52 protein-coding genes (1 of these 52 cut by a window edge) are annotated in these 55,162 nt (G+C 73.9%); 17 read left to right on the top strand and 35 right to left on the bottom strand.

What is annotated here, in order from left to right:
* From ACH5AO_RS05645 to ACH5AO_RS05635, 3 genes are all read left to right on the top strand, one after another.
* On the top strand, window positions 1-250 hold the 3' portion of the coding sequence (locus tag ACH5AO_RS05645) for a VOC family protein (RefSeq protein ID WP_398922111.1). 233 nt of this gene lie to the left of the window's left edge; the window shows 250 of its 483 coding nt (coding positions 234-483); its start codon lies off the left edge, out of view; its stop codon occupies window positions 248-250.
* A 577-nt stretch (window positions 251-827) separates the two neighbouring features.
* Window positions 828-1,535, top strand: a complete 708-nt coding sequence (locus ACH5AO_RS05640; RefSeq protein WP_398922109.1) for a ribonuclease H — start codon at window positions 828-830, stop codon at window positions 1,533-1,535.
* A 64-nt stretch (window positions 1,536-1,599) separates the two neighbouring features.
* Entirely contained in the window at window positions 1,600-2,583 is a 984-nt protein-coding gene (locus ACH5AO_RS05635) for an aldo/keto reductase (protein WP_398922108.1), read from the top strand.
* Between the two features lie 12 nt (window positions 2,584-2,595).
* On the opposite strand, the gene ACH5AO_RS05630 is transcribed toward ACH5AO_RS05635, so the two are convergent.
* On the bottom strand, window positions 2,596-2,937 hold the full coding sequence (locus ACH5AO_RS05630; protein ID WP_398922106.1) for a hypothetical protein: 342 nt from the start codon (window positions 2,935-2,937) through the stop codon (window positions 2,596-2,598).
* 147 nt (window positions 2,938-3,084) lie between these two features.
* On the opposite strand from ACH5AO_RS05630, the gene ACH5AO_RS05625 reads away from it, so the two are divergent.
* Window positions 3,085-3,591, top strand: a complete 507-nt coding sequence (locus ACH5AO_RS05625) for a DUF6328 family protein (RefSeq protein ID WP_398922103.1) — start codon at window positions 3,085-3,087, stop codon at window positions 3,589-3,591.
* Here ACH5AO_RS05625 and ACH5AO_RS05620 read toward each other — a convergent pair.
* Window positions 3,578-4,003: an SsgA family sporulation/cell division regulator gene (locus ACH5AO_RS05620; protein WP_398922100.1), complete on the bottom strand. Its 426-nt coding sequence runs from the start codon at window positions 4,001-4,003 to the stop codon at window positions 3,578-3,580. The two genes, ACH5AO_RS05625 and ACH5AO_RS05620, sit on opposite strands and share 14 nt — an antisense overlap.
* A 108-nt stretch (window positions 4,004-4,111) precedes the next feature.
* Window positions 4,112-5,083, bottom strand: coding sequence for an LLM class F420-dependent oxidoreductase (locus tag ACH5AO_RS05615; protein WP_030862597.1), 972 nt, complete (start codon window positions 5,081-5,083; stop codon window positions 4,112-4,114).
* A gap of 72 nt (window positions 5,084-5,155) precedes the next feature.
* Between ACH5AO_RS05615 and ACH5AO_RS05610 the strand changes: the two genes are divergently transcribed.
* A complete protein-coding gene (locus tag ACH5AO_RS05610) occupies window positions 5,156-6,628 on the top strand; it encodes a serine hydrolase domain-containing protein (RefSeq protein ID WP_398922098.1) in 1,473 nt (490 codons plus the stop codon).
* Here ACH5AO_RS05610 and ACH5AO_RS05605 read toward each other — a convergent pair.
* The 7 genes from ACH5AO_RS05605 to ACH5AO_RS05575 form a co-directional block, all read right to left on the bottom strand.
* A complete protein-coding gene (locus tag ACH5AO_RS05605; protein WP_398922096.1) occupies window positions 6,599-8,152 on the bottom strand; it encodes a serine/threonine protein kinase in 1,554 nt (517 codons plus the stop codon). The genes ACH5AO_RS05610 and ACH5AO_RS05605 overlap by 30 nt on opposite strands.
* Window positions 8,153-8,230: 78 nt before the next feature.
* On the bottom strand, window positions 8,231-9,190 hold the full coding sequence (locus tag ACH5AO_RS05600) for a threonine/serine dehydratase (protein WP_398922094.1): 960 nt from the start codon (window positions 9,188-9,190) through the stop codon (window positions 8,231-8,233).
* Between the two features lie 81 nt (window positions 9,191-9,271).
* Entirely contained in the window at window positions 9,272-9,949 is a 678-nt protein-coding gene (locus ACH5AO_RS05595) for an AIM24 family protein (RefSeq protein ID WP_398922092.1), read from the bottom strand.
* 69 nt (window positions 9,950-10,018) lie between these two features.
* Window positions 10,019-11,320: a CAP domain-containing protein gene (locus tag ACH5AO_RS05590; protein WP_398922090.1), complete on the bottom strand. Its 1,302-nt coding sequence runs from the start codon at window positions 11,318-11,320 to the stop codon at window positions 10,019-10,021.
* An 88-nt stretch (window positions 11,321-11,408) separates the two neighbouring features.
* Window positions 11,409-11,762, bottom strand: coding sequence for a UBP-type zinc finger domain-containing protein (locus ACH5AO_RS05585; RefSeq protein WP_398922088.1), 354 nt, complete (start codon window positions 11,760-11,762; stop codon window positions 11,409-11,411).
* Window positions 11,759-13,216, bottom strand: coding sequence for an ATP-binding protein (locus ACH5AO_RS05580; RefSeq protein WP_398922845.1), 1,458 nt, complete (start codon window positions 13,214-13,216; stop codon window positions 11,759-11,761). The genes ACH5AO_RS05585 and ACH5AO_RS05580 overlap by 4 nt, the downstream gene beginning before the upstream one ends.
* Window positions 13,217-13,227: 11 nt before the next feature.
* Window positions 13,228-14,904 carry an FAD-dependent oxidoreductase gene (locus ACH5AO_RS05575; protein WP_398922086.1) on the bottom strand — a complete coding sequence of 559 codons (1,677 nt, stop codon included), beginning with the start codon at window positions 14,902-14,904 and terminating at the stop codon, window positions 13,228-13,230.
* A gap of 179 nt (window positions 14,905-15,083) precedes the next feature.
* On the opposite strand from ACH5AO_RS05575, the gene ACH5AO_RS05570 reads away from it, so the two are divergent.
* The gene (locus ACH5AO_RS05570; protein WP_398922084.1) at window positions 15,084-15,956 is read left to right on the top strand and encodes a universal stress protein; all 873 of its coding nucleotides are present in this window, start codon (window positions 15,084-15,086) and stop codon (window positions 15,954-15,956) included.
* 18 nt (window positions 15,957-15,974) lie between these two features.
* Here the strand turns inward: ACH5AO_RS05570 and ACH5AO_RS05565 are convergent, their stop codons facing one another.
* Complete coding sequence (locus tag ACH5AO_RS05565) at window positions 15,975-17,207, bottom strand: DUF4032 domain-containing protein (RefSeq protein WP_398922082.1); 1,233 nt, start codon at window positions 17,205-17,207, stop codon at window positions 15,975-15,977.
* 41 nt (window positions 17,208-17,248) lie between these two features.
* Window positions 17,249-18,001, bottom strand: coding sequence for an MBL fold metallo-hydrolase (locus ACH5AO_RS05560; RefSeq protein WP_398922080.1), 753 nt, complete (start codon window positions 17,999-18,001; stop codon window positions 17,249-17,251).
* Between the two features lie 185 nt (window positions 18,002-18,186).
* Between ACH5AO_RS05560 and ACH5AO_RS05555 the strand changes: the two genes are divergently transcribed.
* Window positions 18,187-18,795 (top strand): TetR/AcrR family transcriptional regulator, encoded by a 609-nt coding sequence (locus ACH5AO_RS05555; RefSeq protein WP_398922078.1) that lies wholly within the window; start codon window positions 18,187-18,189, stop codon window positions 18,793-18,795.
* Window positions 18,796-18,822: 27 nt separating this feature from the next.
* Window positions 18,823-20,496 (top strand): FAD-binding dehydrogenase, encoded by a 1,674-nt coding sequence (locus tag ACH5AO_RS05550; protein WP_398922076.1) that lies wholly within the window; start codon window positions 18,823-18,825, stop codon window positions 20,494-20,496.
* Between the two features lie 67 nt (window positions 20,497-20,563).
* On the opposite strand, the gene ACH5AO_RS05545 is transcribed toward ACH5AO_RS05550, so the two are convergent.
* From ACH5AO_RS05545 to ACH5AO_RS05535, 3 genes are all read right to left on the bottom strand, one after another.
* Complete coding sequence (locus ACH5AO_RS05545; RefSeq protein WP_030862554.1) at window positions 20,564-20,914, bottom strand: DUF488 domain-containing protein; 351 nt, start codon at window positions 20,912-20,914, stop codon at window positions 20,564-20,566.
* Between the two features lie 68 nt (window positions 20,915-20,982).
* Window positions 20,983-21,240 (bottom strand): WhiB family transcriptional regulator, encoded by a 258-nt coding sequence (locus ACH5AO_RS05540; RefSeq protein ID WP_398922073.1) that lies wholly within the window; start codon window positions 21,238-21,240, stop codon window positions 20,983-20,985.
* Window positions 21,241-21,355: 115 nt separating this feature from the next.
* Window positions 21,356-22,576, bottom strand: a complete 1,221-nt coding sequence (locus tag ACH5AO_RS05535) for a saccharopine dehydrogenase family protein (RefSeq protein WP_398922071.1) — start codon at window positions 22,574-22,576, stop codon at window positions 21,356-21,358.
* A gap of 132 nt (window positions 22,577-22,708) precedes the next feature.
* On the opposite strand from ACH5AO_RS05535, the gene ACH5AO_RS05530 reads away from it, so the two are divergent.
* Window positions 22,709-23,410 carry a TetR/AcrR family transcriptional regulator gene (locus tag ACH5AO_RS05530; RefSeq protein ID WP_398922069.1) on the top strand — a complete coding sequence of 234 codons (702 nt, stop codon included), beginning with the start codon at window positions 22,709-22,711 and terminating at the stop codon, window positions 23,408-23,410.
* A 131-nt stretch (window positions 23,411-23,541) separates the two neighbouring features.
* On the opposite strand, the gene ACH5AO_RS05525 is transcribed toward ACH5AO_RS05530, so the two are convergent.
* Window positions 23,542-24,438: a LysR family transcriptional regulator ArgP gene (locus ACH5AO_RS05525; RefSeq protein ID WP_398922067.1), complete on the bottom strand. Its 897-nt coding sequence runs from the start codon at window positions 24,436-24,438 to the stop codon at window positions 23,542-23,544.
* A gap of 70 nt (window positions 24,439-24,508) precedes the next feature.
* On the opposite strand from ACH5AO_RS05525, the gene ACH5AO_RS05520 reads away from it, so the two are divergent.
* On the top strand, window positions 24,509-25,126 hold the full coding sequence (locus ACH5AO_RS05520) for a LysE/ArgO family amino acid transporter (protein ID WP_398922065.1): 618 nt from the start codon (window positions 24,509-24,511) through the stop codon (window positions 25,124-25,126).
* Window positions 25,127-25,159: 33 nt separating this feature from the next.
* Here ACH5AO_RS05520 and ACH5AO_RS05515 read toward each other — a convergent pair whose 3' ends face one another.
* The 3 genes from ACH5AO_RS05515 to ACH5AO_RS05505 form a co-directional block, all read right to left on the bottom strand.
* Window positions 25,160-25,618 carry a cyclic nucleotide-binding domain-containing protein gene (locus ACH5AO_RS05515; protein WP_398922063.1) on the bottom strand — a complete coding sequence of 153 codons (459 nt, stop codon included), beginning with the start codon at window positions 25,616-25,618 and terminating at the stop codon, window positions 25,160-25,162.
* Between the two features lie 273 nt (window positions 25,619-25,891).
* Complete coding sequence (locus tag ACH5AO_RS05510; protein WP_398922061.1) at window positions 25,892-27,379, bottom strand: aminotransferase class I/II-fold pyridoxal phosphate-dependent enzyme; 1,488 nt, start codon at window positions 27,377-27,379, stop codon at window positions 25,892-25,894.
* A 54-nt stretch (window positions 27,380-27,433) separates the two neighbouring features.
* A complete protein-coding gene (locus tag ACH5AO_RS05505) occupies window positions 27,434-27,664 on the bottom strand; it encodes a hypothetical protein (protein WP_398922058.1) in 231 nt (76 codons plus the stop codon).
* Between the two features lie 144 nt (window positions 27,665-27,808).
* Here ACH5AO_RS05505 and ACH5AO_RS05500 point away from each other — a divergent pair, with 144 nt between their 5' ends.
* The 4 genes from ACH5AO_RS05500 to ACH5AO_RS05485 all read left to right on the top strand — a co-directional run bounded on the left by ACH5AO_RS05500 (window position 27,809) and on the right by ACH5AO_RS05485 (window position 30,027).
* Window positions 27,809-28,249: an ATP-binding protein gene (locus ACH5AO_RS05500; RefSeq protein WP_398922056.1), complete on the top strand. Its 441-nt coding sequence runs from the start codon at window positions 27,809-27,811 to the stop codon at window positions 28,247-28,249.
* A 194-nt stretch (window positions 28,250-28,443) separates the two neighbouring features.
* Window positions 28,444-29,307 (top strand): SigB/SigF/SigG family RNA polymerase sigma factor, encoded by an 864-nt coding sequence (locus ACH5AO_RS05495; RefSeq protein WP_398922054.1) that lies wholly within the window; start codon window positions 28,444-28,446, stop codon window positions 29,305-29,307.
* 32 nt (window positions 29,308-29,339) lie between these two features.
* Entirely contained in the window at window positions 29,340-29,570 is a 231-nt protein-coding gene (locus ACH5AO_RS05490) for a DUF5133 domain-containing protein (protein WP_398922052.1), read from the top strand.
* Window positions 29,571-29,598: 28 nt separating this feature from the next.
* The gene (locus ACH5AO_RS05485) at window positions 29,599-30,027 is read left to right on the top strand and encodes a hypothetical protein (protein WP_073935966.1); all 429 of its coding nucleotides are present in this window, start codon (window positions 29,599-29,601) and stop codon (window positions 30,025-30,027) included.
* An 803-nt stretch (window positions 30,028-30,830) separates the two neighbouring features.
* On the opposite strand, the gene ACH5AO_RS05480 is transcribed toward ACH5AO_RS05485, so the two are convergent.
* From ACH5AO_RS05480 to ACH5AO_RS05435, 10 genes are all read right to left on the bottom strand, one after another.
* Window positions 30,831-33,065 carry an FUSC family protein gene (locus ACH5AO_RS05480; protein ID WP_398922050.1) on the bottom strand — a complete coding sequence of 745 codons (2,235 nt, stop codon included), beginning with the start codon at window positions 33,063-33,065 and terminating at the stop codon, window positions 30,831-30,833.
* Window positions 33,066-33,144: 79 nt separating this feature from the next.
* Window positions 33,145-34,518, bottom strand: a complete 1,374-nt coding sequence (locus ACH5AO_RS05475; protein WP_398922049.1) for an NAD(P)/FAD-dependent oxidoreductase — start codon at window positions 34,516-34,518, stop codon at window positions 33,145-33,147.
* 118 nt (window positions 34,519-34,636) lie between these two features.
* The gene (locus ACH5AO_RS05470) at window positions 34,637-36,352 is read right to left on the bottom strand and encodes a PP2C family protein-serine/threonine phosphatase (RefSeq protein ID WP_398922047.1); all 1,716 of its coding nucleotides are present in this window, start codon (window positions 36,350-36,352) and stop codon (window positions 34,637-34,639) included.
* A complete protein-coding gene (locus ACH5AO_RS05465; RefSeq protein WP_398922045.1) occupies window positions 36,349-37,401 on the bottom strand; it encodes a SpoIIE family protein phosphatase in 1,053 nt (350 codons plus the stop codon). Before ACH5AO_RS05465 ends, ACH5AO_RS05470 begins: the two co-directional genes overlap by 4 nt.
* Window positions 37,401-37,841 carry an anti-sigma regulatory factor gene (locus tag ACH5AO_RS05460; protein WP_398922043.1) on the bottom strand — a complete coding sequence of 147 codons (441 nt, stop codon included), beginning with the start codon at window positions 37,839-37,841 and terminating at the stop codon, window positions 37,401-37,403. The genes ACH5AO_RS05465 and ACH5AO_RS05460 overlap by 1 nt, the downstream gene beginning before the upstream one ends.
* On the bottom strand, window positions 37,841-38,260 hold the full coding sequence (locus ACH5AO_RS05455) for an STAS domain-containing protein (RefSeq protein ID WP_398922041.1): 420 nt from the start codon (window positions 38,258-38,260) through the stop codon (window positions 37,841-37,843). Before ACH5AO_RS05455 ends, ACH5AO_RS05460 begins: the two co-directional genes overlap by 1 nt.
* A complete protein-coding gene (locus ACH5AO_RS05450; protein ID WP_398922039.1) occupies window positions 38,257-39,156 on the bottom strand; it encodes an STAS domain-containing protein in 900 nt (299 codons plus the stop codon). Before ACH5AO_RS05450 ends, ACH5AO_RS05455 begins: the two co-directional genes overlap by 4 nt.
* Before the next feature lie 127 nt (window positions 39,157-39,283).
* Entirely contained in the window at window positions 39,284-39,676 is a 393-nt protein-coding gene (locus tag ACH5AO_RS05445; RefSeq protein WP_398922037.1) for an STAS domain-containing protein, read from the bottom strand.
* 103 nt (window positions 39,677-39,779) lie between these two features.
* A complete protein-coding gene (locus ACH5AO_RS05440) occupies window positions 39,780-42,188 on the bottom strand; it encodes a SpoIIE family protein phosphatase (protein ID WP_398922035.1) in 2,409 nt (802 codons plus the stop codon).
* On the bottom strand, window positions 42,185-46,183 hold the full coding sequence (locus ACH5AO_RS05435) for a HAMP domain-containing protein (protein WP_398922033.1): 3,999 nt from the start codon (window positions 46,181-46,183) through the stop codon (window positions 42,185-42,187). The genes ACH5AO_RS05440 and ACH5AO_RS05435 overlap by 4 nt, the downstream gene beginning before the upstream one ends.
* A 328-nt stretch (window positions 46,184-46,511) precedes the next feature.
* Between ACH5AO_RS05435 and ACH5AO_RS05430 the strand changes: the two genes are divergently transcribed.
* Both ACH5AO_RS05430 and ACH5AO_RS05425 read left to right on the top strand, forming a co-directional pair.
* Window positions 46,512-46,883 carry a PRC-barrel domain containing protein gene (locus tag ACH5AO_RS05430; protein WP_398922031.1) on the top strand — a complete coding sequence of 124 codons (372 nt, stop codon included), beginning with the start codon at window positions 46,512-46,514 and terminating at the stop codon, window positions 46,881-46,883.
* Window positions 46,880-47,011, top strand: coding sequence for a hypothetical protein (locus ACH5AO_RS05425; RefSeq protein ID WP_398922030.1), 132 nt, complete (start codon window positions 46,880-46,882; stop codon window positions 47,009-47,011). The genes ACH5AO_RS05430 and ACH5AO_RS05425 overlap by 4 nt, the downstream gene beginning before the upstream one ends.
* A gap of 219 nt (window positions 47,012-47,230) precedes the next feature.
* Here ACH5AO_RS05425 and ACH5AO_RS05420 read toward each other — a convergent pair whose 3' ends face one another.
* On the bottom strand, window positions 47,231-47,665 hold the full coding sequence (locus ACH5AO_RS05420; RefSeq protein ID WP_398922028.1) for an ATP-binding protein: 435 nt from the start codon (window positions 47,663-47,665) through the stop codon (window positions 47,231-47,233).
* A gap of 214 nt (window positions 47,666-47,879) precedes the next feature.
* Complete coding sequence (locus ACH5AO_RS05415; RefSeq protein WP_398922026.1) at window positions 47,880-49,787, bottom strand: AMP-dependent synthetase/ligase; 1,908 nt, start codon at window positions 49,785-49,787, stop codon at window positions 47,880-47,882.
* A 153-nt stretch (window positions 49,788-49,940) separates the two neighbouring features.
* Here ACH5AO_RS05415 and ACH5AO_RS05410 point away from each other — a divergent pair, with 153 nt between their 5' ends.
* On the top strand, window positions 49,941-50,174 hold the full coding sequence (locus ACH5AO_RS05410) for a DUF6480 family protein (protein ID WP_398786234.1): 234 nt from the start codon (window positions 49,941-49,943) through the stop codon (window positions 50,172-50,174).
* Window positions 50,175-50,189: 15 nt separating this feature from the next.
* Here ACH5AO_RS05410 and ACH5AO_RS05405 read toward each other — a convergent pair whose 3' ends face one another.
* From ACH5AO_RS05405 to ACH5AO_RS05390, 4 genes are all read right to left on the bottom strand, one after another.
* Window positions 50,190-51,308 carry a glutamate--cysteine ligase gene (locus ACH5AO_RS05405; protein ID WP_398922024.1) on the bottom strand — a complete coding sequence of 373 codons (1,119 nt, stop codon included), beginning with the start codon at window positions 51,306-51,308 and terminating at the stop codon, window positions 50,190-50,192.
* A 106-nt stretch (window positions 51,309-51,414) separates the two neighbouring features.
* A complete protein-coding gene (gene glgB / locus ACH5AO_RS05400) occupies window positions 51,415-53,637 on the bottom strand; it encodes a 1,4-alpha-glucan branching enzyme (protein ID WP_398922023.1) in 2,223 nt (740 codons plus the stop codon).
* A 4-nt stretch (window positions 53,638-53,641) separates the two neighbouring features.
* On the bottom strand, window positions 53,642-55,003 hold the full coding sequence (locus ACH5AO_RS05395) for a maltokinase (RefSeq protein ID WP_398922021.1): 1,362 nt from the start codon (window positions 55,001-55,003) through the stop codon (window positions 53,642-53,644).
* A gap of 28 nt (window positions 55,004-55,031) precedes the next feature.
* A partial coding sequence (locus ACH5AO_RS05390; protein ID WP_391964322.1) for an alpha-glucosidase C-terminal domain-containing protein occupies window positions 55,032-55,162 on the bottom strand: 131 nt, incomplete at its 5' end.

The raw sequence follows: 55,162 nt of genomic DNA, 5'->3' as shown, positions 1-55,162 counted from the left end.
CCAGCTCGACTGCGCGGACCAGGCGGAGATCGACCACTACTGGGAGAAGCTCGTCGAGGGCGGCGGCGAACACGGCCCCTGCGGCTGGCTCAAGGACCGGTTCGGCGTCTCCTGGCAGGTCAACGCGGTCCGGCTGACCGAGATGATCAGTGACCCGGACCGGCGGAAGGCGGACCGCGCCCTGAAGGCCATGATGACGATGGGCAAGCTCGACATCGCCGCCCTGGAGAAGGCGTACGAGGGCGAGTGAGGCGGCCGGGACCACCGACAGGGCCGTCACGGGGCCCCGCCGTCCCGGCCGGGCTCCGCGCGACAGCCCGGGTGGGCGCGCCGGTGGACATCGCCCGGCGGGTACCGCGCCCCGCCGGACCCGCCGAAGGCGGCGGCCCGTTCCTCGTACGGCCTGTTCACCTGGCGCATCCGGACGGTGGGCCCGTGCACGCGCCGGGTGGTGCGGCGGCCGGCCTCGCGCACATGATCCGTGGAGTGCGTGTACGGCGGCCCCGTCCGGTGGGGGGACGGCCCGGCCTCGTCCGGAAGGGCTTGTGCGGCGCGTTCACCTGGCGCATCCGGACGGTGGACCCGTGCACGCGTCGGGTGGTGCGGCGGCCGGCCTCGCGCACATGATCCGTGGCGTGCGTGTACGGCGGCTCTCACCCGGTGGGGACACGCCGCGGCCCCGTCCGGAAGGGGCCGAAGCCACGGTCGTACCGCCCGGAGGCACCCCGCGTCGGGCCGAGGCGACGGCCGGCGGCACGCGGGCGCCGCCTTCCCGGTGACCGGCGTCAGCACCCCGGGCGGGCCCGGCCGGTCCGTCCGGACATGGCATGATCGGGCGCATGCGTGAACGAGTTGTGGCCGCGTGCGACGGGGCTTCGAAGGGAAATCCCGGGCCCGCCGGCTGGGCCTGGGTGGTTGCCGACGCGTCCGGGACGCCGGTCCGCTGGGAGGCCGGCGCGCTCGGCACGGCCACCAACAACATCGCCGAACTCACCGCGCTGGAACGGCTGCTGACGGCCACCGATCCCGCCGTACCGCTCGAGGTGCGGATGGACTCGCAGTACGCCATGAAGGCCGTCACCACCTGGCTGCCCGGCTGGAAGCGCAACGGCTGGCGCACGGCGGCCGGCAAGCCGGTCGCCAACCAGGAACTCGTCGTCCGCATCGACGGACTCCTCCAGGACCGCTCGGTCGAGTTCCGCTACGTCCCCGCCCACCAGGTCGACGGCGACCGGCTCAACGACTTCGCCGACCGCGCGGCCAGCCAGGCGGCCACCGCCCAGCAGGACGCCGGCAGCGCACTGGGTTCGCCCGAGCCGCCGGCCGCCCCGGACCGCCCGGCGGGCGGCACGGCCAGGCGCGGGTCCGGCGGGGCGAAGACGTCCCGGCCGCGCGGCGGCTCCTCGGCCCGCACCATCAAGGCGAAGTTCCCCGGCCGCTGCACGTGCGGACGGTCCTACGCGGCCGGCGAGCCCATCGCCAAGAACGACAAGGGCTGGGGCCACCCCGACTGCCGGACGGCCCGGAGCGCCTGACCGGGCCCGCGCGAAGGCGGAGCCGCCCCGGCGCCCGGCCGGGACGGATGACAGACTGACCTCCATGGACGAGCGCACATTCGACAGGTCGGGACAGCACGCCTCCGTGATCGGTCTCGGCACATGGCAACTCGGGGCGGACTGGGGCGACGTCGACGACAAGGAAGCCCTCGCGGTGCTGGAGGCCGCCGCCGAGTCGGGCGTCACCTTCTTCGACACCGCCGACGTGTACGGCGACGGACGCAGCGAGCAGACCATCGCGTCGTTCCTCAGCGGACGGCCCGACCTGCACGTCCTGGTCGCCACCAAGATGGGACGCCGGGTCGACCAGATCCCGGAGAACTACGTCCTGGACAACTTCCGCGCCTGGAACGACCGCTCGCGGCGCAACCTGGGCGTCGACCGGATCGACCTGGTGCAGCTGCACTGCCCGCCCACCCCCGTCTACTCCACCGGCGAGGTCTTCGACGCCCTCGACACCCTGGTGGCGGAGGAGCGGATCGCCGCCTACGGCGTCAGCGTGGAGACCTGCGCGGAGGCGCTCACCGCGATCGCCCGGCCGAACGTGGCGAGCGTGCAGATCATCCTCAACCCGTTCCGCATGAAGCCGCTGCTCGAGGTGCTCCCGGCCGCCCGCGAGGCGGGCGTCGGCATCATCGCCCGGGTCCCGCTCGCCTCCGGACTGCTGTCCGGCAAGTACACCAAGGACACCGTCTTCGCCGAGAACGACCACCGCACCTACAACCGGCACGGCGAGGCCTTCGACCAGGGCGAGACCTTCTCCGGCGTCGACTACGCCACCGGCGTCGAAGCCGCCGCCGAGTTCGCCGGGCTCGCCCCCGAGGGATACACCCCGGCCCAGCTGGCCCTGCGCTGGATCATCGAGCAGCCCGGTGTCACCACCGTCATCCCCGGCGCCCGCACTCCCGGACAGGCCCGCGCCAACGCGGCCGCCGCCCGGCTCCCCGAACTGCCCGGGGCGACGCTCACGGCGATCCGGGACCTCTACGACCGGCGGATCAAGGACCAGGTCGAAGCCCGCTGGTAGCAGCCGCGGACGTCACGGCTCCAGGAGCAGTTGCCGTTCCTGCTCCTGGTCGCCGGAGACGGTGCCCTCGTCGCGCGCGGTGAAGGACCGCGCGAGGGCGTCGCTCGCCCGCCGCACCGCCTCCGGAGCGCCCTGCACGGTGACGGTCACCGGCTCCGACAGCGGCCCCGCGTCCGCGGCCCCGGCCGCCGCTCCCGGCCCCTCCCCGGTGAACGTCGCCACGCGGACCGTCGCGTGCTCCGCGGAGGGACGCTGGTCCGCCTCCCCGAACGCGCCCTCCAGGACCCGGACGACCGCCTGGGCGTCGTCGGCGTCCCCGCCGCTGAACGTCACGGTGAGCTGGGTGTCCGACATGCGTCCCACGACCTCCTGGCCTCGGTGTCATCGCCGTCCGTGTAACCGTGCCCCCGCACCCCAAACCGGCGACCGGCCCGGGAGAACGACGGCTTTCGGGGCATGGGGAGAGGGAGACCCACGGAAAGGGGAGGCACTGTGCCGGACATGGACCAGGGCGAGGACAGGCGCCGGGGACGGAACGAGACGCAGGACGAGAGAGCTGACCGGATGTGGACGGAGCTCATCCAGGAGGTCCGCGTCGCCCAGATGGGGGTGCAGATCCTCTTCGGGTTCCTGCTGACCGTCGTGTTCACCCCGACCTACGCCAAACTGTCCGACACGGACGAGACGATCTACATCGTGACCGTGGTGCTGGGCGCCTGCGCCACCGGCGCCCTCATCGGCCCGGTCTCCCTGCACCGGCTCGTCTCCGGACGGCGCATCAAGGCGCAGGCCGTGCAGTGGGCCTCCCGGCTCACCCTGCTCGGCCTCCTGCTGCTGCTGGCCACCACCAGCTGCTCCCTGCTGCTCATCCTGCGCGTGGCCACCCACGACGACTTCGTCCCGTACCTGGTGGCCGGCGTGGTGGCCTGGTACCTGCTGTGCTGGTTCGGCCTGCCGATGTGGGCCCGGTACCGTCACACCGGGGGCCAGGAGTTCAGTTCCCGGTGAGGACGTCCGCGAGGAAGTCGTCCACGCGGACCTCCTCGCACCCCGGCGGCACCAGCAGCCGGGTCTCGTGCAGGAACGCGCCGACGGCCTCGGCCCAGGCGAACACCACCGCGTGGTGCCGGCCACCGTCGGCGTGGGCCTCGCCGAGGAACTCCATCCGCAGCTCCCGCCCCACACCCCGGGACTCCGGCCGCAGCCGTACGTCCCCGATGCCGACCGGGCGGGTGAGACCCTCGGCGACCATCTCCCGGTCCAGCTGCCAGCGGGCGAGGACCCGGCCGTCGTGGCTGAAGACGACGGTGACGGCGAACGGGTCGGACGGGTCGTAGCCCAGGTGGGCGAGCACGGGAAAGCGGTCCGTGTCGCCCGCCTGGAGCTCCACCACCAGGGTCTTGTGCACGAACGAGTTCACGAAAGGGCCTCCGGGAAGTACCGACGTAGATCCCTCTAGTACCCCGCATCCACGCAAGATGCTCGGTCTTCCGGGTGAATCGCCGGCCGTGCCGGGCCGTCGGGAGGATCAGCCGAAGGCGTCCCGCAGCGCCGGCAGCAGCGTCTTCTCCGACCAGTCCAGGTACGCCGGCTGCGACTCGCCGCCGATCTGCACCAGGGCGATCTCGGTGAAACCCGCCTCGGCGTAGGGGCGGACGGCCTCGACGAAGTCCGCCGGGTCGCTGCCGCACGGGATCGACCCGGCGACGTCCTCGGGCCGGACGAACTGCGTCGCCGACGCGAAGGAGTCCGGGTGCGGCAGCTCCGAGTTGACCTTCCAGCCGCTGCCGAACCAGCGGAACTGGTCGTGGGCGCGTGCGACGGCCGCGTCCCGGTCGGGGTCGTAGCACACCGGGAGCTGCCCCACCCGCGGCTTGCCCCGCCCGCCGTGCCGGTCGAAGTCGTCGAGCAGTTCCGCCTTCGGCTCGGTGGCGATCACCAGGTCGGCGAGCCGGCCCGCGAGGGCGCAGGACCGCTTCCCGGACACCGCGACGCCGATCGGCGGCGGCTCGTCCGGCAGGTCCCACAGCTTGGCCGACTCGACGTCGAAGTGGGTGCCCCGGTGGTTCACGTGGCCGCCCTCGAACAGGGCACGGATGATCTCCACCGCCTCCTCGAGCATCTCGTGCCGTACGTCCACGGACGGCCAGCCGCCGCCCACCACGTGCTCGTTGAGGTTCTCGCCGGAGCCGAGCCCCAGCCGGAACCGGCCCTCGGACAGCAGCTGCACCGTCGCCGCCTTCTGCGCCACCACCGCCGGGTGGTAGCGCAGCGTCGGACACGTCACGTACGTCATCAGCGGGATGCGCGAGGTGGCCTGTGCGGCGGCGCCCAGCACGCTCCAGGCGTACGGCGCGTGACCCTGCGACGCCAGCCAGGGGAAGTAGTGGTCCGAGGTCACCGAGAAGTCGAAACCGGCCTCCTCGGCCCGCACCACGTGGTCGACCAGCTCACGGGGCCCGGCCTGCTCGGTCATCATCGTGTATCCGATTCGCACCATGCCGCACGGGTCCCCGGCCCGGGGCGGGGAAAACGATGGATCACCCGCGGCGGCCCGGGCAGGATGCCTCCCATGACAGCCCACCCGCTCCCCACCGCGGAGCCCGCCGCCCAGGGCGTCGACGCCTCCGGCGTCCACGCCTTCCTCGACGCCCTCGAAGCCGACCCGGACATCGAACCGCACAGCCTGATGATCCTGCGCCACGGCCGGCTCGTGGCCGCCGGCTGGTGGGCGCCGTACACCGCGCGGCGCCCGCACCTGCTGTACTCGCTCAGCAAGAGCTTCACGGCGACCGCCGCCGCCCTCGCCGAGGCCGAGGGACTGCTCGACTTCGACGCCCCGGTGCTGTCGTACTTCCCGGAGTTCGAGGCCGACATCACCGACGCGCGCAGCCGGGCGATGCTGGTCCGGCACGTGGCGTCCATGGCCAGCGGCCACGAGGACGAGACCGTCGACGCGGCCTACGCCGCCGACCCCGTCGAACCCGTGCGCGGCTTCCTCCTCCAGCCGCCGGAGCGCGACCCGGGTACCGTCTTCGCGTACAACCAGCCCTGCACGTACACCCTCGGCGCGATCGTGCAGCGGGTCACCGGGCAGACGCTCACCGAGTATCTGCGGCCCCGGCTGTTCGACCCGCTGGGCATCGGCGAGGCACTGTGGCAGCGGGACCGCACCGGCCGCGAGATCGGCTTCAGCGGACTGCACGCCGCCACCGACGCCGTGGCCCGGCTCGGCCAGCTCTACCTGGACGACGGAGTGTGGCGGGGCGAACGGCTGCTGCCCGAGGGATGGGCCGCCCGCGCCGCGCACCCGCACATACCGACCGCCGGAACCCCGCTGGTGGGGGACCGGCAGGACTCGATCTGCGGCTACGGGTACCAGTTCTGGGTGTCCCGGCACGGGTTCCGGGGCGACGGGGCCTACGGGCAGTTCTGCCTCGTCCTGCCCGAGCACGACGCGGTCGTCGCCGTGACCACGGCGACCGAGCGGACGCAGGAGTACCTCGACCTGGTCTGGCGGCACCTCCTGCCGGCCTTCCACCCGGCGCCGCTGACCGGCCGCGAGGCCGCGGACACCGCCCTGCGCGAGCGCCTGGAACGGCTCGCCCTGCCCCCGGCCGACGGCGGCCCGGTACCGCCCGAGCGGGCCGGGGACTGGTCCGGCGCCGCGTTCACCCCGGAGGGCGGGGGCTTCGCCGGCCGGCCGAAGCTGACCGCGGCCGAGGTCACGGCGGACGACGGCGGCGGCTGGACGCTGACCCTCACCGAGGACGGCGAACGGTTCGGCGCGCGGTTCCTCGCCGGGCAGGGGTGGACGACCGCCGAGGAGCCCGTCCCGACCGCCGCGAGCGGCGGCTGGAACGACGGCGACACCCTCACCGTGGACCTGGCGTTCCTGGAGACCCCGCACCGCCTCCGGGTCACCTGCTCCCTCACCGACCGGACCTTCACCGCCCGCTGGCTCACCCAGCCGCTGCACGCGTGGCCCCTGCGCAGGCTGCGCGCCCCGCGCGGCTCAGTCCGCCGCGGGCCGGAACGTCCGTAGGAAGGTCCGCAGGGCCTCCCGGCTCGCGGGTTCCTCCCAGGCGGCGGCCGGGGTCGTCCAGCGCAGCGAGAAGCCGCGCCCGCCACCCAGCAGGAACCCGCGGCCGAAGGTGCGCACCCGGGTGCCGCCGGCCGTGGCGTACCACTCCAGGTCGGCGGCCTCGCGCCCCTGGTACGTCGTCGCCCGGATTCCGCCGATCCGCTCGTAGCCGGTGCCGGACCGCTCCAGGCGCGGCTCCACGTCGTCCCGCCACACGGCCACCGCGTCCGGTCCCACCCGCTCGCTGTAGGTGACGGCGAGCGTGCGCGGGTCCCCGTCGGCGCCGAAGGTGACGCGGTAGCCCCGGTCGGAGTCGCGGGAGGTGTCCAGCCGCTCCCAGCCCTCCGGCAGCGCGACGGAGAAGCCCTCCGGGGCGTGGTGGGCGCGATAGCCCGGCGGGAGGCCGCCCGCGCCGTCCGGCGCGGAGGGGGAGGGGGCGGGCGTGGACGGGTCCCCGGGTACGTCCGGCAGGCCGGCCGGCGCGGATACCCGGGGCGGCGGCGCGTCGGCGGCGGAGCCGGTGCCGGCGCCCGGCAGCCCCCGCGCCGCGGCGAGCACCGCGACCGCCACCGTGACGACGGCGAGCGCGGTGCCGAGGAGCGCCGTCCGCCTGCCCCGCTCCCGGCCCGCGTACCGCACGGTGCCGGTGTGCGCGCCGTGCGGCCAGGGGCCCGGCGCCGCCTCCGGGGCCTCCCGCAGCACCCGGGTGAGCGCCTCGCGGACCACCTGGCCGGTCAGCCGCTCCCGCGGGTCCTTGCGCAGTAACCCTTGGACGACCTGGGTGAGCGGGCCCGCCCGGACCGGTGCGCGCGGCGGCAGCCGGTCCACGCCCCTCAGCGTGGCCTCGGGCCGCCCGCGGTCCCGGAACGGCGGACGCCCCTCCAGCATCGTGTGGAGGAGCGCGCCCAGCGCCCACAGGTCCGCGGCGGGCCCGGCCCGCTCGCCACGGGCCTGCTCCGGGGAGGCGTACGACGGCGCCGTGAGCCGGGGCGCAGGCGCCGCGCCGGCCAGGCCGTACCCGGTGACGACGGCCGGCCCGCCCTCGCGCAGGAACACCTGGCCGGGGCTGAGCTCACCGTGCGTGACGCCCCCGGCGTGCGCGGCGTCCAGCACGTCGAGCAGCTCCAGCGCGACGCGCGCGGCCCGTACGTGGTCGAACGCGCCCTCCTCGGCGAGGACCTCGTCGAGCGGAGCGCCGTCGATCCACGGGGTGACCGTCCACAGGAAGCCGGACTCGTCGACGGCGTCGACGGCGGCGGCGGTGCGGCCGGGGCACAGCCGGGCCGCCCTCTCCGCCGCCCGCGGCACACGGGAGGGCGCACGGCGCGCGTCCGGCGGCAGCTCCACCCGGGTGACCAGGCAGGGACGGCCGGTCCCCAGGTCGTCGGCGTACCAGCGGACGCGGTTGGTCTCCCGGTGCGTGATCTCGACCAGCCGGTACCGTCCGGCGACCGTCCGGTCGGTGGAGACGTGCGCCCTGCCCATGGCCATCCCTCGTCGAACCGCCGGCTCCCGCTGTCCCCAGGGGTACGGGGAGCGGGCGGGGTCCGTTCAACGGGAGGCTCAGCGAAGCTCGAAGTGTTCCGCCCAGGCGATCATGTCGCCGGTGGTGGCGTTGCCGCCGCACACCACGAGACCGAGCCGGGCCCCCTCGCCGACCCGCTCCAGCACCCGCCGCGCGGCCGGCAGCAGACAGCCGGCGGCCGGCTCCGCCCACACCTTGGCGTGGTCCGCGAGCTCCAGCGAGCCCCGCACCGCCTCCCGGTCCGGCACCACCAGCACCTCGGTGACCAGCTCCGAGACGTGCTCGTACGTCAGCGCGGAGACGGCCGGGGCGCTGAGCGTGGAGACGATCGACGTCAGCTTCACCGGTACCGGGCCGCCCGCCGCCAGCGCCTCGGACATCGCCTGCGCGCCCTCGGTCTCCACGCCCCAGACCCGCACCCCGGGCCGCAGCGCGCGCAGCGCCGCCGCGACCCCGGCGATCAGCCCGCCGCCCCCGATGCTCACCAGGACGTCCGTGAGGTCACCGGCGTCCGCGGCGAACTCCAGCCCCACCGTGCCCTGACCGGCGATCACCACCGGGTCGTCGAAGGGGTGGACCAGGGTCAGCCCCTCCTGCTGCAGCCGGGTCATGAGCGCGAACGCGCCGTCCATGTCGTCGGTCACCCGCACCGAGGCGCCCGCGGACTCCGCGATCTCCACGGCCCGCAGGGGCGCCGAACGCGGCATCACCACCGTGGCCTTCACATCGAGGGCCGCGGCCATCACCGCCAGGGCGATCCCGTGGTTGCCGCCGCTCACCGCCACGACCCCGGCGGCCCGCTCGGCCCCGCTCAGCGACAGCAGCTTCGCCGCCGCGCCCCGCACCTTGAACGAACCGGTGCGCTGCAACAGCTCCAGCTTCGTGGTGACCGGGACACCCAGCAGCGCCGACAGCCCGGGGCTCGGCACGGTCGGAGTCCGCACCACGTGCCCGGCGATCCGCTCGGCCGCGGTCTCGATGTCGGCGATCCCGATCACGACTGTCACCTCTCCGGCGCGGGGGCGGTGATCCGCGCCGTCCTCCACCCTGGCCCGCCCGGCGGCCAAGGTCAACATCGCTCAGTGCTGCTGGGCCTTCTGCGGCGTCGCCTCACTGGGCCGGACGACGACGTACCCCTCGCCCCGCAGCATCAGCTGCACGGCCTCGCCGGACCCGCCGCGCAGCATCGAGCCCAGTGACTGCGAACGGTGCAGCGAGGTGTCCAGGCCCGCGGTCCAGCCGACGATCGCGTCCGTGTCCACGTACACCGGGTCCTGCGACGACACCGGGATCACCAGCGGATTCCCCTCGCACACCAGCCCCAGCCGGCCGTGTCCGGTGAAGACGCTGTTGAACAGCCCGCCGCCGCTGATGCCGGCGCCCTTCACTGTCGCGATGCGGTACGACAGCGTGGAGTCGAAGCACAGGACGTTGCGGCCGTTGACGGTGAACTCGTCGCCGGGGTCCACCTCGACGACGAAGCAGTTCTGCGCCTCGTGCGCGAACCATGCCTCGCCCCGGCCGCGGACCGCCATCAGCGGCAGCCCCTCGCCGGTCACCGCCCGCTTGAGCATGCCGCCCACGCCCTGCCCTTTGCGCTCGAACTGAAGATCGCCGCGGTAGGCGACCATCGCGCCCTGCCGGGCGTGCATCTCGCCGTCGACCACGTAGCGGATGCACTTGGCGTTCTCGACGGTCATGCCCGGAGCCGTGGCCGGCCGCACCATGTGCTGACTGGAAAACAGGTCACCCTTCATGGGGGCATCCTCGCCCGGACTCCCTCCCTCCGCCAGGATCACGTACGGACGGCACCGGGCCCGGCGCCGTCAGCCGCCGAAGAGCTGGGTCCAGTACGTGCCCGCCCGGCCGCCGCCCGCGAATCCGACGCCGATGCGGGTGAAACCGGCCTTGAGGATGTTGGCGCGGTGACCGGGGCTGTTCATCCAGCCCCGGACGACCTCGGCGGCCGAGCGCTGGCCGCACGCGATGTTCTCGCCGATCGTCCGCAGGGCCGAGCCCGCGGCGGCGGCCCGGTCCCAGGGTTCGCCGCCGTCGGGCGCGGTGTGGGAGTAGAAGTCGCGGGCCACCATGTCGGCGCTGTGCGCCTGCGCGGCCGCGGTCAGCAGGGAGTCGCGGGACAGGGGCGGCAGTCCGGCACGGGCACGCTCCCGGTTGGTGAGCTCGATGACCTCGCCGGCCGTACGGCTCAGCCCGTCCGGGGTGAGCGGACTGGCCCACAACGCCGTCCAGTAGGTGTCGCCGGACCCGTCGCGGGACGCCACGGCGGCGTGGGTGAAGGAGGGGTCGCACACGGTGCGGCGGGCCGCGTCGTGGCGCAGGCAGTGGTCGACGAACCGGTCGACGGTGAGCGGCCCGGAGACCAGGTGCTCGCCGACGGTGAGGTACGGGTATCCGGCGGCGACGACCCGCTGGTGGACGGAGACGCCGTCCACGCCCTCGACGGCGAGGCGCCCGCCCCGCGCCATCATGGCGGCGTGCTCCCGCGCCGCGCCGGCCAGTCGCGCGTCATGGGCGACCGGAGGCGAACCGGCGGCGGCCCGGGCGGCGTTCACCAGGCCGAGGAAGCCGTCCCGGGCGGCCGGGAGGGCCGGGGCGGCGGGCGCCGTGTGTGCGGCGACCGCCCCGTCGTCGTCCGCCACGTCGACCCCGAAGTCCCGTGCGAGACCGGCCAGTCCGTCGGCGTACCCCTGTCCCAGGGCGCGCAGTTTCCACTCCCCGCCGCGCCGGTAGATCTCCGTGAGGAGCAGCACGGCCTCCTGCCGCACCCGGGGCGGGGAGAACCGGGCGAGCGGGCGGCCGCCGGCACCGGCGAGCTGGAGCACGGGGGCGGGCAGCCCGCTCAGCGGGGTGCCGGGGTCGGCGGGGCTGACGGCCACCGTGACGCGCACGGCGCCGGGACGCAGCGCCGCCGGGTCGACGGTGAGGGTGTCCCCGACGAGCCTGGCGCCCGGCGCGGACGGCTGGTTGTAGAACACGAAGTCGCCGTCGCCGCGCACCTTTCCGCCGTCGTCCGTGATCAGCGCGGACACGTCGAAGGGGCCGGGCACCCGGACGGTCACGGCACCGCCCGGGAGGGCCAGATTCCCGCCGGGGACCAACTCCTGCATCACACCGCCCTGTTGTCGTCGTACACGGACCGGTGGGGGGTGTCCGGACAACGACGGGCGGTGGCCGCGGGTTCCCGGCCGCGGTCCCTCAGCGGCGCAGCGCCCGGGCCCAGTCCGGCGGCACCCGTCCCGCCGGACCCGGCGACGGCTGGTCGGCCGGGTGGCTCACGGGCGGGGCCAGGTCGGGGCCGGACTCGTACAGCTCGTTGGTGGCGTAGTCCCAGAACCAGTCCTCGCCCGGTTCGTAACTGCGGACCACGGGATGCCCGGTGGCCTCGAAGTGCGCCGTGGCGTGCCGGCCGGGCGAGCTGTCGCAGCAGCCGATGTGGCCGCACCGCGCGCAGCGCCGCAGGTGGAACCACCAGCCGCCCACGGCGTCGCAGTCGGCGCAGCCCGGGCCGGTCGGGGGGACGCCGGGGTCGATGGCGTGGTCGCTGGTCATGCGGACTCCTCGGGGGTGTCGTCGGGGGCCGGGGCGGTGAGCGGCAGCAGCACCTGGAAGCGGGTGTCGCCAGGCTCGGACTCGAACCGCAGGGTCCCGTGGTGCCGGTCGACCACGATCCGCCAGGAGATGTCCAGGCCCAGTCCGGTGCCCTCACCCACCGGCTTGGTGGTGAAGAACGGGTCGAAGACCCGGTCGCGGATCTCCGGCGGGACGCCCGTGCCGGTGTCGCCGAACTCCACCAGCAGCCGGTCGTCCTCCCGCGCGGTGCGCACGGTCAGCGTGCCCTGCCCGCCCTGCCCGTCGTCCGCGCCGTTCATGGCGGCGACCGCGTTGTCGATCAGGTTGGTCCACACCTGGTTGAGCTCCGCCGGGTACGCCGGGATCCGCGGCAGCGTCCGGTCGTACTCCTTGACCACCTCGATCCGCGGCCCGAACTTCCCCGACAGCATCAGCAGGGTGCTGTCGAGGAGTTCGTGCACGTCGGCGACCTGGAAGGGGGCGCGGTCGAGTTGCGAGTACTGCTTGGCGGCGTCGACGAGGTGCGAGATGCGGTTCGTGGAGTCCGCGATCTCGTCCATGAGCAGTTCCGTCTCGACCGTGTAGCTGAGCCAGCCGACCGCCGACGGCAGCGTCGCCTCGTCGACGGCGGCGGCGACCTGCTCCAGCCAGTCCAGGTCCAGTCCGGCCTGGACGAACGTCGGGGCGATCCGCCAGCCGTCGGGGATGCCGTGGCCGTCCAGCCAGTCGGCGAGCTCGTCCTCCCGGTCCGACGCCTCCAGCGGGCTGAGCACGGGCGCCTTCGCGACCCGTTCGGCCGTCCGCTCCTGGATCTCGATCAGGCCGGCGAGCGTCTCGCGGTCGTAGGTGCCCGCGGAGATGACGCGCAGCTTGTGCCGCATCTTGCCGACGCGTTCGCGCAGCGTCGCCGTGGCCCGTACGGCCGCGGCGGCGGGGTTGTTCAGTTCGTGCGTCAGCCCGGCCGACAACGAGCCCAGCGCCAGCAGCCGTTCGCGCTGGCCGATGGCGCGCTGGGTGTTCTTCGAACCGAAGAACAGCCCCTCCAGGAGGTGGACCGCCATCGGGAACCACTCCCGCATGACGCTCGCGAACGTGTCCGCGGGCACCACGAAGAACCGGGTCGGCTCCGTCACGCGCATCGAGTTGGTGTAGACCTGCCGCACCCGGTCCCCGAGGTAGGCCTGCATGGCCCCCGCGTACACCCCGCGCTGGGAGGTGCGGCTGACCTCCACGTCGTCCCCGCCGACCCGGCGGGACAGCACGACGGTGCCCTCCAGCATCACGTAGAAGCAGGTGGCGGGGGAGCCCTCGGTGTAGACCGGGCCGGGTTCGAACCGCTCCACCCGCCCCTCGGCGCAGAGCCGCCCGAGCTGCTCGTCGGTGAGCTTCTCGAACAGGAACAGCGAGCCGATCTCCCGCGGGCTGCACGGCATCGGCCGCCCGCTCACGACTGCTCCAGGTACCGGTGGACGAGCATCACGGCCATGGCTCCCTCTCCGACGGCGGACGCGACCCGCTTGGCGGACTCCGCGCGGGCGTCGCCCGCCACGAACACGCCGGGCACGCTGGTCTCCAGGTGGTACGGCGGCCGGTCCAGCTCCCAGCCGGCCGGCGGACGCCCGTCGGGGGTGAGGTCGGGCCCGGCGAGGATGAACCCGCGGTCGTCCCGCAGCACCGTGCCGTCCAGCCAGCCGGTCAGCGGGGCGGCCCCGATGAACACGAACAGCCACTGCGCGTCGACGAGTTCGGTCCGCCCGCTGTCCGTGTCGCGCAGCGTCAGCCGCTCCAGCCGGCCGTCGCCGTGCGCGCTCTCGACGACCGCGCCGCACCGCACCGAGATGTTCGGCGCCCGGTCGATCTGCTGGATCAGGTAGTACGACATCGACGCCGTCAGGTCCGGACCGCGCACCAGCAGCGTCACCGACTTGGCGAACCGGGACAGGTACATCGCGGCCTGCCCGGCCGAGTTGGCGCCGCCGACGATGTACACGTCGTGGCCCTGGCAGGCGGCGGCCTCCGTCAGCGCCGACCCGTAGTAGACCCCGCAGCCGTTGAGGTCGTCGCAGCCGGGCGCCGCCAGCCGCCGGTACGACACCCCGGTCGCCAGGATCACGCTGTGCGCGGCGACCGACGACCCGTCGGAGAACCGTACGACCCGGGCGCCGCCGCCCACCTCGAGACCCGTCACCTCCCGCGCGGTGAGGATCTCGGCACCGAACTTGGTGGCCTGCCGCCGCGCCCGGTCGGTGAGCTGCGCGCCCGACACGCCGTCGGGGAAGCCCAGGTAGTTCTCGATCCGCGAGGACTGCCCCGCCTGCCCGCCGGTCGCCGACCGCTCCACCAGCACGGTCCGCAGCCCCTCGGAGGCCCCGTAGACCGCCGCGCCGAGCCCCGCCGGGCCGCCGCCGATCACGACCAGGTCGTAGAAGTCGGCCTCCGGGGTCGTCGCCAGGCCTACCCGCGCGGCGAGGTCCACGGACTCCGGCTCCACCAGCGGCGTCCCGTCCGGGGTGATCACCACCGGCAGCCGCGTCCCGTCCTCGCCCGCGGCGGCCAGCAGCCGCCGGCCCTCCGGCTCGTCGGCGGAGTACCAGCGGTAGGACACCTGGTTGCGGGCCAGGAACTCCCGCACGTCCGAGGAGCGCGCCGACCAGCGGTGCCCGACCACCTTGGTGCTGGGCACCGGCCGGTGGTCGCTGCGCCGCCAGGCCTCCAGGAGGTCGTCCAGGACCGGGTAGAGCTTCTCCTCCGGCGGGTCCCACGGCTTGAGGAGGTAGTGGTCGAGGTCGACGACGTTGATCGCGTCGATCGCCGCGCCGGTGTCCGCGTACGCGGTGAGCAGCACCCGCCGCGCGCCGGGGTGGATGTCGAGGGCCTGTTCCAGGAACTCGATGCCGTTCATCCGGGGCATCCGGTAGTCGGCGAGGATCACGGCGACGAGGTCGCCGCGCAGCTTCAGTTCGCGCAGCGCGTCCAGCGCGGACTCCCCGGACTCCGCGCGCACGATCCGGTACGACGCCCCGTAACGCCGTCTGAGGTCCCGGGCCACGGCGCGGGAGACGCCCGGGTCGTCGTCCACGGTCATGATCACGGTCCGCGCCGCTTCGACGGCCTGTGCCATACGTCCCCCACGTCGTGCGATCGGATCCCCGGCGCGACGGGCCCCGGCCGGGCCGCGGCCACCGCACCGGCCCTGCCCATCGTATGTTCGACGGCGTTCCCGCGCTCAGGTATGCGCGAGCCGCGGAGCGTGGGGAAGACTGGATCACGCGAAGCGGACACGACACCGGGAGGAACCGCATGACGCGCCCGATCACGGCAGGGATCGACGGAACCGGGGAGAGCCTCGCCGCACTGGCCTGGGCGGCGCGGGAGGCGGTCCGCCGGGATCTGCCGCTGAGGGTGGTGCACGCCTGGCGGTTCGAGGCGCACGACGCGGTGGACACGGGGGACCGGGCGACGCAGGAGCAGTGGGTCCGCGCGTCGGTGGAGGAGGCGGTCCGCGCCGTCGGCGAACGCCACCCCGGTCTCGCCGTGACGACGGACGTCCTGGAGGGCGACGCCGTGGAGACCCTGACCGGTGCCGCCGCGGAGGCGGAACTGCTGGTGCTCGGCTCGCGCGGGCACGGGCGGATCATGGGCTTCCTGGTCGGCTCGGTCGGCCAGCAGGTGATCGTCGACGCCGGGCGTCCCGTGGTGTTCGTACGGGCCGGGGACCAGGCGTCGGACGAGGTCGCCGGGCACGAGATCGTCGTCGGTCAGCAGGGCGACCCGCAGGACGGCGCCGCCGCGCTCGGCCTCGCCTTCGAGACCGCTGCCCGGCGCGGGGCCACGGTGCGCGCCGTACGGGCCTGGACCCTGCCGCCGGTCTACGCCTACAGCCCCGCCTCGCTCCAGCTCCTCGACGAGGCCGGCGGCCTGGAACCCTACGAGCGGAAGGCGCTGGCGGCGGCCCTCGCGCCGTGGCGTGAGCGCTACCCCGACGTGCACGTGATCGAGCACGTGGAGATGGGCAGCGCCGGGCAGGTGCTGCTGTCGGTGGCGGGCACCGCCCAGCTGATGGTGGTCGGCCGCCGCGCCCGCCGCACGGCCGTGGGGGCCCGGATCGGCTCGGTGGCCCACGGCGTCCTGCACCACGCGGACTGCCCGGTGGCGGTGGTGCCGCCGGCCTGACGCGGCGGACCGCCCGGCTCAGTCGTCCGTCGGCCGGAGCGTCTCCCGCGCCTTCGGCAGGATGTTCCTGATGTAGTCCTCGACGGCCGTGTCCAGACCGATGTCGTGCTGGGCCCGCTCGGACAGGTACCAGCGGTGCTCGAGGAGTTCGTGGTAGATCTCCGCGGCGTCCATCGGGCCGCGCAGCTCCGGCGGCACGGACCGCACGGTGGGCCGGAAGACCTCGCGCACCCAGCGGTGGGCGAGGACCTCCGGGCGGGCGCCGAGGGGGTCGCCCGGCGCGTAGTCGTCCTGGGTGGCCATCCAGCTCTCCAGGTCGTTCAGTAGCCGCCTGGCCTGGTTCTCCTCGGCGTCCAGGCCGGTCAGGCGCAGCAGTTGCCGCTGGTGGTGACCGGCGTCGACGACCTTGGGCACGAAGGTGACGGTGTCGCCGTTGGAGGCGTGCTCGATCTGCATCTCGGCCACGTCGAAACCGAGGTCGTTCAGCCGGCGGATGCGGCGCTCGATGTAGTGGTGCTTGCCCGCCGGGTAGACGGAGGTACGGGTCAGCTCCCGCCACAGGCCCTGGTAGCGGGAGCAGATCTCGGTGCCGAACTCGATCGGGTCGACGGAGGGGTGCAGCGCCCCGGAGGCCTCCAGGTCGAGCAGCTCGCCGCTGATGTTGACCCGCGCGAGATCGAGGTCGTACTCCCGCTGCCCGACGCTCAGTTCCGGGTGCAGGTCCCCGGTCTCGGCATCCACGAGATACGCGGCGTAGGCGCCCGCGTCGCGCCGGAACAGCGTGTTGGACAGCGAGCAGTCGCCCCACGCGAACCCGGCCAGGTGCAGCCGCACCAGGAGCACGGCGAGCGCGTCCATCAGCCGGTGCATGGTCGCCGGGCGCAGCGTCGTCTCGAACATCGACCGGTACGGCATCGAGCCGCCGAGGTGACGGGTGATCAGGACGCTCTCCAGCGGCTCCCCGGCGGTGTCGGTGCGGCCGGTGACCACGGCCAGCGGGTCCACCGCCGGGATGCCGATCCGGTCCAGGTCGCGCAGCAGCTCGTACTCGCGCAGCGCGGGCCGCCGGGCGAGCTCCTTCACCGCGATCACCTCGTCACCGGCGCGCGCGTAGCGCACCACGTGCCGGGAGATGCCGCGCGGCAGCGGCACCAGGTACTCCTCGGGCCACTCCTCCAGCGGCAGGTGCCACGGCAGTTCCAACAGGAGCGCGGGGTGCTCCGGGTTGGTGGCGTTGATCTGCAGTGCCATGGCGGCGGTGTCCTCGTCTCGCGGGCGGTCGTCACCTCACCCTAGTGCGCGCGCTCCCGGGCCAGCCGGGCGGCGTCCCGTACGGACCCCTCGTGCAGCGGGCCGTGTCCGGGCAGCAGCAGGTCGCCGTCCAGCCCGGCCAGGACGTCCAGCGAGGCCACGGCGGTGGCGCGTTCGTGGTGGAACATGTCCGTCAGCATCTGCGGCCCCTCGAGCCGCGAGGTGGGGTGGCCGCTCACCAGGGCGTCGCCCGACACCACTACCCCGGTGTGCGGGAAGTGGAACGCGCAGTGCCCGGCGGTGTGGCCGGGCGTGTGCACGGGCACGGGCCGGCCGGGCAGGTCGAGCGGACCCGGACCGGCCTCCGGGAACGGCTCGGGCGCGGTGACCGCCACGTCCGCCGTCCCGCCGGAGCGCAGGGCGTGCGCCGCCCACGGCAGCACGCCCGGCCGCCAGCCGTTGCGCAGCACCTGCCCGACGGTCACCTGGTGCAGGAAGTCCCGCCGGGCGTGGGGGACTTCGGCCTTGTGGGCGTAGACGGGAGTGCCGTACGCGGCGCTCAGGTACTCGGCGGAGCCCAGGTGGTCGCTGTGGGCGTGGGTGATCAGTACGGCCGTCACCGCCTCCGGTGAACTCCCCACCTCCGCGAGGGAGGCGAGCAGCCCTTCGCGGTCGCCGGGGTAGCCGGTGTCGATCAGGGTGACGGCGTCCCCCTCGGTCAGGATCACCCAGTTGGTGTTCGTGCCGTGCACCAGGAAGGTGCCGTCCGCGACGTGCCGCACGGTTGCTCGCATGTTCGTCCCGAGTTCCAGTCGTTGTGGTCGTTCCCGTCCTTCCCGCCGGACGGGAGAAGGAAAGCAGATCATGGCGCGGTCGTGGCGGCGCCGGCCGGCGGGACTCCGGTGCGATCACGCCGCTCCCGGGTCTTTCGATACACCGGTGCATCGGATACGTTCCCGTATCGGACGGAGGGACGGCCGTGACGGTGGACGGTACGGAGAAGCGCGTCACCAGGCGCCGGCTGCGCACGCGCGCGAACCTGCTCGACGCCGCGTTCTCCGTCTTCGCCGCCAAGGGCTTCGGGCACGTCTCGATCGAGGAGGTCTGCGAGGCCGCCGGCTACACCAGGGGCGCCTTCTACTCCAACTTCACCGGCCTGGACGAACTGTTCTTCGCCCTCTACACCGAGCGCGCCGAACTGATCGCCGAGCAGGTGGCCGGGGCCCTCGCCCAGGACGGGCCCGGCCTCGACGTGCCCGCCGCCGTGGACCGCGTCACCGAGGTCCTGCTCCTGGACCGCGACTGGCTGCTGGTGAAGACCGACTTCCTGGTGCACGCCGCCCGCGACCCGGAGGTGGCACGCGCCCTGCTGGAACACCGGGCGCGGCTGCGGCGGGCGATCGCGGACCGGCTCGCCCGGGCCCGCGGCCACACCGGACCGCCCGCCGTGCTCGGTGACGCCGAGGGCGCCGCGCACGCCGTGGTCGCCGCCTACGACGGCGTCACCACCCAACTGCTGCTGGACCGGGACGTCGCGGGCGCCCGGGCCTGGCTGAGACAACTGCTGACCGCGCTGCTCACCGGATAACAGTCGCCACAGGAAGGGACGGTCGCCATGGATGCCGACGTCATCGTCGTCGGAGCGGGACTCGCGGGCCTCGTCGCGGCCCACGAGCTGACCGGCAGGGGCCGCAGGGTCGCCCTGGTCGACCAGGAGAACGCCGCCAACCTCGGCGGGCAGGCCTTCTGGTCCTTCGGCGGGCTGTTCCTCGTCGGCTCACCGGAGCAGAAGCGCCTGGGCGTCAAGGACTCCTTCGACCTCGCCTGGAACGACTGGCGGGGCAGCGCGGGCTTCGACCGGCTCGACGACGAGGACGCCTGGGCGGTGCGCTGGGCGAGGGCCTACGTCGAGTGGGCGGCGGGGGAGAAGCGGTCCTGGCTGGACGGCCACGGCATCACCTTCCTGCCCACCGTCAGCTGGGCCGAGCGCGGCGACCTCCGCGCGGACGGCCACGGCAACACCGTGCCCCGCTTCCACATCGCCTGGGGCACGGGGACCGGTGTCGTCGCCCCCTTCGTGCGGTACGCCCGCGAGGCCTCGCGCGACGGACTGCTCACCTTCCACCACCGCCACCGGGTCGACGAACTCGTCGTCGAGGGCGGTGCCGCGCGCGGGGTGCGCGGCACCGTGCTGGCCGAGGACAACGCCCCGCGCGGTGTCGCCTCCAGCCGCGAGGCGGTCGGGGAGTTCGAACTCACCGCCCAGGCCGTGATCGTCACCAGCGGCGGCATCGGCGCCGACCACGACCTCGTCCGCCGGTACTGGCCCGAGCGGCTGGGCACCCCGCCCCGCGAGATGGTCACCGGGGTCCCGGCCTACGTCGACGGGCGGATGCTCGACATCAGCGCCCGCGCGGGGGCGCGCCTGGTCAACCGGGACCGCATGTGGCACTACACCGAGGGCCTGCGCAACTGGGACCCCATCTGGCCCGGACACGGCATCCGCGTCCTGTCCGGACCGTCCCCGATGTGGTTCGACGCCCTCGGCCGTCGGCTGCCCGACCCCTGTCTGCCCGGGTACGACACCCTCGGCACGCTGAAGCACCTGCGCACCACCGAGGACATCGCCGGACACGACCACTCCTGGTTCGTCCTCACCCAGAAGATCATCGAGAAGGAGTTCGCCCTGTCGGGCTCCGAGCAGAACCCCGACATCACCGCCAAGGACCGGGCCGACTTCCTGCGCACCCGCCTGCTGGGCAAGGGCGCCCCCGGACCGGTGGACGCGTTCCTGCGCAAGGGCGCCGACTTCGTGACCGCCCCGACCCTCGAACAGCTCGTCGAGAAGATGAACGCCCTCACCGGTGAACCGCTGCTCGACGCGGCCGTCCTGCGCCGCCAGATCGAGGCACGCGACCTGCAGATGGCCAACGCCTACAGCAAGGACGCCCAGGTCCAGGGCATCCGCAACGCCCGCCGCTACATCGGCGACCGCCTCAGCCGCGTCGCCACCCCGCACCGCATCCTCGACCCCGCGGCCGGCCCGCTGATCGGCGTCAAGCTGAACATCCTCACCCGCAAGACCCTCGGCGGCATCCAGACCGACCTGGACTCCCGCGCGCTGGGCGCCGACGGCCGGCCGGTCGAGGGCCTGTACGCGGCCGGCGAGGTGGCGGGCTTCGGCGGCGGAGGTGTCCACGGGTACAACGCCCTGGAGGGCACCTTCCTCGGCGGCTGCCTCTTCTCGGGCCGGGCGGCGGGGCGTGCTGCGGCCGCGCAGACCGCCTGAGCGCTCCGCCGGAGACACGGTGACGCACCCTCCGGGGCGCCATCGCGGCGGACTCCGCCGGACCCGCTCACTCCTCCAGCAGGCGGGCCAGCACCCGCGCGTGACCGGTCTCCGGGTTCCTGGACGCGGTCAGCAGCGTCACCGTGCCCTTCCCGGCCAGTTCCCGTACGTGGTCCAGGAGTCCGGCGGCCTCCGGGGCCGCCAGTTCCGCCTCGTAGCGCTCGCGGAACTCCTCGTACGGCCGGTCGCCCGCGTGGTACCAGCGGCGCAGCTCGGTGGACGGGGTCAGGCCCTTGGGCCACTCGTCCACCCGCGCCGCGTCCTTCGTCAGACCGCGCGGCCACAGCCGGTCGACCAGGATCCGGACCCCGTCGTCCGGCTCGGGCGGCTCGTGGACCCGGCGCACGCGCACACTCATGGCGGCTCCTTCCCGCGGTGTCCCGCGAGCGTACTGCGGCCCGGGGGGCCGGGCACGGCAGGCCCTTCTCAGGAATCCCCGGCGGTCCGCCGCGCGGCGATGCGGCGCTTGAGCGCACGGCGTTCCGTCTCGCTCGTACCGCCCCACACCCCGATGGACTGCCCCGTGTCCAGTGCCCACCGCAGGCACGGCTCCCGCACGGGGCAGCGCCGGCACACGGCCTTGGCCTGTTCCGCCTGCATCAGGGCGGGGCCGGTGGTGCCGATCGGGAAGAAGAGGTCGGGGTCCTCGGTCCTGCAGGCCGCACGTTCGCGCCAGTTGTCCATCGAGAGTCACCTGCGATCATCGGTGGGAAAACGGATGGGCACCCGTGTGGGCGCCTCACTCCTCTTCGGGTCACCTGTCGACCGGCGGTGAAACAACGGGACGCCGTGCGCGCGGTCACTGTTCGCGCAGCCCCCAGGGCGAGCCGTACGCGGTCAGCAGGTCCAGGAACGGTCCCGCGGGGAACGCCTCGGGACCGAGCACGCCCGTGCCCGACCAGGCGCCGCCGGCGAGCAGTTCGAGGGCGACGACGGGGTTGACGGCGGTCTGCCACACCACGGCCTGGCAGCCGTACTCGGCCATGGACCACTGGTTGTCGACCACGTGGTACAGGTACACCTCGCGCGGCGCCCCGTCCTTCACGCCCCGCACCCACGTGCCGGCGCAGGTCTTGCCGTGCATCCGCTCCCCGAGCGTCGCCGGGTCGGGCAGACAGGCGGCCACCACGTCCCTGGGGGAGACCCGCACCGGACCGTCCTGGCCGGGCACGGTCACCGGTCCGGTGCGGTCCAGGCCCAGCAGGTGCAGCGTCCTGAGCGTGTCGATGAACGCGCGGCCCAGACCGTACTTGAAGGTCACCCGGCGGGCGTCCACCCAGCGCGGGACGAGCAGCACCTCCTCGTGCTCGACGTTCACGCACTCCACCGGGCCGATGCCCTCGGGGAAGTCGAACACCTCGGGCTCGCTGAACGGCTCGGTGGTGAACCAGCCGCGGCCCTCCTCGTAGACCACGGGCGGGTTGAGGCACTCCTCGATCGTGGTCCAGATGCTGAAGGACGGCGCGAAGTCGTAGCCGTCCACCGTGAGGTTCGCGCCGTCGCGGACGCCGATCTCCTCGATCTCGTCGAAGAGTTCGTCGGCCGCGTACCGGGCGAACACGTCCGAGAGGCCCGGTTCGACGCCCATCCCGACCAGGGCGAGCGCACCGGCCTCCGCCCACTCCCCGGACCGTGCGAACTGCTCGTCGCCGAGCTTCACCCCGCATTCCTCGTAAGGCCGTTCGGCGTGCGGCCGGGACAACGACATCGCCATGTCGACGTAGGTGGCACCGGCGCGGCGCGCCGCGCGGAACAGCGGCATCACGAACCGGGGGTCGGTGGCGTTGAGCAGGACGTCGCAGCCGTGCCGTCCGAGCAGCGCCGCCACCCCGTCCTCGTCGCCGGCGTCCACGCGCTCGGCACGGAACCGGGACCCCTCCGCGCCGAGCGCGGCGACCGCCGCCTCGGCCCGGGACGGGTCGTGGTCGGCCACCACCATCTGGTCGAAGAACGGCCGCCGGGCCGCGATCCGGGTGACGGCGGTACCCACGCCGCCGGCTCCCACCAGCAGTACGCGCATGACGGAGCACTCCCTCTCTGCCTCGTGGATCCCCCTGGATCCGGGATGTGTGCGGGGCCCCTGGCCGGAGATACAACGCCGCGCGGCGACATAAGGTCAATGGTGTTGGCATAAGAGCGAGAGGAGACGGCGATGCCCAAACGGGTGGTTCCCGAGGAGCGCCGACGGCGCCGCAGGCCGACGCGGAGCGGCCGGGTCCTGTCCGAGACGCTGATCGTCGAGACGGCGCTGCGCCTGCTGCGCGAGCACGGCGGCACGGGCCTGACCGCCCGCCGCCTCGGCCTCGCCCTGGACTGCGATCCGAGCACCCTCTACCGCTACTTCCGCGGCATGGACGAGCTGACCCTCGCCATCGGGGACGCGCTGATCGGCCGGGCGCTGCACGGCTGGCGGCCCACCGGACAGTGGCGGGCCGACCTGCGGGCCGTCGGGCTGCGCATCCACGCCGCCTACGTGTCGCACCCGCAGGCCGCCGTCCTCACGGCGAGCCGGGTCTCCGGCCGGGCGAACGAACTGGCGGCCGACGAGGCGGTTCTCGACGTGCTGCGCACCGCGGGCTTCCCGCTGCCGGAGACGGTCCGCGTCTACCACGCCTTCATCGACACCACGCTGGCCTTCGCCGCCCTCGACGCCGCGTCCCTGGCCCTGCCCGACGCGGCCCTCCACGCCGACGAGGAGAGGTGGCGCTCCACCTACGCCCGCCTCCCCGCCGCCACCCACCCCCGCATCGCCGAGGCCGCGCCCCTGCTGGCCACCCGCATGGTCACCAGCGCCTACCCGACCGCGCTGGACATGCTCCTGGAGAGCGCCGGGAACAGTCTGGCGGGGGCCTAGCCAGGGGCCGGCGGTCCGGCCTCGCGGCCCTTGGCGCGCTCACCGCGTCGGCCGGGGCACCTGCGTCCCGGAGCCTCGCGGTCGCAGGCGCCGGACGCGGGCGGGCGGCCGGCGGGACGCCGGGCGGGCCCTCAGCGGCGCAGCGCTTCCGCCGCCGCCTCCGTCACCGCGGCCGCCACCGCCGCAAGCGCGGGGGAGTCCAGCTTCCACTGCTGCCAGTACAGGGAGACGTCGACCTCCCGGCCCGGGGCGAACACCGTGAGGCGGCCGGCCCGGAGCAGGGGCTCCGCCTGCGCCTCGGGCACCATGCCCCAGCCCAGACCCGCGGCGACCGCCTCGGCGAAGCCCTCCGAGGCCGGCACGTAGTGGCGCAGCGCGCTCGCCTCGGCGCGTCCGCGCGTGAGCCGGCGCACGAAACCGTCCTGGAAGTCGTCCTTCCGGTCGAACACCACCACCGGCGCCACGGGCAGTACCTCCCGCAGCGGTCCCGCGAGATGCCGCAGGGCGAACTCCGGGTGCGCCACCGGGAGATAGCGCATCCGCCCCAGATGCCGCACGGAGCAGCCCGGCACCGCGTCCGGCGACGAGGTCACCGCGGCCATCACCGTCCCCTCCCGCAGCAGCGCCGCCGTGTGGGCCTCGTCCTCCCGGCGCAGTTCGAAGCGGAGCCGCGAGTCGGCCGGCAGACGGGTGAGGGCCCCGAGGAACCAGGTCGCCAGCGAGTCCGCGTTCACCGCCACCGGCACCCGGGTCGGCTCCCCGGCCCCGCTCAGCCCCAGCTCGGCGTACGCGTCACGCTCCAGTCGGCCTACCTGCCGGGCGAGCCTGACCAGCACCTCGCCCGACTCGGTCGGCCGCACCGGCTTGGTGCGCAGCAGCAGCACCCGCCCCGTGCGCTGCTCCAGAGCCTTCACCCGCTGGCTCACCGCCGAGGGCGTGACGTGCAGCGCGGCGGCCGCCGCGTCGAACGTCCCCTCGTCCACCACGGCGAGCAGGGTCCGCACCTGGTCCAGCGGAAGATCCGTCATCACGACAGCTAATGCTACGTAAGAATCATTAGCTGTACTTCGGAACCGGCGCGCCCGTAGCGTCCTCGGCATGACCAGCGCCTTCACCACCGCCGCCGCCGGATTCGGCACCGGCCTCTCCCTCATCGTCGCCATCGGTGCCCAGAACGCCTTCGTCCTGCGCCAGGGCGTCCGCCGCGACGCCGTACTCGCCGTCGTCGGCATCTGCGCCCTGTCCGACGCGGTGCTCATCGCCCTCGGGGTCGGCGGGGTCGGCGCGGTGGTCGTGGCCTGGCCCGGCGCGCTGACGGCGGTCGGCTGGATCGGCGGCGCGTTCCTGCTCTGCTACGGCGCCCTGGCCGCCCGCCGGGTGCTGCGCCCGGCCGCCACCGGACTGGAGACGGCGGGCGAGGCGGCGGGCTCGCGGCGCCGGGCCGTGCTCACCTGCCTCGCCATGACCTGGCTCAATCCGCACGTCTACCTCGACACGGTGTTCCTGCTGGGCTCGGTCGCCGCCGACCACGGCCCGCTGCGCTGGACCTTCGGCCTCGGTGCCGTACTGGCCAGCGTCTGCTGGTTCGCGGCGCTCGGCTTCGGCGCCCGGCTGCTGAGCCGCTTCCTGGCCCGGCCCACCGCCTGGCGGGTCCTGGACGGGCTGGTCGCCGCCACCATGGTCGTCCTCGGTCTGACGCTCATCGCGGGAGCCTGACGCCGCCGCACGGGGCCACCGGGCGCGGGACCGCTACAGCGCCCCGCTGCGCCGGTGCATCGCGTACTGCTCCATCAGCTTGCCGCGCGTCGTCTCCAGCCGGTGGGCGAGCACCTCGGCGACGCTGCGCACCAGGATCATCCCGAGCGGCGGGTCCTCCTCGCAGAGCCGGAGCACGGCCGCCGCGTCGAACTCGTAGGCGCGCACCGGGCTGAAGGCCACGGCGCCGAAGTCCCACCGGTGGGGCGGGAACAGCCACGACCAGCCCAGCAGGTCACCCGCGCCGAGGCCGGCGACGGTCACCCGGCGCAGGTCGCTCACCCGCTGGTCCAGCGAGACCGCGCCGGAGCGGATCACCCAGAACCGGTCGGCGGTGCCGCCCGTCTCGAAGATGCGGGTGTCCTCGGGGAAGGACACCTCCCGCGCCAGTGCCATCAGGCGCTCGCGCTGCGGCGGAGGCAGGGCGGTCAGGAGTTTGATCGCTTTGGTCATGACGCGGGGCTCCTCGCCGGGCATTCGGTTCCGGTGCTTTCCCTACGTTCATTTCAGCCGCTGCGGCCGTTCGGGGCACCTCGGCGGACACGAGAGCTCCGGTTCCCGCCGCCGGTCCCGCCCGGGCATGAAAAAGCCCTGGCTGGACGGGGGAAGCCAGCCAGGGCCGTAAGCGGTGGTGTCCGGAGGACGGAATGTCGACTCCGCCACCACGTGTGAATGAACGATAAACCATTCTGGTGGTGCTCCGGTAATCGGGCCGCGTGACCTGTTTCACCGGCCCCGGTCGGCGCGCTCGTCCACGACCCGGACCGTCTCCAGGCCGGGGTCCGACGGATCCGGCAGGTGCATGCCCGCGGCCAGCCCCGTCCGCAGATAGCGGAGCACGGGCCCGGTGAGCCGTTCGCCCGGCAGGACGGCCGGGATGCCGGGCGGGTACGGCGTGATCATCTCGGCCGCGACCCGTCCGGCGGCCCGGGCCACCGGCACCTCCTCGGCCGGGCCGAAGAACGCGTCCCGCGGCAGCAGCGCCTGCTCCATCCGCAGGTCGCCCGGCGACGGCACATCCACCTCCGGCGTCCGGGGCAGGGACCGCGCCGCCCGCCCCAGGTCCCGCAGCGCCGACAGCAGCTCCCCGGTCGTCTCCCGGTCGTCGCCGTGGGTGATCTGCATGCCGATCCGGCGGTGGTCCACCAGGTGCGCGTCGATACCGCGGTGCTCGCGCAGCCAGTCCGCCGCCCGGTATCCCGTGATGCCGAGGCCCTCGAGATCGATCACCCCGGGCAGCGGGTCGAAGTCGTCCGCCAGCCCCGGGCCGCAGAAGTCGTCCCGGTCGTCGACGTGCATGCCGTCGATCTCCTCGATCGCGGCCCGGACCTCGCCGGCGAGCGCCAGCGCCGCCCCCATCAGCTCCTTGCCGCGCAGGGCCATCTGGCGCCGCCAGCCGTCGAGACCCGCGAAGATCAGCACCGACGGGCTGGTGGTCCCCAGCAGATCGGCGCGCGTGCCCAGCAGCGCCGGCGGCACCAGGTCGCCCTGCAGGTGGAACACCGAGCCCTGCTCCAGACCGCTGCCCATCTTGTGGATGCTGGTCACGCAGATGTCGGCGCCCGCGTCCATCGCCCAGGACGGCAGATCGGGATGGAAGGGCAGGTGCGCGCCCCAGGCCTCGTCCACGATCAGCGGGCGCGAGCGACGGTGGCACACCTCGGCGATGTCCCGCAGCGACGCGCAGGCGCCGTACGGCGTCGGACTGGTCACCAGCGCCCCGCGCGCGTCCGGGTGGGCCTCGAAGGCCCGCTCGAAGTCGTCCGCCGACGGCGGGTGCGCGAGGTGCCGCCCGGCGTCCCACCGCGGCTCCACCCACACCGGCTCGATCCCGGACAGGATCAGCCCGGACACCACCGACTTGTGGGCGTCCCGCCCGATCAGCAGCTTCTCGTGCGGCCCCGCGACCGACAGCATCGCCGCCTTGACCGACAGGGAGCTCCCGCACGTGCTGAAGAAGGTGTGCTCGGCGTGGACCGCGTCGGCCATCAGCTCCTGGGCCCGCTGCAGCACCCGGCCCCGCACGAGCCGGTCGTCCAGACCGCCCGACGCCAGTACGTCGCCCAGGAACACCGCGTCCCCGAGCACCTCGCGCACCGCGGGATCCGCCCCGCGGGCCTGCTTGTGCCCGGGGGGCGTGAAGCCCAGCCGCCCGCTGCGGTGGTAGTCCTCCAGTGCTTCCAGAACCGGCGCCCGGCTGTGATCGACCGTCATGGGGCCCGGGTGCCCGGGAACGCCGGGGCCCAATCCGCGGGCCCCGGCCCCGGCTCAGCCCTCCGCCGCGTGCTTGCCCGGCGTCAGGATCTCGTCCAGCACCCGCAGTACGACCCCGTAGGCCACCCCGCGCACCTCGGCGTCGCGCGCCGCGCCGGGATCGCCGGTGTCCGCCCGCCCGAGCTCCTCACCCCGGGACCGCCAGGTCCGTTCCTCGCGCGCCGCGCAGGCCCGTGCCCGCTGGATGCGCCGCATCAGTTCGTCCGAGTCCACCACATCGGTCATACCGTCCGCGTACCCCCGTACGCGGATCGGACGACACGGGTGCGGGCGACGGCCGGGAGGTTTGCCGTTACCAGGACAGGTGAGCCGAAAAGGGATGCACGAGGCGTTCTCCGCCGATTCCGTCACCGACCAGGGAGCCGCACGATGTATGAGGAGTACACGGCCGAACCCCTCCGACCGTCCGGCGCGCACCGGAACGGATCCCCCTGCCCGTGCCGCCCGGCCGAGGTCCGCGAGGCCGTCACGCGGGCGGTGTCCGAACGCTGCCGGGCCACCCGCACCCCCTGCGACACCGAGGCCCTGGCGGACGTCCTGCTCGTCGCCTCCGAACTCACCACCAACGCCATGCTGCACGGCGGCGGGGTCACCGACTTCCAGGTCGACGTGAGCGGCCTCGACGTGCGTCTGTCGGTGAGCGACCGCAGCGACGAGCTGCCCGTCGCCGTGGAGCCGGCCGACCGGCAGGGACGCCGCCGTCCGGGCGGTCACGGCTGGCCCATCGTCTGCCGGCTCTCCCGCGACGTCCGGGTGTCCGACCTGCCCGCCGGAGGCAAGTGCATCACCGCCGTGGTGCCCCTGCCCTGACCGGCCGGAACGGAACCCGGCACATCGGGTGACGAAGCGGAGTTTGTTCCACCGGCGAGGGGGCAATCGGAGGTTCGTGCTTCGGACCGGAGGCGCGCCAGCGGGAGTGGTACGGCCACTGTGGACCCTCCGGGCGTCCCGGTGACCGCCCTCCCGCGGTAGATCCCTGAAACCACCGTTCGGGAGCGAACCGCATGCTCATTGACACGACCGCCCATCGTTCCGGCCCCTCCGACACGACGACCGCCGCCCCCCGCAGGCGGCACGACGACGCCCCCGACACCGCCGCCCTCTTCACCCGGCTGGCCTCCCTGGAGGAGGGCCCCGAGCGGGACGCCGTCCGGGACGAGCTCGTCACCGCGTGGCTGCCCATGGCCCACCGCATCGCCGGCCGCTTCCGCGACCGCGGCGAGGCCGTCGAGGACCTGCGCCAGGTGGCCGCCCTGGGCCTGGTGAAGGCCATCGACCGCTTCGACCCGAGCCGCGGGGCCTTCGAGAGCTACGCCGTCCCCACCATCACCGGCGAGGTCAAGCGGCACTTCCGCGACCGGATGTGGGCCCTGCGCGTGCCCCGCCGGGTGCAGGAACTGCGCAACAAGGTGCGGGTGGCCCGGCGCGAACTCACCCAGAACCCCGGCAGCCCCGAGCCGTCCGTGGCGGACATCGCCGCCCACACCGGGCTGACCGAGGAGGAGGTCGGCGCCGGCATGGAGGCCCTGGAGAGCTTCAGCACCCTCTCCCTGGACGCGGAACTGTCCTCCGACGACGACGGCTACAGCCTCGCCGACACCCTCGGCGCCGCGGACGCCTCCTACGACATCGTCGTCGACCGGGAGTCCGCCAAGGAGGGCCTGCGCAGGCTGCCGGAGCGCGAACGCGCCATCCTCTACATGCGTTTCTTCGAGGACATGACCCAGAGCCGCATCGCCGACCGGCTGGGCATCTCCCAGATGCACGTCTCCCGTCTCATCAGCCGCAGCTGCGCCCGGGTGCGCGCCGACGTGATGGGACAGCGCACCGGCCGCCGCGGTACCGGCGGACACTCGGCGACGGCGTGAGCGCCGCCCGCCCCCACCAGGAAGCGAGACACATGCTGAGGCCCCACCCCACCGTGCTGCGCCGGCTCGTCGAGGAGTACGAGGCCCTGACGGCGGCCCGAGGTGGACCGGCCGGCCCGGACCCGCAGACCGCCGACCTGGCGTACACCCTGTGCGTGACGACCGGCACCCGCGACGTACGCCACGCGCTCGTCACCGCGCGCGGCTGGCTGGCGACGGCGGGACAGGACGCCCCCGGGGCCGGCACCCCGGCCGCCGTATGACCCGCGGCGTGCGGGGAACCCGAAGCGGATGAGCGAATCCGAGATTCCCCCGGAAGGCAGGCCCGTGGACGTCTATCTCGACCTCCTGCGGGTCAGGATGGACACCGAGGACTACCGGCTCCTGCTCCACGTGGTGGAGCCGGTCCTCCAGGCGATCGAGGAACACCGGCTGTCCGGCATGGACCTCGCGCTGGACGGCGGGGACGAGGAACTCCCCCAGGAGGTGCGCGACGAGGCCGCCCTCGTCATCGCCACCGCCGTCACCGGCCGCCTGGACAACGAGGTGGTCGAGCTGGAGGTCGACGAGACCGGACCGGTCCGGGTGGTCACCGACGCGGCGACCGCCGCCGACCCCTCCCGCCTGGACGAGATCGCCGACTACATCAGGGACCGCCACCGCCAGAACGAGGAACTGCGCGGCATCGCCGAGGCCAGCGGCCTCCCCACCGACTTCTGAACCCCGCCCGTGGGGGCGGGCCCCGCCCCCCCCCCGGCCCCCCCCCCCCGGGGGGGCCCCCCCCCCCCGCGGGGGCCCCCCGCGGCGGCGCCGGGGCCCCCCCCCCCCCCCCCCCCCCCCCCCCCCCCCCCCGGCCCCCCCCCCCCCCCCCCCCCCCCCCCCCCCCCCCCCGGGCGGGGCCCGACCGGCCCGGCGGTTCACCGTCCGGCTCGCGGCGGCGCCGACGGCGCCCGGGCACGGGCGAGGGCGAGGGCGAACGCATGACGCCACGGACACGCGCTGTCTCGGTCGGCGTCCGCACGGGCGTGTGGGGCCGGGTCGGTGGTCCGCGGGGTGGTGGGTGGTCCTGGTGGCGGCGTGCGGGTGCCGGGCGGGGGTGGAACAGGGGAGCGCTGTCCTGGCCGGGCGTGCGTACGGGCGCGGGGACCGGGGCGGCGGCCTGCCGGGTGGCCGGTGGCGGTGTGCGGGTGCCGGGCGGAGGCGGGGACGGGAGGGTTGTCCCGGTCGGCGTACGCGTGGGTGCGTGGCCAGGGCGGAGACGGGCGCGCTGTCTCGGTCGGCGTCCGCATGGGGGTGTGGGCTGGGGCGGTGGTCCTGGTGGCGTTGTGCGGGTGCTGGGCGGGGGCGGAACTGGGGAGTGCTGTCCTGACCGGGTGTGCGTACGGGCGCGGGACCGGGGGCGGCGCGGCCTGCAGGGTGGCCGGTGACGGCGTCCGGGTGCCGGGTGAGGGTGGGCGCGTGGGTCGGCGTGGGCGGGCACCCGGTCGTCAGGGGAGGTGTCCGGGCGCGCCGGGGACCGCGGCTCAGCGGTCGGGGGTCCTCACCGGGACGCCCAGCGGCCGGGCGAGGCCCACCACGGCCTCGTCCAGGCGCTCCAGGTGGCGCAGCACCCGGCCGGTGACGCGGCCGTAGCGGGCGGTGTCCTCGCCGCCCAGGAGGGACGCGATGCTCGGCCCGGTCTCGACCGGCACGGTGACGTCCTCGTCGGCGACGCGGTCCGCGATCGTCACGATGTTGCGCACCGTGCGCCCCGCCGCCCCGCGCAGCCGGGGGTCCGCCGCGATCGACGGATGGGCCGGCAACAGCTCCGCCGTGGCCGCCAGCGAGCGCGCGTGGTACGCGCACGTCTCGAGCAGCGCCACCACGTAGCGCGCGGTGGTGCGCCGGGCCCGCAACGGGGTGACCGGATGCGTCAGCGGCTGGGTGGCGGAGCGCAGGTCGCCCAGCGCCTGGTCCAGCCGCCGCGCCTGGTCCAGCAGGTCGCCGGCGGGACCGCCACTGAGCTGGCCGACGGCGGCCTCGGTCACCTCGGCGAGCCGCTCCAGCACGGTGACCAGCAGCTCGTCGGTGCGCCGGTCGGTACGCACCGGCAGCACCAGCGCCGCCGCGACCACCCCGCAGGCCGCGCCCAGCGCCGTCTCCTCCACCCGCAGCACCAGCACCTCCCAGCTGTAGGTGTGCAGCAGGGTGTAGAGCAGCCCGAGCATCGCCGTCACGAAGAACGACATCAGCGTGTAGGACAGCGGCGCCGTGTAGAACATGGCGAAGATCAGCACCAGCACCAGCGCGAACGCCGTCCAGGTGTGCCGGCCCACCAGGGCGGCCAGCAGGATGCCGGCGACGACGCCGAACACCGTGCCGAGGAGCCGCCGGTAGCCCTTGACCAGGATCTCGCCGGTCGAGGCCGTGTTGATGAAGACGATCCAGCAGGTCAGCACCGCCCAGTACCAGCGGTGCGCGGACAGCAGCTCACCCCCGACGATGGCCAGCGTCGAGCCCACCGAGACCTGCACGGCGGCGCGCGTGGTGGGCCGGCGCAGCCCCTTCGGCTCCTCGGCCGGCTCGCTCTTCTCGCCGGCGTCGATGGCGGCGTCCTCGGCGTCCAGCTCCTCCCGCGAGCGCGCCGTCGCCGGGCTGTCGTCCGACTCGTCCTGCGGCCCCTCCAGCGCGACGCGCAGCCCCATGACGGCGCGCGCGGTCTCGCCGACCGCCCGGAACACGTCCCGCACCGCCGGGGTGGCGACCGGCAGGTTCTCCTCGTCCCGGTAGCCGAGCAGCCGGTTGCGCAGCTGGGCCACGCCCGCCCCGCCGGCCCCGGCGCGCACCACCAGCGCGCGCAGCGCGAGCAGGTCCCGTCGCAGTGCGGCCGCGGCCTCGTCCGGGCCGGGCAGCCGGCCCACCTCCGGGGCGGGCGCGCCGGGCAGGTGCAGGGTGAGGGTGTCCGCCCGCTGGGCGCTGCGCGCCGACAGCAACTGCAGGCCGAGCCGCTCGGCGGCGATCTCCGCGTCCGCGATCCGGCGCTGCACCAGTCGCGCCGTCGACTCGTCCGGTGTGCCCTCCTCCAGCCGGCTCTGGATCATCAGGGCCGTCTCGTGCAGCCGCGCGGTGCCCTCCCGCATGTCCTCCAGGGCCTTGTCCACGTCGTCGGGACCGGCGTCCAGCAGCGCCAGCTGCGCGGAGACGAGCCGGGCCAGCCGGGCCCGGAAGGCCTGGCGCAGCCGCAGGAGCAGACCGGCGGGCGTCACGGGGACGACGGCGAACCGCACCAGGGCGCTGCACGCGAACGCGACGGCCAGGGCCGCCCACAGCCCCGGAAGCTGCGCGGTGGAGGCACCGACGAACAGCGACAGGAAGTAGACCTGGAAGCCGATCAGGCCGAGCGCGGTCCCGCGCTCCCCGAACCGGCGGCCGTACACCGCGGCGAAGATGAGCACGACGAAGAAGGCGTCCCCGACGACGACCCGCTCGCCGAGCACCGCGCCCAGCGACACGGACACCAGCGCGACGGGCAGGCCGACGGCCAGCGTGAGGGCCTGGGCGCCGCGCCGCCTCTCCCGGATGGCGAAGGTGGCGACCATCGCCGCCATCGCCCCCGCCACCAGGTGGGTGACGTCGAACCCCGCCGAGGCGAGCACGGCCAGCGTCAGCGCGATCGCGCCCACCGTCCGCAGTCCGGCCGTCAGCCGCAGCAGACCGGGGTCGGACGCCGCCAGGTGGTCCCGCAGCCGTGTCCGTACCGAGCGTCCCGCCGCCTTCACTCCACCGCACTCTCTCCCGTCGTGCGCCCCCGCCCGGATCCCTCCGCCGCCGGGCGCGAACCGTCCCCCGCCCCCGGGGTCACCGCGCCGCCCGGCCCGCCTCCGCGACGTGCTCCCGCACCTGCTCCGGCGTCAGATAGGCGTCCAGGTACTCGAAGTCCCGCAGGTTGCCCGGCTTGTGCGCCTGGAATCCGGTGCGCACGAAATCGTCGCCGGCGACCGCGTTCAGCAGCCAGTTGGTCATCACCCGCGTCTTGGCGACACCGGTGCGCAGCGCCGACCAGTGGTAGCCGCGGGCCACCGCCTGGGCGGGCAGGCCGTGCAGTTCGACGCCGAGCGGCTTGGACACCGCGTCGGTGCCGCCGAGGTCCACCACGAGCCCGAGGTCCTTGTGGACGTACGGCCGCCTCGGCAGGCCCCGCAGCGTCGCGATGACGTTCTCCGCGACGTGCCGGCCCTGCCGCAGGGCGTGCTGCGCGGTCGGCGGGCACACGGCGTCGTCGCCCTTGGCCACGTCGGGCACCGCCGCCGCGTCGCCGAGCGCGAACACCCCGTCGTGACCCGGCAGGCACATGTCCGCGTTGACCGCGAGCCGCCCCCGGACGGTCTCCGCGTCGAGCGTGGCGATGAGCGGGCTGGCGACCACGCCGGCGGTCCAGATCAGGGTGCGGGTGGGCACCACCCGGCCGTCGGTGAAGGTGACCTCCTCGGCGCCTGCCTTCGCGATGGAGACGCCCAGCGAGATCTCGATGCCGCGCCGGATCAGGATCTCCTGCGCGCTGCGCCCGAGCTTCTCGCCCAGTTCGGGCATCAGTTTCGGCGCGATGTCGATGAGGTGCCACTTGATCAGGCCCGGGTCGAGGCGCGGGTAGCGCTTGACGGCGGCGTGCGTCAGCCGCTGCAGGCAGGCCGCGGTCTCGGTGCCCGCGTAGCCGCCGCCGACGACCACGAACTGCAGCCGCGAGGCCCGCTCGGCCGGATCGTGGCTGGCGTCGGCCAGGTCGAGCTGGGAGATGACGTGGTCGCGCAGGTAGGCGGCCTCGGCGAGCGACTTGAGCCCGAAGGCGTGGTCCGTCAGCCCCGGGATGTCGAAGGTGCGGGTGACGCTGCCGGGGGCCAGCACGATGTAGTCGTACGGCTCGTCGACGACCTCGCCGTTGACGAGCCGTACGACACAGACCTTGGACTTCAGGTCCACGCCGATGGCCCCGCCCGGGATGATCCGGGTGCGGTACCTCTCGCTGCGGCGCAGGGAGAGCGCGACCGACTGCGGGGTCAGCACGCCGGAGGCCACCTGGGGGAGCAGCGGCAGGTAGAGCTGGTAGGAGAACGGCGTCACCAGCGTGAGCTCGGCCTCGTTCGGGGCGAGCCTGCGCTCCAGCCGGCGCACGCACTCCACGCCGGCGAAACCTGCGCCCACCACCAGGATCCTGGGTCGTGTCACGGTCTCCATCCCTTCCTGCGGCTCCAGGGGTCTGCCTCGAACATCGACAACTGACGCGTGCCCCTGTTCGGCACCACGATGCCCGTACCTTCGCCGGAACGCACCGGGAAGGGATCCGGCGGCCGGTTCAGCCGCGCAGGTGGCACAGGAGAAGGCAGACGTCGTCGTCGCGTTCGGAGTCGCTGAGCAGCGGGCGCAGGATCCGGTCCGCCGAGTCCTCCAGGTCCGCGTCCAGCTCCGCGGAACCGAACGAGCCCAGGGCCGCCGCGAGCCGTTCGATGCCCGGGTCGATGCCCCGGGCGCGCCGTTCCACCAGCCCGTCCGTGTAGAGCGCGAGCGTCGAACCGGGCGTCAGCCGCTCGGTGTGGTCGGCGATGTCCTGCCGCAGCGGGATGCCGAGCATCGCACCGGGCTTGGCGTCCAGGGTGCGCACCCGCCCGTCGGGCAGCCGCAGCACCGGCGGCGGATGACCGGCGGCGGCCCAGGTCAATGTCCGCCCGTCCGGATGGAACCGCGCGATGACCGCCGTGGCGAACAGGTCGGGCTGGAGGTGGCGCAGATACCCGTGCAGCCGGGTCAGCAGCCGGCCGGGGCTGTCGCCGTCGACCGCGTAGGCGCGCAGCGCGGTGCGCAGCTGGCTCATCATCACCGCCGCGTGCAGCCCGTGCCCGGTCACGTCGCCGATGACGGTGATCAGACCGCCGTCGCGCTGCCGGAACGCGTCGTACCAGTCGCCGCCGATGTTCAGCCCGTGCGTGGCGGGGAGGTAGCGCGCGGCCAGGCTCAGGCCCGGCGTCGTCGGCAGCTCGGTGAGCAGGGCGCGCTGCAGCGTCTCGGCGATGTCACGGTTGTGCTCGAAGCGGCGGGCGTTGTCGAGGGCGGTGGCGGCCCGCCGGGCGAGCTCGAGCAGCATCACGGCGTCGTCCGGGTCCCAGCGCTCACCGGGCGGCGACAGCGTCAGCACCCCCAGCGGCGCCCGGCGGGTCAGCAGCGGGACGCAGAGCAGCGGCCGGCCGGGATCCAGGGCCGAGGCGGGCTGGTCGTCGACCCCGGGCAGACCGCCGGGGTGGTCGGCCGCGTACTGCGGCCGCCCGGTGCGGGCCGCGCGGACCGCCGCGCGCGGGTGGGACGTGGGCCGGTACCGGTCGTCCTCCTGGTCGAACAGCCACACGTCCACGCGGTCGGCGTACCGCGGCACCAGCAGCTCCGGCAGTCGGCGCACGATCTCGTCGTGGTTGAGCGAGGCGTTCAGCACGGCGCTCGCGTCCGCCAGGAACGTCAGCCTGCGGCGCGCGTTCTCCGCCTCCTCGCGCGCCCGGCGCTCGGCGGCGAACGCCTCGCGCTGCGCGCGTCCCGCCGCGTCCAGCTCGGCGTGCAGCGCCAGGACGCCCTGGTTGGTCTGGTGCAGCTCCTCCCGGTGGAAGGCGACCAGTTCCTCCTGCTCGGCGAGCCTGTCCAGCACCACGGCCGTGTCCTCGTCGGCGCCCAACAGCGCCTCGGACAGCCCGGCCGGGTCCTCCGGCACCGGGCCGGCGTCGGATGTCCGGCCCGGCGCGGGGCACGGGACGGTCACCGTCCACCCGGCGCGGTCGGCGGCGCCCGCACCGGGTGCCGGCACCACCGCGGCGTGCAGCGTCCCCGCCCCGGCGGACGGACCGGGGCCGTCCAGGGTGAGCACCCAGACGCCGCCCTTGGTGAGGCACTGCCGCAGCCGGCCGCTGAGCTCCGCGGCCAGCCGGGCGCGTTCCACGGTGGGCACCCCGTGCGCCGCCGCCAGCCGGGCCACGGCGATACGGGCGCGGGCCGCGTCCGTGACGGTCCGGATCCGCCAGGTGCGCGTCATGGGCGGTCCGGCGGGGCGGGGGCCAGCACGGCCACGGCGGTGTCGTCCCGCACCGGGCGCGCCGGGCTCCCGGCGTCCCGGACGGCCACGGCGGCCGTCACGGCCGGATCGGCCGGCGGCACCCCCGTGTCCGGGGGCGGCGTCCAGCGGCCGGGCAGACCGTCGGTGTGCAGGATCAGCAGGCTCTCCGCGCTCCAGGCGACCTCCTCCTCGCGCACGGTGCCTGGCCGGTGCACCCCGACGATGCCGGGCCGGGACAGCAGGGTCCGCCAGTGGTCGCCCTCCCGCAGCCGGGCCGTCACATTGCCGATCCCCGCGAAGCGCAGCCGCCCGGCCCAGGTGTCGAGCTGCGCCACGGCGACGGCCGCGCCCCGGGTGCCGGCCAGTGCCGTGTGGAGCTTCGGCAGGCACTCGGCGGGCGGGAGCCGGGCCCAGTGGCGCAGCTCCTCGACGGCGGCGGACGAGGCGCGCGCGGCCTCGCTCCCGTGGCCCAGCCCGTCGGCCAGCATCAGGGTCAGCCGGTCACCGGACCTGACCCAGGCCCAGGCGTCCCCCGAGAAGTCCGCCCCGGCGAACGGGACGTTCACCCCGCCGACGCGCACACCGGGGGCCCCGGCGGAGCCCGCGCCGGCGGCGGAGCCGATGCGGGCCACCGCCACGGTGCCCCGGCCGAGGGCGCTGTGCAGAGCGAAGTCGTCGGCCAGACGCCGGCAGGTGCCCAGGCCCGCGCCGAGCGAGTCGGTGGTGGAGAACCCGTCCCGCAGCGCACCGCCCACATCGGCGATCCCCGGTCCGTGGTCGAGCGCGGTGATCTGCACGACCCGTCCCGGCCGGCCCTCACCCGGTACGGGCGGGTCCACGACGTCGACGACCGCCTCTCCCGCCTGCGCGTGCTTGACGAGGTTGGTGGCGAGCTCGGTCGCCACCAGCGCCGCGGCGGCGGTGCGTTGGTCGTCGAGCCCGGCCGCCGCCGCGGCCTCCTCCGCCGCGACCCGGACGTCGCGCACCCGGGTCGAGTCCTGCACCGGCACGTACCGGACGCGGGGCATCAGACGTCCTCACGCCGGCGCGGCGGCCGGTTCACCCATGAGGTCACCCGCACCGTGGTCCCCGACCCCGGGACGCTCTCGACCTCGAAGTCGTGCACCAGGCGCCGGGCGCCGCCCAGCCCCATCCCCAGCCCGCCGCCGGAGGTGTAGCCGTCGCTGAGCGCCCGGTCGAGGTCGGGGATGCCGGGGCCCGAGTCGCTGAAGGCCAGCCGCAGCCCGTCGACCCCGCCGTCGGTGACGTGCGACGCCTCCATCAGGCCGCCCCCGCCGTGCACCAGGGCGTTGCGGGCCAGTTCACTGGCGGCGGTCACCAGTTTCGTCTGGTCCACCAGACCGAAGCCGAGCCGGGCGGCGGCCTGCCGCACATGCTGACGTACCCACACCAGGTCCATGTCCGACCGGATGGGCAGGCGGGCCTCGACGCCCGCGGCGGTGGACATCACGGACTCTCCTCGCGCACGCCGCCGGAACGCGGCTGCGCGACGGGCTGCGCGAGAAGCTCCATCGCCGCCTCGGTGGTGAGCGCGGTCCGCACCCCCGGCAGCGTCAGACCCAGCTCCACCAGGGTGATGGCGACCGCGGGCCGCATGCCGGCCACCACGGTGCGCGCGGCCAGCAGCTCCGTCTGCGCCGCGGTCTCGGCCAGCACCCGCCCGAGGAAGGAGTCGACGACCTCCACCCCGGAGATGTCGATGACCACCCCCGTGGCCCCGCTGCGGGTGATCGTCTCGGAGAGGTCCTGCTGGAGCTGGTGCGCCGTGCTGTCGTACAGGTCCCCCTGGAGGGTGACCAGCAGAACGTCACCGAGCCTGAGGACCGGCACGTGTCCCGCGACCGGGCGGGCGAACCCCTCGTTCACCGTCGGCCCGCTCCGTCGGGGGCCGCGTGCACGATGTTCGCCCCCAGCTCGTGCAGGCAGTACCCGAGTGCGTCGGCGAGGCTCGCCCGCGTCTTCACCGTGCCGAGGTCCAGCCCCAGGTGAACGATGGTCTGCGCGATCGCCGGACGGATGCCGGACACCACGCACTCCGCGCCCATCAGCCGGGCGGCGGCGACCGTCTTCATCAGGTGCTGCGCCACCAGGGAGTCGACCGTCGGCACACCGGTGATGTCGAGGATCGCGAACCGGGCGTGCTGGTCGACGACCGCGTTCAGCAGGGTCTCCATCACCACCTGGCTGCGGGCGCTGTCCAGCGTCCCGATCAGCGGGACCGCCACGATGCCGTCCCACAGCTTGATCACCGGTGTCGCCACCTCCAGCAACTGGAGCCGCTGCCGGTCGATGAGGGACTGCGTCTCGCTCAGCGCCGTCTGCATGGCCACCAGACGCAGCGTGCCCAGGAGCATGCTGAGCGTGGTCGACCACGCCCGCAGTTCCTCGGGCGACGCCTGGTCCGATTCGGCGACCAGGAGATTCTCGGCCGGCGGCCACAGCGCCGCCAGCTCGCTCGACACCTGTGTGGTGGACAGCCCCGCGCGGGAGCGGGCCGCCCCCATCCGGGCCAGCTGCTCGCGCACCGCCGAGAAGCCCGCGGCATCCGGGTCCTCGACCTGCTGCGCGTCGGCGACCTGGGCCAGCGCGTCGACGACCGCCTTCCCCGCCTCCACCGCCTCGTCGCGCGAGACCGTGAACACCGTACGGAACAGGGGTTCGTCCGCCCACCGCTGGGCGATCTGCTCGCGCCGCCGCCGCAGGAAGTCCCTGACCTCGTGCGCCGGTGTTCCGGGTGCTCCGTCCGCTACGTGCTCCGGCACCTGTTTCCTCTCCTCGTCGTCATCGCGCCGCACCGCGCCCGAACGTCGGGACCGCGGTGTGACCTCGGCCGGGTGGCCCTTCCGGCCGGGCTCCGACGCCGTCCGCGCCGGACCCCACGGGCCGTGCTCAGACCTCCGGTTCGACCGGGGTCCCCGGCAGCGCGTCCACGCGCTCCAGCGCCTCGTCGACGCTCTCCGAGACGGGCACGGTGATGCTCACCCCCGTCAGGTCCAAAATGCGGCGCACCGCGGAGGTGGGGGAGATGATGTGCACGCTCCCCGGCAGCTCGCGGGCCTCCTGGTAGACCCGGAGGATGATGTTCATGCCGGACGAGTCCATGAAGGGGACCGCCGACAGGTCGAGCAGGAAGTGCCGGCGGCCGTGATGGAGCTGGTTCGCCAGGTGGTGCTGGAACTCGGTCGCCGTGTCGACGTCCAAGTACCCCTCCACGGTGAGCAGCGCCACGTCCTCCCGCGGCAGGGTCACCTCGACGGACAACGGGTCCTGGGCAATGGGCACGAGTACCTCCAACAAGGTGATCAAGCTCTTCGTCGCGCAGCCGCGCGTACCCCCGAATCGTCGGATCATGCCCCGGCCCGCCCGGCCGGCCGGGGCGTCCCCCTCAGCCGACCCGGATGCCCACGATGCAGGTGTCGTCGTCCGTGTCCGACCTGCTGTACGTGAGCAGCCGGTCCAGCCGCTGGTCGAGCGTGTCCGGGGCCGAGGCCGCGGCGGTGAGCAGATGGGTCAGGGACTCCTCCACGCTGCGGTCCCGGCGCTCGATCAGACCGTCCGTGTACATCAGCAGGTTGTCCTCGGCGGCCAGCTGCACCTCCGACTCCTCGTACACAGCCTCCGGTACGGCGCCGAGCAGCAGCCCGCGCACCAGCGGCAGCGGGGCGGCCTCGGAGCCCCGCACCAGCACCGGCGGCAGATGGCCCGCACGGGCCCACCGCAGCGTGCGGGACTCCGGGTCGTACAGGCCGCACACGGCGGTGGCGGTGACACCGCCCGTCAGGTGGTGCGTCACGATGTTCAGCCAGGACAGCAGCTGTCCGGGGCCCGCCCCGGTGACCGCGAGGCCGCGCAGCGCGTTGCGCAGGACGACCATGCTGGTCGCCGCCTCTATGCCGTGCCCTGCGACGTCGCCCACGCACAGCAGCACCAGCCGGGAGGGCAGCACCACGGCGTCGTACCAGTCGCCGCCCACCAGCTGCTCGGCCTCCGCGGGCCGGTAGCGGACGGCCACGTCCAGGTCGGGCACCTGCAGCGGCGCCTGGGTGGGCGGCATGATGGCGCGCTGCAGCTGCAGCGCCAGCCGGTCGCGTTCGCTGGCCTGCTGCTCGGTGTGCGCCAGCTGGTCGCGGGTGGCCGCCAGCGCCACCTCGGTCCAGTGCTGGGCGGAGATGTCCTGGTAGGCGCCGCGGATGGTGAGCAGCCGGCCGTCGGTGTCCAGGACCGGCTCGGCGACGACCCGGATGTGCCGGGTCACCCCGTCGGGGCGCTGCAGCCGGAAGGCGGCCGACGCCGGGCGCCGGTGGTGCAGCAGCGTGCGCAGGAAGCGGCCGATGGTGACGGCGTCGTCCGGGTGGGCGTGAGCCGGCAGCTCCTCCAGCGGCACCGGCAGACTGGACTGCGGACGCCCGTACAGGTCGAAGAGCTGCCCGTTCCAGGTGATCTCCCCGGTCAGCAGGTTCTCCTCGAAACCGCCGATCCGGCCGAGCCGCTGGGCGTGCTGGAGCAGGCTCGCCAGGCGGGCCTGCTCGTCCTCGATCCGCCAGATGAACAGGATGCCGGAGCCGTGCCGGCTGACGCTGATGTCGGCGACCGACGCCAGCGGCACCTGGTCGACGAGGGCGGTCAGGTTCATGCGCCGGGCACGGAACGGCTCCCCCGTGGCGTACACCCGCTCGATCCGCTGGAACAGTTCGCTGTTCCCGGCGGCCATCGGATAGGCCTCCAGCAGCAGCGCGCCGCTGACCATGGCACGCGGCCGGCCCGCCGGGTCCAGGAAGCGGCTGTTGACGTGCTGGATCCGGAAGTCCAGCAGGTTCCCCTGGTCGTCCAGGTGCGGCACCAGGACGAGAGCCGGGTCGTACAGCCCGTCCGCCAGGTCCATCAGCTCCGCGGCGTCCGGCAGCATCCGGGGCTGCACGGCCGGGCCGCTGGGCACCGTGTACGTCTCCAGGGTGTGCGCGCACAGCTCCGCCAGGGCCTCCACCTGGCGCACGATCTGCGGCGGCTGCTCCGGCAGCGGGGCCGGCCAGACGATCTCCAGCACGCCGTACACACGGCCCCCCGTACCGGCGGGCACGGCCGCCCGGCCGCCCTCCGGGTGGTGATGCCGGCCGACACTGGGCAGGCCCCGCTCGGCCAGTGACGTGATCCACAGGCCGTCGCGCTCCGCGAGGCCGCACCGGGCGACCGTCGCCACGTCCGGCGGCACGTAGTACCAGCGCGCCGCCTCGGCGGGGGAGAACCCGGCGCTGCCCGCCAGGGTGAGCGACCCGTCGGCGCCGGCCGCCCAGATCGCCACGGCCACCGCGCCCAGCGGACGCAGCGCCTGCGCCAGCAGGGACTCGGCCACGGCCTGGGTGTCGTCCGCCGCCAGCGCCCCGCTCTCGGCCGCGCGCAGCCGCACGGCGGCGTCCTGCCCCGCCTCCCCGGCGGCCCGGGTGGCGGCCAGGAAGGCGTCCGTCACCTCGGACATCCGGTCCCGGGCGGCCTGGTTGATGACCTCGACCGCGAACTCCAGCTGCGTCGTCCCGGCCTGCTCGGTCAGCTCGGCGAGCTGGCGGGCGGCCTGCGAGGGGCCGCACCCCAGCCGTTCGACGAGGATGCCCTTGGCGAGTTCGATCAGCGCCCGGCCCTCGGCCTCGGCCTGCGCGGCCCGCACCTCCCGGCTGAGCCGGTCCACGGTGGCCGCCAGCCTGCCCACCGGCGAGTCCGCGGACACCCCGGCGGGTCCGGCCGGCGCGTGCTCGAGCCGGGTCCCGCCGGACCGCTCGTCCGGCTGCTCCCCGGGGCTCATGCCGGCAGCCAGCGGCGGACGCAGGCGATCAGGTCCTGGGTGTCGACCGGTTTGGTGACGTAGTCGCTGGCCCCCGAGGCGAGGCTCTTCTCCCGGTCCCCGGGCATCGCCTTCGCGGTGACGGCGATGATGGGCAGCTCGGCGTACCGCGGCATGGCGCGGATCTCGGCCGTGGCGGCGTAGCCGTCCAGTTCCGGCATCATCACGTCCATCAGCACGAGCGCCACGTCCGGGTTGTCCACCAGTCTCTCGATGCCCTTGCGGCCGTTCTCCGCGTGCAGCACCCGGAAGCCGTGCAGCTCCAGGATCCCGCTGAGCGCGAAGAGATTGCGCGCGTCGTCGTCGACGACGAGGATCGTGCGGCCGGAGAACGCGTCGTCCACCACGGTCTGCGGCGCCGGCCGCTGCGGCTCGTCGTGCCGCACCAGCGACAGCACGTCGCCGGGCTCCTCCGCGGAGAGGTGCAGGGCGATGCGTTCGCGCAGCTCGTCGAGGCTGGACAGGAACTCCAGCGCGGTGCCCTCGGCACGGGACCGCAGCTCCTCCTCGACCGCCGCGTCCACGCGGTGGCCGCTGTGCACCAGCACCGGCACGCTCGCCAGCGCGGAGTCGCCCCGCAGCGCCTCCAGGAACCGGCTGACCTCCTCCCGGGCCGTGCCGAGCTCCAGCACCACGCAGTGGCACGGGTCGGCGGCCAGCGCACCGGCCGCCTCCTGGGCGCCGACGGCGGTGAGGATGTCGACCGACGGCCGGGAGGTGCCGTCGCCGTGCGCGACGTCCTGGACCACGCTCTCCGCGACCAGGGTCAGCAGACCCCGGGGCCGCTCCTCCACGACGAGCAGCCGCCGCGGACGCCGGCCGGACGCCGGTCCCGTCTCGATCGCCGCCGGCTGCCGGGCCGGCACCTCCGGCAGGGCCTCGCCCAGGTCCCCGTCCGGGAGCGGCGAGGGACGCAGCAGATCCTCGAAGTCCGGCCGGGCCACGGGCAGGAACAGGGTGAACGTGCTGCCCTGGCCGGCGACGCTGTCCACCGTCACCGCACCGCCCAGCAGATGCGCGATCTCCCGGGTGATGGACAGACCGAGCCCGGTGCCGCCGTACTTGCGGCTCGTCGTGCCGTCCGCCTGCTGGAAGGCGCCGAAGATCGCCTCCAGGTGCTGCTCGGGAATGCCCACACCGGTGTCCCGCACCCGGAAGGCCACCACGGACCCGCCCCGCAGCACACCGCTGGGCACCTCGTCGTCCGGCGCGGGCTCGATCCGCAGCTCCACGCCGCCCCGCTCGGTGAACTTGACCGCGTTGGACAGCAGGTTGCGCAGCACCTGCCGCAGCCGCGAGTCGTCGGTGAGCAGGTCCCCCGGCGCGCCCGGCGCCGTCGTCACGGTGAAGTCCAGGCTCTTCTGCATCGTCATCGGCCGGAAGGTGGCCTCGACGTACTCGATGAGCCGGCGCAGCTCCACCCGTTCGGGACTGACGTCCATCTTCCCCGCCTCGACCTTGGACAGGTCGAGGATGTCGTTGATCAGCTGCAGCAGGTCGGAGCCGGCCGAGTGGATGATCTGCGCGTACTCGACCTGCTTCGGGCTGAGGTTGCGCGAGGGGTTCTGCGCGAGCAACTGGGCCAGGATCAGCAGGCTGTTGAGGGGGGTGCGCAGCTCGTGGCTCATGTTCGCCAGGAACTCCGACTTGTACTTCGAGGCCAGCGACAGCTGCTGGGCGCGCGCCTCCAGCTCCTGCCGGGCCTGCTCGATCTGGAGGTTCTTCGCCTCGATGTCCCGGTTCTGCTCCGCGAGCAGCGCGGCCTTGTCCTCCAGCTCGGCGTTGGAGCGCTGGAGCTCCTCCTGCTGGCTCTGCAGCTCCGCCGAGCGCTCCTGCAGTTCGGCGGTGAGCCGCTGCGACTCGACGAGCAGCTCGTCGGTGCGGGCGTTGGCCACGATGGTGTTGACGTTGACGCCGATGGTCTCCATCAGCTGGGCCAGGAAGTCCTGGTGGATCTGGGTGAACGGGGTCACCGACGCCAGCTCGATCACGCCGAGGACCTGGCCCTCGACCACGATGGGCAGCAGCACCAGCGTGGTCGGCACCACCTGCCCCAGCCCGGAGGAGATGGTCACGTAGTCCGGCGGCAGCTCGTCCACCGTGATGGCGCGGCGGCTGCGCGCGGCCTGGCCGACCAGGGTGCGGCCGAAGGCGATCCGGGTGGGCCGGCCGTCGTCGTCGGGGTAGCCGTAGGAGCCGACGAGCCGCAGCTCGGGGCCGTCGTCGCCGTCCTCCGCGAGGTAGAAGGCGCCGTACTGGGCCGACACCAGCGGCACCAGCTCGTCCATGATCAGCTCGGCGACCACGGACAGGTCGCGGTGGCCCTGCATCAGGCCGGAGACCCGGGCGAGGTTGGTCTTGAGCCAGTCCTGTTCCTGGTTGGCCCGGGTGGTCTCGCGCAGGGACTCCACCATCGAGTTGATGTTGTCCTTGAGCTCGGCGACCTCGCCGGAGGCCTCCACGTTGACGGAGCGGGTCAGGTCGCCCTCGGCGACGGCGCTGGTGACCTCGGCGATCGCCCGGACCTGCCGGGTGAGGTTGCCGGCCAGCTCGTTGACGTTCTCCGTGAGCCGCTTCCAGGTGCCGGAGACGCCCTCGACCTCCGCCTGACCGCCGAGGCGGCCCTCGGTGCCGACCTCGCGGGCGACGCGGGTGACCTCCTGTGCGAAGGCGGAGAGCTGGTCGACCATCGTGTTGATGGTCGTCTTCAGCTCCAGGATCTCGCCGCGCGCGTCGACGTCGATCTTCTTCGACAGGTCGCCGCGGGCCACGGCGGTCGTCACCAGCGCGATGTTGCGCACCTGGCCGGTGAGGTTGTTGGCCATGGAGTTGACGTTGTCGGTCAGGTCCTTCCAGGTGCCCGCGACATGGGGCACGTGCGCCTGTCCGCCGAGGCGGCCCTCGGTGCCGACCTCGCGCGCGACGCGGGTGACCTCGTCGGCGAAGGCGGAGAGCGTGTCGACCATCGTGTTGATGACGTCGGCCAGCGCCCCGACCTCGCCGGCCGCCTCGACCCTGATCCGCTGCGACAGGTCGCCCCGGCCCACCGCGGAGGCGACCTGGGCGATGGAGCGGACCTGACCGGTCAGGTTGGACGCCATCACGTTGACGTTGTCGGTGAGGTCCTTCCAGGTGCCGGAGACGCCGCGCACCTGAGCCTGCCCGCCGAGGCGGCCCTCGGTGCCGACTTCCCGGGCGACGCGGGTGACCTCGTCGGCGAAGGCGGAGAGCTGGTCGACCATCGTGTTGATGGTGTTCTTGAGTTCGAGAATCTCGCCGCGGGCGTCCACGGTGATCTTCTGCGACAGGTCGCCCTTGGCGACCGCCGTGGCCACCAGCGCGATGTTGCGGACCTGGCCGGTGAGGTTGCCGGCCATGAAGTTCACCGAGTGGGTGAGATCGCGCCAGGTGCCCTTCACGCCCTGCACGTCGGCCTGTCCGCCGAGGCGGCCCTCGGTGCCGACCTCGCGGGCGACGCGGGTGACCTCGTCGGCGAAGGCGGAGAGCTGGTCGACCATCGTGTTGATGGTGTTCTTGAGTTCGAGGATCTCGCCGCGGGCGTCCACGGTGATCTTCTGCGACAGGTCGCCCTTGGCGACCGCCGTCGTCACCTGGGCGACGTTGCGGACCTGCGCGGTGAGGTTGCCCGCCATCGCGTTCACCGAGTCCGTCAGGTCGGCCCAGGTGCCCGAGACCCCCGGCACCTGCGCCTGGCCGCCCAGCGCCCCCTCGGTGCCGACCTCGCGGGCCACCCGCGTCACCTCGGAGGTGAACACCGACAGTTGGTCCACCATCCCGTTGAAGACCTTGGCGATGTCCCCCATGAGGCCGTCCGCGTCGTCCGGCAGCCGGGTACCGAAGTCCCCGTCCCGTACGGCCGTCAGCCCCGCCAGGAGCCGTCTCAGCTCCTGGTCCCCCGGTGCCACCTCGGTCCCCTCGGTGCTCTTGCTGGTCATGCGCACCCTCGTTCCGGCCAGCGTCAGTGCGCGTTTCCGCTGTTCACGGATGTGCGCGACGAGAAAATACGCCGAAGGCTAACCCAGGTCGCGGGTACGGAACAAAGCGTGACCCGGCCGAGAGGACCGGCTCGAAAAAGTTCCGGACCGCGTGCATGTCCCGGCTTCCGGCGGGTACTTGTTCGGGTTTCGCCGGGAGGGGAACACCGGGCCGCCGACGCGCGGTTCCGGTCCGGGCCTTTCGAATGCGCGCGCTCGTGCCGGGTATCCACTGCTGTGGAACTGGGCGTCGCCCAGGGACCCGTCGTCACCGGGGAGGCAAGGAGCAGTGCCCATCGACAGCATCTGGTCATACGCGCCGGACCTGGACCGCGTCCAGGAGCAGGACCTCACGGGCTACACCGTCGTCGCGAGCGACGGCACCATCGGCCACGTGGACCGACAGGCCGATCACCACGGCATGCGCCACCTCGTCGTCGACACCGGGGTGTGGGTGTTCGGCCGCAGCCTCCTGGTGCCGGTCGGCGTCGTCGCCGCCGTCCACGCCGGGGAACGCCAGGTGACGCTGGACTGCACCAGAGCCGAGGTGAAGGCGGCGCCCCGGTTCCGGACCGACAGCGAGACCATGGACCCCGCCTACCTCACCGCGGTCGGTGACTACTATCACCGGCTGCCGCCGCGCGAGAGCCCCACCGGGTGACCACCGCACGACAGGCGCGTCCCGCCGACGGCACGACGGTGGGCAGTGCCGCCGACGCGCGGGCGCACGCCGGGGCGACGGTGCCCACCGGTACGCCGAGGGCCGCACCCCGCACCACCAGGACATGATCGACCTCTCGCCCGTCGTGCCGAGCCGGTCACCGGCGCCGTCCGGCACGGCGCCGGACCGGCCGGCCTCGAGGCGCGGACGACGGGGCAGGGCGTGCGGATCGCCGTCCACGACCACAGCGACGTCGTCCCCGAGGCCGCCGACGGAACCGGCGCCCTGCCGAAGGCGCACCGCGGCAGCGGTCACGGCCGGCCCCTGGTGATCCGGCCGGCACGGGCTCACCAGGGCAGGAAGACGTGGATGTCCTTGCCCTGGTCGTCGCTGACGACGCTGACCTGGTCGCACAGCGTGTGGATCAGGTGCCAGCCGATGCCGCCACCGCCGCTGTGGGGGTGGAAGGGCCGCGGGGCCGGCTCGGTGGTGCTGGTGTCGTGCATCACCACGTGCACCCCGTCGAACGTTCTGCGCAGACGCAGCTGGAACGGGCCCGGCGCGTACTGGACCGCGTTGGCGGCCAGCTCCGTGACCACCAGCAGGATGTCGTCCCAGTGCTCGGGAGCCGACGGCGCCGACACACGGGCCAGGTCGAAGAGGAACTCCTCCGCGACCAGGCGTGCGTCCGTCACATCGTGCAGCTCCCCCGGGAAGCTGGCGATGCGGCTCGTGATGTCCTCGGCAGCCAGTGTCCTGTCCCTACGCGGCTCGCGTCCCATCTCGCCTTCCAGGCCCCGCCGTCACGGGGCGGTCGTTCTCGCTTCTGCGTGCCCTCGAACTGTGGGTTCCCGTGCGGGCGGAGCCTACGCGCCCGCATGCCCGTGCCCGGTGGGTGACAAACCCGTCACCGGCCGGCAGCGCTTCTCCGGGCCCGGCCCGACGCGGTTCCCGCCCACCGCGCGGGGCCGGACGGGCCCGGCCCTCCCCGGACGGTCAGCGGAAGACGTTGTCCGCGTCGTCGTCCCAGCCGGACGACTCGTCCACGGCCGACGTCCGTCCCGGACGCGTCCGCGACTGGTACATCGCGTCGATCTCCAGCGCGTAGCGCCGCACGATCTCGTCCCGGCGCAGCTTCATCGACGGCGTCAGCAGCCCGTTGGCCACGTCGAACGGTTCGGGCAGCACCCGGAACACCCGGATCGACTCCGAGCGCGACACGCTGCTGTTGGCCGCGGCGACCGCCCGCGCGATCTCCTCCCGCAGTGCGTTCTCCTCCCGCGCCTCCCGGGCCGGCGCGTCGCCCGGCGGGGACAGTACCGCCCGCCAGTCGTTGAGGAACTCCGGGTCCAGGGTGATCAGGGCGCCCACACACGGCCGGTTGTCACCCACGACGACGGCCTGATGGACCAGCGGGTGCATCCGCAGCCGCTGCTCCAGGGCCGTCGGCGCCACGCTCTTGCCGCTGCTCGTGATGATGACGTCCTTCTTGCGGCCGGTGATCGTGAGGTAGCCCTCGTCGTCCAGCCGCCCCAGGTCGCCCGTGGCCAGCCAGCCGCCGCGCAGCACGGCCCGGGTGGCGGCCTCGTCCCCCACGTACCCCTGGAACACCGACGGCCCGCGCACCAGGATCTCCCCGTCGTCGGCCACCCGGATCTCGGTGCCCGGCAGCGCCTGCCCGACGGTGCCGGACTTCTCCCGCCCGAACGGCTGCATCGTCACCCCGCCGCCGGTCTCGGTGAGCCCGTAGCCGTCGTGGACGTAGATGCCGATGCCCTCGTAGAAGAGGGACAGGTCGCGGTTGAGCGTCGACCCCCCGGAGGTGGCCCGCAGCACCCGGCCGCCCAGCGCGGCCCGCAGCCTGCGGTAGACCGTGCGCTCGTACAGGGCGTGCTGCAGCCGCAGGTCGAAGCCCGGCCCCGCGCCGCGGCCCAGACGCTGCCGCTCCAGCGCGGCGGCGAAGTCCCGTGCCGTGCCGGCCGCCCGCTCGAACAGGGCGCCGCGGCCCGACAGCTGTGCCGTGCGCAGGAAGTTCTTGTAGATCTTCTCCAGCAGTGAGGGGACGGCGTACAGATAGGTGGGCCGGAAGGTGCGCAGCGCCGAGGACAGGGACTCCCCGCCGATGTCGGGTTCGTGTCCCATCAGCAGCCCGCCCCGCACGCACAGCACCTGGATCATCAGGCCGTAGACGTGGGAGAAGGGCAGGAAGGCGAGGACGGCGGCCTGCTCGCCGGGGGGCGCCGCGATGTGGCCCCAGCCCGCCAGCAGGGTGTCGCTCATGAAGGCCAGCCCGCGGTGGCTCAGCGCACAGCCCAGGGCGTGGCCGGACGTGCCGGAGGTGTAGGCGACGACGGCCGTGGAGTCCGGCAGGACGATGCGGCGCATCGAGTCGACCGTGGCCGCCGGGATGGACTCGCCGCGCGCCACCAGCTGGTCCAGCGCGCCAGCGTCCAGCTGCCACACGTGCCGCAGCCCCGGCAGCGCGGCGCACACCGACCCGACGGTCATCACGCCCTGTTCGTCCTCCACCAGCACGGCCACGCAGCCGGAGTCCCGCAGGATCCACTCCACCTGTTCGCGCGCGGAGGTCGGGTAGACGGGGACGACCTCGGCGCCCACCGTCCACAGGGCGTGGCCCAGGAGGGTCCACTCGTAGCGGGTGCGCGCCATGATCGCCACCCGCATGCCGGGCGAGATCCCGGACGCCACCAGGCCCTTGGCCACGGCGACGACCTCGTCGCGGAACTCGATGGCGGTGATCCGCTCCCAGGTGGCGGAGGCCGGGTGGGCGCGACGGGCGAACATCGGCAGGGTGGGGCTCTCGGCCGCCGTCTCGAAGAGACTGTCGGCGAGGCCGCCGGTCAGGGGCGGGGCCGATGAGGGAGCGAGGGCGAGGTCGCGCATGCGCTGCTCCTGACGTGTACGGGGTGTGACTCGGCCGATGAGTACCGTCATCGGCGGTGCCTGAATGTAGCCGAGCCCGAGCGCCCCCGTGCCGGGATCGCGACAAGTGTGTCCGCACTGATGATCGCGGGACTTTCGGGGGACCCGGACGGCATGAGTTACGTCAATCCAGATCCCGAACCGGAACGCAGCACCGGCCTCGAACCGGGCGGCGGCGTGCCCCCGGGGGAGACCCCGCCCGCGGAGAGCAGCATGCCCGAGGCGGGCCCCCGGGAGACGCACAACCCGACCAAGGGCTGGGCCAAGGGCCCGCTGACCGTGATCCTCGCCGTCGCGGTGCTGATCGCGGCGTTCTTCCTGGCCTACGCCCTCATCCTCATCCTCTGACGCCCCCTTGTCCGCTCATGCGCGAGGAGCGGACCCCGTACGCCCCGCCCCCTGGGTGTGGCGCACGCACTCCGTGACGACGTCCCTCAGGCTTCCCGTGCGTTCCAGCAGGGCGCGCTGCACCCGCGCCCCGTTGCCGTCGCGCAGCAGTCGTGCGCAGCCCTCGCGGGCGCGCTCCAGGTCGCCGGTGGCCTCCAGGGCCTCGGCGACGTGGTCGAGGAGGTCGTGCACGACCGTCTCGGCCGGCATGCGGCGCATGGTCCGCGGGTGGAGCAGTTCGCCCTCCAGCCCCGACCTGGCCGCCTGCCAGGCGGCCAGCCGGAGCAGGCTGACACCGGGGTCCGCCGGCTCCCGGCCGGCCCGCCACTCGCGTGCCGCGGTCTCCACCAGCCCGCGGGCGAGGGTGGCGATCAGCGCCGCCGTCTCCGCGTGCAGACAGACGTCGGAGACGCGGAGCTCCACCGTCGGGTACCGCTCGGACAGCCGGGCGTCGAAGTAGGCCATCTTCTCGTCGAGGATGACGCCGGTGGCCACCATGTCGGCGACCCGCCGGTGGTAGCGCTCGGCCGAGCCGAACGTCTCGGTCGGACCGGCGGACGGCCAGCGCTGCCAGACCCGGCTGCGGTAGCTGCTGTACCCCGTCTCCTTGCCCTGCCAGAACGGGGAGTTCGCGCTCAGCGCCGCCAGCACCGCCAGCCAGGGCCGCAGCCGGTCCACGACCCCGACGCCCTCCTCGTCGGACTCGACGGACACGTGGACGTGGCAGCCCATGACGAGTTGTTCCCGGGTGGCGATGCCGTACTGCTCCTCCATCCACTGGTACCGCCGGTTGACGCCGACGGACGGGCTCACCGGCAGCGGTGAGGTGGCGAGGGCGGCGACGGTGCAGCCGATCTTCTCCGCGTGCCCGGCGGCCTCCTCGCGGCAGCGGACGATCTCCGCGTGCAGGCTCTCCATCGAGGACTGCGGATGCGTGGCGAACTCCAGCATCTGCTCGTGCAGTTCCTTCTCGAAGACGTCCTGCTCCGCGCCGTCCCGGGCGGCGCGGGCGAGTACCGCCGCGGACAACGCCCGTGGCTCGCCGCTCTCCGGATCGACCAGGAGGAGTTCCTCCTCCACTCCGACGGTGCGCACCTGGTGCCGCCCTTCTGTGACCTGTCGTGACGCCGAGAAGCCCTCGGCCGTACGACCCCGGATGCCCCGGTGCGGGCATCGGACACCTGGCGGCACCGCCGGACCCTCACGGGACGATCGGCGTCAGCCACACCGTCGCGAGCGGGGGGAGGGTGAGCCGTACGGTGCCGTCCTCGGGCTTGACCGGGTCGGGGTTCGTGACGTCCCCGCCGCCGTAGTGCGCGGCATCGGTGTTGAGGACCTCCTGCCAGGCGATCACGTCGTCGCCGACGGTGAGCGGGTAGTCGTGCCGGACCACGGGGGAGAAGTTCGACACCGCGAGCAGCGGCCGGCCCCCGGCGTCGTACCGCAGGAACGCGAAGACGTTGTCGTCGGCCGCGTCGACCGCCACCCAGCGGAAGCCGGACGGGTCGGTGTCGCGCTGCCACAGCGCAGGGGTCGCCCGGTAGCGGGTGTTGAGGTCGCGCACCAGGTCCCGCACCCCGCGGTGGTCGCCCGCGGAGTGGTACCCGTCGTCGAGCAGCCACCACTCCGGGCCGGTCTTCTCGGACCACTCGGCACCCTGCGCGAACTCCTGCCCCATGAACAGCAGTTGCTTGCCGGGGTGGGCCCACATGAAACCGAGGTAGGCCCGCACGTTCGCGCGCCGCTGCCACCAGTCGCCCGGCATCTTCGACACCAGCGCCTGCTTGCCGTGCACCACCTCGTCGTGCGAGACGGGCAGCACGTAGTTCTCGCTGTAGGCGTACACCATCGCGAACGTCATCTCGTGGTGGTGGTACTTGCGGTGCACCGGCTCGTGGGAGACGTACTCCAGCGAGTCGTGCATCCAGCCCATGTTCCACTTGAAGCCGAACCCGAGGCCGCCGGTGTCGGTGGGCCGGGTCACCCCGCCCCACGCCGTGGACTCCTCCGCGATGGTCACCACCCCGGGGCAGCGCCGGTAGACGGTCGCGTTCATCTCCTGCAGGAACGCCATCGCCGCCAGGTCCTCCCGGCCGCCGTACGCGTTGGGCTCCCAGCCGCCGTCCTCGCGCGAGTAGTCCAGGTAGAGCATGGAGGCCACCGCGTCCACCCGCAGCCCGTCGATGTGGAACTCCTGGCACCAGTAGACGGCGTTCGCGACCAGGAAGTTGCGCACCTCGGTGCGGGCGAAGTCGAAGGTGTACGTCCCCCAGTCGGGGTGCTCCGCGCGCCGGGAGTCCCCGGGCTCGTACAGCGGGTCCCCGTCGAACCGGGCCAGCGCCCAGTCGTCCTTCGGGAAGTGCGCCGGCACCCAGTCCATGATCACGCCGATGCCGGCCCGGTGCAGCGCGTCGACCAGGTACCTGAAGTCGTCCGGGGCGCCCAGGCGCGCGGTCGGCGCGTAGAACCCGGTGACCTGGTAGCCCCAGGACGGCCCGAAGGGGTGCTCGGCGACCGGCATCAGCTCCACGTGGGTGAAGCCGAGGTCCTTGACGTAGGCCGGGAGCTGTTCGGCGAGTTCGCGGTACGTCAGTCCGGGCCGCCAGGACGGCAGGTGCACCTCGTAGACGGAGAACGGCGCCTCGTGCACGGGCGTCGCCGCCCGCCGCGCGAACCAGTCGGCGTCGCCCCACTCGTAGTGCGAGGCGGTCACGACGGACGCCGTGTTCGGCGGCGCCTCCGTGCGCCGCGCCATCGGGTCGGCCTTGAGGAACCGGTGCCCGTAGCGGGAATGGATCTCGAACTTGTAGCAGGTGCCCTCCCCGACACCGGGCAGGAACAGCTCCCACACCCCGGACGAGCCCAGCGAGCGCATCGGGAACGCCGTGCCGTCCCAGTGGGTGAAGTCGGCGGCGACCCTCACCCCCTGCGCGTTGGGCGCCCACACCGTGAAGCGGGTGCCGGTGACGCCCTGGTGGGTCATGGGGTGCGCGCCGAGCGCCGTCCACAGCTCCTCGTGCCGGCCCTCGCCGATCAGGTGCAGGTCGAACTCGCCGAGGGCGGGCAGGAACCGGTACGGGTCGTGCGTCTCGACGGCCTTGTCGTCGCCGTAGGCCACCGTCAGCGTGTACGCGGGGATCGCGTCCAGCGGCAGCACGACGGAGAACAGGCCGTCGCCCTCCGAGACGAGCGGGGTGCGGGCGCCGTCGACGACCACGCACACCTCACGGGCGAAGGGGCGCAGCGCCCGGAAGGCGATCCCGCCGGGCACCGGATGGGCGCCGAGCAGCGCGTGCGGATCGTGGTGGGCGCCCGCCAGCAGGCGCCCCCGGTCGGTCGGGTCGAGGGCGGGTGCGGCGCCGGGGGGCGCGGCGGACGGGACGGGCCCGGCCGACTCGGGAAGCGGGGTGTCACGCAGGGCCACGGCTTCAGTCTCCTCTCACGGCGAGGCGCTCGATCGCCGCCATGGGTACGGGCAGCCAGTCGGGTCGGTGCCGGGCCTCGTACAGCACCTCGTACACGGCCCGGTCCGTCTCGTAGGCGCGGAGCAGGCCGTGCTTCTTGCGCGGGTCCCAGCCGGCGCGGGCGGCGTAGCCCGCGCAGTAGGCCTCACGGCAGCGGCGCGCCCACTCCGGGCGCCAGGGGCGGCGCTGGCGGGCGGCGTAGTCGAAGGAGCGCAGCATCCCGGCGATGTCCCGCACGGGGGAGTGGGCGCTGCGCCGTTCGGAGAGCGGCCGGGACGGCTCGCCCTCGAAGTCGATGACGAACCACTCGCGCCCCGCCCGCAGCACCTGCCCCAGGTGCAGGTCGCCGTGGACGCGCTGGGCGGGCGGCCCGGCGTCGCAGGTGGCCAGGGCGGCGAAGGCGGTCCGCAGCCCCGGCACGAACGGCTGGAGCGCGGGGACGGCGTGCGCCGCGGCGGTCAGCCGCTCGGTCATCGCCGCCGCCGTCCGCCCGTTCTCGCCCGGCGCGCCGATGGGGAACGCCGAGGACAGCGCCAGGTGGACGTCGGCCGTGGCCCGGCCGAGGGCGTGCGACTGCGCGGTGAAGTCGTCACCGGCGGCGAGCGCGTCGAGGGCCAGCGTCCAGCCGTCGGAGGCGTTGCGCAGGTACGGCTGGAGCACACCGAGCGTCGCCTTGAACGGATGCGTGGTGTGGAACCAGGCCACCGGGGCGGGCACCCGGTGACAGCCCTGCAGGGCCAGCGCACCCGGCACCTCCAGGTCCGGATTGACCCCGGGCTGGATGCGCCGGAACACCTTCAGGATGTACTCGTCGCCGTACACCAGCGAGGAGTTGGACTGTTCGGCGGTCATCAGGCGCGGCACCAGACCGGCGGGCACCTGCTGGGACCCGTCGTCCTCGAAGCGCAGTGGGCCCGCCGCACCGGGGTGGCGCAGCCGTTCCAGGAACAGCTGGGCGGCGCGCGGGTCGTGGAGGGCGTCGTAGACCGTCAGTCCGGCCAGCAGGCCGGCCGGCACCCTGCCGATGAGTGCCTTCTTGCCGAGCCGCGGCGAGGGGTGCTCCCGTACGCCGAGGAGGAGCTGGTAGCAGTCACCGGCCGGGGGCGTGCCGCCGGGAGCGGGCACGCTTCCGTGACCGGCGTGCACCAGTACGTGCAGACAGCCCGGGAACAGCTCGGTCATCGACAGCACGCCCAGGTCGGTGACGGGCCGGTCCTTGCCGGCGAACCAGCGCTGCAGCGGCAGCCACTCGCGCAGCAGCCCGGTGAGCGACTCCATGGGCTCGGCGGGCGCGCTTCGCGGCCGCAGGAACGCGGTCTTCGTCATGGTGACGCCTCCTCTCCCCGGCACACGCTCACAGTCGTCGGCCGATGCGGGACGCGACTCGGGTGAGCCGGAACCAGTAGAAGCCGTGGCCCCCGAGGGTCAGCAGATACGGCAGTTCGCCGACGGCCGGGAAGCGCACCCCGCCGAACAGCTCGACCG

Origin of the sequence: Streptomyces sp. NPDC018964 (genome assembly GCF_044390325.1) — a bacterium.
Classification (GTDB): Bacteria; Actinomycetota; Actinomycetes; order Streptomycetales; family Streptomycetaceae; genus Streptomyces.
This window is presented reverse-complemented; position numbering and strand designations above follow the sequence as displayed.

Excerpts from the sequence above, each read along its gene's own strand:
- ACH5AO_RS05640 (WP_398922109.1), top strand. The coding sequence starts at position 828 with ATGATCGGGCGCATGCGTGAACGAGTTGTGGCCGCGTGCGACGGGGCT.
- ACH5AO_RS05635 (WP_398922108.1), top strand. The coding sequence starts at position 1,600 with ATGGACGAGCGCACATTCGACAGGTCGGGACAGCACGCCTCCGTGATC.
- ACH5AO_RS05630 (WP_398922106.1), bottom strand. The coding sequence starts at position 2,937 with ATGTCGGACACCCAGCTCACCGTGACGTTCAGCGGCGGGGACGCCGAC.
- ACH5AO_RS05625 (WP_398922103.1), top strand. The coding sequence starts at position 3,085 with ATGGACCAGGGCGAGGACAGGCGCCGGGGACGGAACGAGACGCAGGAC.
- ACH5AO_RS05615 (WP_030862597.1), bottom strand. The coding sequence starts at position 5,083 with ATGGTGCGAATCGGATACACGATGATGACCGAGCAGGCCGGGCCCCGT.
- ACH5AO_RS05610 (WP_398922098.1), top strand. The coding sequence starts at position 5,156 with ATGACAGCCCACCCGCTCCCCACCGCGGAGCCCGCCGCCCAGGGCGTC.
- ACH5AO_RS05605 (WP_398922096.1), bottom strand. The coding sequence starts at position 8,152 with ATGGGCAGGGCGCACGTCTCCACCGACCGGACGGTCGCCGGACGGTAC.
- ACH5AO_RS05595 (WP_398922092.1), bottom strand. The coding sequence starts at position 9,949 with ATGAAGGGTGACCTGTTTTCCAGTCAGCACATGGTGCGGCCGGCCACG.
- ACH5AO_RS05590 (WP_398922090.1), bottom strand. The coding sequence starts at position 11,320 with ATGCAGGAGTTGGTCCCCGGCGGGAATCTGGCCCTCCCGGGCGGTGCC.
- ACH5AO_RS05585 (WP_398922088.1), bottom strand. The coding sequence starts at position 11,762 with ATGACCAGCGACCACGCCATCGACCCCGGCGTCCCCCCGACCGGCCCG.
- ACH5AO_RS05580 (WP_398922845.1), bottom strand. The coding sequence starts at position 13,216 with ATGCCGTGCAGCCCGCGGGAGATCGGCTCGCTGTTCCTGTTCGAGAAG.
- ACH5AO_RS05575 (WP_398922086.1), bottom strand. The coding sequence starts at position 14,904 with ATGGCACAGGCCGTCGAAGCGGCGCGGACCGTGATCATGACCGTGGAC.
- ACH5AO_RS05570 (WP_398922084.1), top strand. The coding sequence starts at position 15,084 with ATGACGCGCCCGATCACGGCAGGGATCGACGGAACCGGGGAGAGCCTC.
- ACH5AO_RS05565 (WP_398922082.1), bottom strand. The coding sequence starts at position 17,207 with ATGGCACTGCAGATCAACGCCACCAACCCGGAGCACCCCGCGCTCCTG.
- ACH5AO_RS05560 (WP_398922080.1), bottom strand. The coding sequence starts at position 18,001 with ATGCGAGCAACCGTGCGGCACGTCGCGGACGGCACCTTCCTGGTGCAC.
- ACH5AO_RS05550 (WP_398922076.1), top strand. The coding sequence starts at position 18,823 with ATGGATGCCGACGTCATCGTCGTCGGAGCGGGACTCGCGGGCCTCGTC.
- ACH5AO_RS05545 (WP_030862554.1), bottom strand. The coding sequence starts at position 20,914 with ATGAGTGTGCGCGTGCGCCGGGTCCACGAGCCGCCCGAGCCGGACGAC.
- ACH5AO_RS05540 (WP_398922073.1), bottom strand. The coding sequence starts at position 21,240 with ATGGACAACTGGCGCGAACGTGCGGCCTGCAGGACCGAGGACCCCGAC.
- ACH5AO_RS05535 (WP_398922071.1), bottom strand. The coding sequence starts at position 22,576 with ATGCGCGTACTGCTGGTGGGAGCCGGCGGCGTGGGTACCGCCGTCACC.
- ACH5AO_RS05530 (WP_398922069.1), top strand. The coding sequence starts at position 22,709 with ATGCCCAAACGGGTGGTTCCCGAGGAGCGCCGACGGCGCCGCAGGCCG.
- ACH5AO_RS05525 (WP_398922067.1), bottom strand. The coding sequence starts at position 24,438 with ATGACGGATCTTCCGCTGGACCAGGTGCGGACCCTGCTCGCCGTGGTG.
- ACH5AO_RS05520 (WP_398922065.1), top strand. The coding sequence starts at position 24,509 with ATGACCAGCGCCTTCACCACCGCCGCCGCCGGATTCGGCACCGGCCTC.
- ACH5AO_RS05515 (WP_398922063.1), bottom strand. The coding sequence starts at position 25,618 with ATGACCAAAGCGATCAAACTCCTGACCGCCCTGCCTCCGCCGCAGCGC.
- ACH5AO_RS05510 (WP_398922061.1), bottom strand. The coding sequence starts at position 27,379 with ATGACGGTCGATCACAGCCGGGCGCCGGTTCTGGAAGCACTGGAGGAC.
- ACH5AO_RS05505 (WP_398922058.1), bottom strand. The coding sequence starts at position 27,664 with ATGACCGATGTGGTGGACTCGGACGAACTGATGCGGCGCATCCAGCGG.
- ACH5AO_RS05500 (WP_398922056.1), top strand. The coding sequence starts at position 27,809 with ATGTATGAGGAGTACACGGCCGAACCCCTCCGACCGTCCGGCGCGCAC.
- ACH5AO_RS05495 (WP_398922054.1), top strand. The coding sequence starts at position 28,444 with ATGCTCATTGACACGACCGCCCATCGTTCCGGCCCCTCCGACACGACG.
- ACH5AO_RS05490 (WP_398922052.1), top strand. The coding sequence starts at position 29,340 with ATGCTGAGGCCCCACCCCACCGTGCTGCGCCGGCTCGTCGAGGAGTAC.
- ACH5AO_RS05485 (WP_073935966.1), top strand. The coding sequence starts at position 29,599 with ATGAGCGAATCCGAGATTCCCCCGGAAGGCAGGCCCGTGGACGTCTAT.
- ACH5AO_RS05475 (WP_398922049.1), bottom strand. The coding sequence starts at position 34,518 with ATGGAGACCGTGACACGACCCAGGATCCTGGTGGTGGGCGCAGGTTTC.
- ACH5AO_RS05470 (WP_398922047.1), bottom strand. The coding sequence starts at position 36,352 with ATGACGCGCACCTGGCGGATCCGGACCGTCACGGACGCGGCCCGCGCC.
- ACH5AO_RS05465 (WP_398922045.1), bottom strand. The coding sequence starts at position 37,401 with ATGCCCCGCGTCCGGTACGTGCCGGTGCAGGACTCGACCCGGGTGCGC.
- ACH5AO_RS05460 (WP_398922043.1), bottom strand. The coding sequence starts at position 37,841 with ATGTCCACCGCCGCGGGCGTCGAGGCCCGCCTGCCCATCCGGTCGGAC.
- ACH5AO_RS05440 (WP_398922035.1), bottom strand. The coding sequence starts at position 42,188 with ATGAGCCCCGGGGAGCAGCCGGACGAGCGGTCCGGCGGGACCCGGCTC.
- ACH5AO_RS05435 (WP_398922033.1), bottom strand. The coding sequence starts at position 46,183 with ATGACCAGCAAGAGCACCGAGGGGACCGAGGTGGCACCGGGGGACCAG.
- ACH5AO_RS05420 (WP_398922028.1), bottom strand. The coding sequence starts at position 47,665 with ATGGGACGCGAGCCGCGTAGGGACAGGACACTGGCTGCCGAGGACATC.
- ACH5AO_RS05415 (WP_398922026.1), bottom strand. The coding sequence starts at position 49,787 with ATGCGCGACCTCGCCCTCGCTCCCTCATCGGCCCCGCCCCTGACCGGC.
- ACH5AO_RS05410 (WP_398786234.1), top strand. The coding sequence starts at position 49,941 with ATGAGTTACGTCAATCCAGATCCCGAACCGGAACGCAGCACCGGCCTC.
- ACH5AO_RS05395 (WP_398922021.1), bottom strand. The coding sequence starts at position 55,003 with ATGACGAAGACCGCGTTCCTGCGGCCGCGAAGCGCGCCCGCCGAGCCC.